Genomic DNA, 54,987 nt, shown 5'->3' with positions numbered 1-54,987 from the left:
TATTTCATGTACTGCACCTTACTCAGTTGGGTGTCCAACTTTTTGGGTGCAGTTCATTCAGGCCCGGTTTTTTTATGCTGACAACGTGCCTGCGTTACTCTGCGGCGTCAGACGGATATTTCTGCGCAGTTTCTTTAATCAGTTGCTGCAGCTCGCCACGCTGATACATCTCAATGATGATATCGCAGCCGCCTACCAGCTCACCGTCCACCCACAGCTGTGGGAACGTTGGCCAGTTGGCATATTTTGGCATTTCTGCACGGATGTCCGGGTTCAGCAGAATATCAACGTACGCGAAGCGCTCGCCACAAGCAGATAACGCCTGAACAGCCTGAGCAGAGAAACCGCAGCTTGGCAGTTTCGGAGAACCTTTCATGTACAGCAGAATAGGGTTTTCAGCGATCTGGCGTTGAATTTTTTCAACAGTACTCATAAATATCTTCCTCAATACGATACATCGTGTGTAGGCTGGGCGCAGCCTGCTTATTGTAGCGATTCTGCCCTGGCGATGAAAATGACATTTTCACATGCGAGAAAGGTGAAAATGCGACCAATAGACAAAACAGGGAAACAAAATAACATTTTCTTATCATCACTGCTGCACCTGTTATGACCTGCTTCGGTTTTATTGCTGAGTTAACCAGCTGATTGTGCTCAATATTACATCATTTCCTTGATCTGTATTATTGAAACAAAAAAGACCTTACCCTTTGTTAAGAAGTTAGATTAGAATTGGCCCAACCTTCTGCATAACCGCAGAAATCTCTTTTCTGACCGCGTTGCTGTCTTTTGTAGCGCACAAACTGTTAATGGGAACGATGCGTTTACTCATCACGCTCTTCATACTGGCTTTCACCCAGTTGTTTTTCAACATGGCGCACGCATCGCCACATACCCCTATTAATGCAAAACAGCAAAAAGCCGACAGCAACACTGCGCGTGTAGATGACCGCCGTAAGCGCCGCCCGGTAAAAGCCACCTCGACCAAAAAAATCAAAGAACCTGCCAGTAAAAAAGCCAAAGAAATTGTTAAAAAAGAGTCCTCTAAATCAGCCGGGCTCCTGCTGGCAAAAAAACTGAAAGAGAAAGAGAAGAAAAAAACCAGCGCAGCGGCCCCCGTGCGTAATGCGAAAGTGGAAAAGAAAGCACTGAGCAAAAAGCTTGCGGCCAGCAAAAAAGCGGACAAAAAACATTATGGTCGTCAGCGTGCAGGCAGCAAAACCGCCGAAGATGATAACGATGCACTCAACGCCCCGCTCAAACTCAGCAAAGCGCATCGCGCACGCTACCAGAAAGCGCGTGAAACGGCGATGAACAAGCTGATGGGCCAGCTTGGTAAACCTTATCAATGGGGTGGCACCTCGCCGAAAACCGGGTTCGACTGCAGTGGTCTGGTGTGGTACGCCTATAAGGATCTGGTAAAGTTTAAGATCCCGCGTACGGCCAATGAAATGTTCCATCTGCGCGATGCGGCTTCGATTAAGCGCGATCAGTTAGAGAAAGGTGACCTGGTCTTCTTCCGTATCAACGGGCGTGGCACCGCTGATCACGTTGGTGTCTATCTGGGTGGTGGGAAATTTATTCAGTCTCCACGGACCGGTAAAGATATTCAGGTCAGTGCGTTAAGCGAAGATTACTGGCAGGAACACTACATTGGTGCGCGCCGGATGATGACGCCTAAAACGATTCGATAATGCCTGAAGGTTCGGGAAGAGTTTCCTCCTCCCTGGCAAAACTTAATGCATCACAGCGGTAAAACTAAACGCAATAATCATCAACAGTGAACCCACAACGGTTAGTGCAGTCATTTTCATATCAGTGTTCATTCTCTCTCCTCAATAACCTTGTTTTTAGTAAGCCAACAGATTTTCCCACAGTTACCCGTAAAAATCTCGTTTTCTGTGCGCAGCCTTGTTAGAATTCCTCATTACGTTGCGCAACACCGTTGGCAACGTGTAAAAGCCAGCACTGCATGTCACTCTTCGGACGATTCACCCCCCTCCCGACCCTTTGAGACAGCACCTAAAATAATTCTGGTCGGGCAGGAATGGCTGTACCCAGGCAAACGTTTAACCAATTAGTTATCAAGAGATTATGATAACACCAGGAGTACGATTTTAATGGCAACAATTAAGGATGTGGCAAAGCGCGCCGGTGTTTCCACCACCACCGTGTCCCATGTGATTAACAAAACGCGCTTTGTAGCCGAAGAGACGCGCGAAGCGGTATGGGTTGCAATTAAAGAATTGCATTACTCCCCCAGCGCCGTAGCCCGAAGTCTGAAGGTCAACCACACCAAAACCATTGGCCTGCTGGCAACATCCAGTGAAGCGCCCTATTTTGCAGAGATCATTGAAGCAATAGAAAACCGCTGCTTTGCCAAAGGCTACACGTTGATTTTGGGCAATGCGCACAATGACCTGCACAAACAACAGGCCTATCTGTCAATGATGGCGCAGAAACGCGTCGATGGGCTGCTGGTGATGTGTTCAGAATATCCCGACACGCTGATTTCCATGCTGGAAGACAACCGTAATATTCCGATGGTCGTCATGGACTGGGGCGAGTCGCGCGGTGATTTCACGGATACCGTGCTTGATAATGCTTTTGAGGGCGGTTACCTGGCCGGGCGTTATCTGATCGAACGTGGGCACCGCGATATTGGTGCAATTCCGGGTCAGCTTGAGCGTAATACAGGCGGTGGCCGCCATGCCGGATTCCTGAAAGCACTGGCAGAAGCAGGTATCACACTGCGTGATGAATGGCTGGTGCAGGGTGACTTTGAACCTGAGTCTGGCTATCGCGCCATGCAGCAGATTTTGTCGCAAAAACAGCGCCCGACGGCCATTTTCTGTGGTGGTGATATTATGGCCATGGGCGCGATTTGCGCAGCAGATGAAATGGGTCTGCGCGTGCCGCAGGATATTTCAGTGATCGGTTATGATAACGTGCGCAACGCACGCTACTTCACGCCTGCACTGACCACTGTCCACCAGCCGAAAGAACGTCTGGGCGAAACCGCTTTTGATATGTTGCTGGACCGTATCACCAGCAAGCGCGAAGATCCGCAAACCATTGAAGTTCACCCTTCACTGATTGAGCGCCGTTCCGTTGCCGATGGTCCTTTCCGCGACTACCGCCGTTAATCGCTCAACAGCGAGGGACCGGGTTGTTCGCTCAGCCACTCTGCATTCAGGGTTTCTGTGCTGCCCAGATACTCCAGTAACCAACTCAGCGCCGGTGAGGCGCTGTGTTCAGACCAGCTGAGGTAACAGGGGCTGTCGGGAAAGGATGACGTCAGAATCACTTCTCCCAGCACGCCCTGTTGCAGCCAGGGCTGGGCAAAATGCCCCGGAACCATCCCAACACACAACCCCGCGCGCAGGCAGTCAAACGCGCTTTCCCAGTCTGGCACCACCAGTCGTCGCTGATTATCTAATGTCCATGTAGTGCGTTTCGGCAACGCACGTGAGGTGTCCTCCAACACCAGCGAGGGCCACTCACGAATTAACGTCTCACTTAACGGCCCTTGATGGCTGAGTAACGGATGCGCCGTTTTCACCACACAGCGCCAGTTAAGGCTTCCCATATCACGATAAGCAAAACGTCCTCGCACCGGGATCGCCTGAGTCGCCCCGATCGCGACATCGACGCGGCCGTCAGCCAGTGCATCCCACACACCATTGAACACTTCCGGCATGATGTGCAGCTCCATGTCGGGAAAATGCCGGTAAAAATCCACCACCAGCTGTCGGGTGCGTGCCGGGCGTACAATTCTGTCGACCGCAATATTGATTTGCCCGCGCCAGCCGTTAGCCACCTGCTGACAGCGCGTGCGGGTGACGAGCATTTTTTTGATAACAGCACGCCCCTCTTCAATGAAAACCCGCCCGGCTTCCGTTAACTCCACATCACGGTGGCGGCGTTCAAACAGACTGACGGCCAGCCACGCTTCCAACTGACGCACGGTATAACTGACAGCGGAAGGGACGCGATGAAGCTCTGCTGCCGCAGCGGTGAAGCTGCCCGTCCTCGCCACCGCGTCAACCACTTCAAGAGAATGTTCAGACCACATAGTTTGCCTTCAATATTTTTCACTGCAACCCACGAATATTAGCGTTTCACAGGCTGGTCAGCACGCGATTACACTGCACGCGTAAAAAAATTGTCTAATAAGAGTTAAAAACTATGCGTTCTAAAGGATTTATGATTTACCTTGCGCTGCTCAGCATGCTGGGCTTTCTTGCTACCGATATGTACCTTCCCGCTTTTGGCGTGATGCAACAAGATCTGCGCACCGAGGCAGGTGCCATCAGCGCCAGTCTGAGCATCTTCCTCGCCGGCTTTGCCTGCGCGCAGCTGGTCTGGGGCCCGTTGTCCGATCGCATCGGCCGTAAACCTGTATTGCTCATGGGGTTGAGTCTCTTCGCCATTGGCTGTGCGGCCATGCTGTGGGTGGAGTCGGCGTTCTGGCTGCTGGTCGTTCGCTTTGTTCAGGCCGTGGGGGTATGCGCAGCGGCGGTGAGCTGGCAGGCTCTGGTGGTTGACCGCTACACGGGTCCGCAGGCTAACCGTGTCTTTGCCACCATTATGCCCCTGGTCGCCCTCTCGCCAGCGCTGGCTCCCCTGTTGGGTGCCTGGCTGCTGCACCATTTTTCATGGCGTTCTATTTTTGTTGTCCTGTTGCTGGTCAGTCTCGCGCTACTGATCCCGACATTACGCTTATCGTCGCGCCCGGCAGACGACCACGTCGCCGTTAAGCCTCGCGCACCCGGCTTCCTCACCTTGCTGAAGTCGCCTGTTTACAGCGGTAACGTGTTAATTTACGCGGCATGTTCAGCCAGTTTTTTCGCCTGGCTCACCGGTTCACCGTTCATTCTGGGTAACCTCGGTTTATCCCCTGCTGATATTGGACTCAGTTATGTTCCGCAAACAGCAGCGTTTCTGATCGGCGGGTTTGGCTGCCGCGCGCTGTTGAACCACTTTGCCGGGCGTCAGTTCCTGCCATGGCTGCTGGCCTTCTACAGTGTCAGCATTCTCGCGCTCTACTTTATCTCTCAGCAGCCGCAACCTTCGTTGTTTGCATTGCTGCTGCCGTTCTGTGGAATGGCGATGGCAAATGGTGCGATCTATCCAGTTGTGGTGTCCAGTGCGTTGCTGCCCTTCCCCCAGGCAACCGGTAAAGCCGCAGCCTTGCAGAATATGTTGCAGCTCGGCCTCTGCTTCTTCGCCAGCCTGGCAGTGTCAACATGGATTGAATCCCCGCTGCACACCACCACGCTGGTGATGGCAGGAACGATTGTCCTCGCTGTCGTTGGCTACGTTGTCCAGCGCGCGGCGGAGCAAAAACAGGCCCATCTGAATGCACCGGGCCAGGTAGAGTCCTGTGAAAACACTTAGTTAGCGCCCTAACAATAATGCGTTGAATATTACCTTGTGTGGGCATATACTTTTCAGCGCACTATAAAATAACAACTTAACAACATTTTTAAGTGGACGATGGCGTTTTGCCGTCGTCCACTGTTGGATCCTGACAGGGTTGTCATGGAGTTGTTCCGCGTGACTACGTTACGACCGCTGCCAGTTTCGCATCAAACCTCTTTTTTAACGTCGGATATCAGACTGCGGCATTCGCCGTAAGTGCTCTCACCGGCCTGTAGAAATTGACGATTCTGTTTCTCAGGTTTTAATCACACAGGGTGATGGAGAAGCTATGAGTTCATCGTGTATTGAAGAAGTGAGCCTGGATGACAACCCGTGGTATCGAATCGTCCAGGAAATGTTGAGTCAGGCCAGTATCGAAATCAATGGTTCCCGTCCCTGGGATATCCAGATCACCAACCCCGATTTTTTTAAACGCGTTCTGCAGGAAGGATCGCTGGGATTAGGTGAAAGTTATATGGATGGCTGGTGGGAATGCGAACGCCTGGATATCTTTTTCCAGCGGGTGCTACAGTCAAAGTTAGATCAGCAAATCCCCCGTCATTTCCGCGACACATTACGTGTTGTGGCTTCTCGCCTCACTAATTTGCAGTCACGCAAACGCGCGTGGATTGTCGGCAAAGAGCATTATGACCTGGGTAACGATCTCTTTACCCGCATGCTCGATCCTTACATGCAATACTCCTGCGGTTACTGGAAAGAAGCCCATACGCTGGAAGAGGCGCAGGAAGCCAAATTGCAGATAATCTGCAAAAAACTTCAGCTGGAGCCGGGTATGTCGTTGCTGGATATTGGCTGTGGCTGGGGAGGTCTGGCGGAATATGCCGCGCGTCACTTTAGCGTCCGCGTGGTGGGAGTGACCATTTCCGCTGAGCAACAGAAGCTGGCGCAACAACGCTGTGACGGGCTGGATGTCACGATCTTGCTTCAGGATTACCGCGATCTGTCCGAGCAGTTCGACCGCATCGTCTCTGTCGGGATGTTTGAGCATGTTGGGCCGAAGAATTACGCCACCTATTTTGATGTGGTAAACCGTAATCTGAAACCTGAAGGGATATTTCTGCTGCATACCATTGGTGCCAACAAAACCAACAATAATGTTGACCCGTGGATCGACAAATACATTTTCCCTAATGGCTGTCTGCCATCGGTGCGTCATATTGCCGCAGCCAGTGAACCCTGGTTCGTGATGGAGGACTGGCACAATATTGGGGCTGATTATGATGTCACGTTGATGCACTGGTATCAGCGTTTTATTAGCGCCTGGCCACAGCTTTCGGACAAATACGGTGAACGTTTCAAAAGGATGTTCACGTACTATCTGAATGCCTGTGCGGGTGCGTTTCGTGCAAGAGATATTCAACTCTGGCAGGTGGTATTTACCCGCGGTAAACAAGGCGGGCTGCGCGTTGCGCGCTAGGTGATATCACATTCTGCAGGGGCGACGTCATGTCGCCCCTTTTTATGACATTACGCTTTCGGACTCTCCGCCTGCTGCTCTCTGGCTGCGGCGGCCAGTAATGATGCTTCACGCTGAGCCAGAACGCGCTCAACGGTTTCCACAATCGCCTGCGTGTGCGGGTCGATCTCAATATTCACACGATGCCCCAGGCGTTTGCTGCCGAGAGTGGTGCGCAGCAGTGTTTCGGGGATCAGATGAACGCAGAATTTTGTGCGCGTCACCTCGCCTACCGTCAGGCTGATACCGTCGATGCCAACAAATCCTTTATGCAGGATATATTTCATCTGACTGGCATCCTGCGGTTTAAACCAAATTTCGCGATTATTTTCCGAAGTCAGTATTTTGCTAATCTCAGCAGTGGTCATAATATGACCAGACATCAAATGACCACCAATTTCATCGCTGAATTTTGCGGCACGCTCAACGTTAACGGTATCACCGACTTTCAGATCACCCAGATTGGTAATACGCAGCGTTTCTTTTACCAGATCAAAGCTAACGCGGTCGCCATCAACTTCTGTCACCGTCAGGCAACAACCATTATGGGAAACGGACGCCCCCAGTTCCAGCCCGGGCAATAATGCCTCCGGCATTTTGATAACGTGGGTACGAAAATTAGGTTTTTCGTCAATGTCCAGCACCTCCGCGGTGCCCTGCACAATACCGGTAAACATAGCTTTGCCTCAATCAATGTGTTTTCGCTGCAGTTAGTTTGCCCTGGCAACGCAACAAAACCAAATAAAGTACAGTTTAATTGCGTGACATAAAGAGCGATTCTTTTATCAGAAGATTGGCTATTTCTAGCACTGACACTAGAATGTACCGCCTGCTCTGCTGGCATCATCGCAAATGCCGTTTATTTCTTCAGCAGTGTCTTTCATCATTCAGCTCCCCAATGGATTTCGCGTTGCAGTAAACCGGCGCGAAACATAGCGGAAAAATAAAAAGGTGTATGTGTGCAGAAGTACCTCTTAGAGGCGCGTCAGTTATTAGCCCTTGCTATCCCGGTGATCCTTGCGCAGGTTGCGCAAACCGCCATGGGCTTTGTTGATACCGTAATGGCCGGTGCCGTTAGCGCCACGGATATGGCCGCCGTTGCAGTAGGAACCTCAATCTGGTTACCTTCCATTCTTTTTGGTCACGGTTTGATCCTGGCGCTGACACCGATAGTGGCTCAGCTTAATGGCTCAGGCAGACGTGAACGCATTGCACACCAGGTTCGCCAGGCTTACTGGCTGGCCGCAATGGTTTCTGTACTGATCATGGTGGTGCTGTATAACGCCGGATACCTGATCGGCGCCATGCATAATGTTGACCCGGAATTGTCCCGAAAAGCCGTGGGATACCTGCACGCCTTGCTGTGGGGCGCACCCGGTTATCTGTTTTTCCAGGTAGCCCGTAGTCAGTGTGAAGGTTTATCCAAAACCAAACCCGGCATGGTCATGGGATTCCTCGGGCTGTTGGTGAATATTCCGGTTAACTACGTGTTTATCTACGGCCACTTTGGCATGCCAGCACTGGGCGGCATTGGCTGCGGCGTGGCAACAGCATCAGTCTACTGGGTGATGTTTATTACGATGAAGGCCTGGGTGAATCGTGCGAAATCCATGCGCGATATTCATATTGCCGAGCGTTTCAGCCCACCAGACTGGAAAGCATTGCGTCGCCTGACAGGGCTTGGTTTGCCGGTTGCACTGGCGCTGTTCTTTGAAGTGACACTGTTTGCTGTTGTCGCCCTGCTGGTGTCTCCGATGGGGATCGTCAAAGTCGCGGGCCACCAGATCGCACTGAATTTCAGCTCACTGATGTTCGTCCTGCCGTTATCGCTGGGGGTCGCCACGACCATCCGCGTGGGCTTTCGGTTGGGTCAGGGTTCCGTTGAACAGGCAAAAGTCGCCGCATGGACAGCGCAAGGGGTTGGCATCTGTATGGCTTGTCTCACCGCGTTATTCACCGTAACGTTCCGTGAAGAGATTGCCCTGCTGTATACCGATAACCCGGAAGTGATAACGCTGGCAGCACAGCTGATGTTCCTGGCGGCGGTGTATCAGTTCTCTGACTCGATTCAGGTGATCGGCAGCGGCATTCTGCGCGGGTATAAAGATACCCGTTCGATCTTCTTTATTACCTTCGTTGCCTACTGGATCCTTGGTCTGCCGAGCGGTTATATCCTTGCGATGACCGACTGGGTGGTCCCGCCAATGGGTCCTTCCGGTTTCTGGACAGGATTTATTATCGGCCTGACCTCCTCTGCCATCATGATGATCTGGCGGATGCGCCGTCTGCAACGTCAGCCTGCCGAGACCATTCTGACGCGTTCCGCGCGTTAATTTTCCGCACAACCTACGGGAAATGGTTAAAATTGCTGCGCTTCGCACAGTTGCGCAGCAATCGGATGCAAAAATCATTTTTTCTCCTTGCCAGGCGTTCGGGGTGTCGTTAATATTCGTCCCCGTTGTCGCCATGATAACAATTTGCGTCTGTAGCTCAGTTGGTTAGAGCACCACCTTGACATGGTGGGGGTCGATGGTTCGAGTCCATTCAGACGCACCATCTTTCTTCTAAAGAAAGATAAGCAAATATCAAGTTGCGAGTATTTCGCGCTAATGCGAAAAACGAAGCAAGTTATGCGTCTGTAGCTCAGTTGGTTAGAGCACCACCTTGACATGGTGGGGGTCGATGGTTCGAGTCCATTCAGACGCACCAAACTCCTGTAAAACACTTCCGTTTCACATCATTCATCCCCTTTGTGTTACCCCCTTCTTAAACTTTAAGATTAACCTCACTTCGTGCCCGTTTGCGCAACGAATTTGATGCGCATCATTCCTGCATGCTATTTCACGCTTTTTAATTGGTTTTCGAACACTTAGCGACTATAATACGGAACGTTGTTTCACTTGAATGGTTTCAGCGTATGGTTGCCCCTCAATTTATAACGAGTACCTGTTGCGCAACGCCTTGCTGCGCCTGCGCCGAAACCACGTCTCAACTTACCCTGCATGCTGTAATTCTGTCACCTATCCTTACTCAGTATCGACGTTTTCATAACGCAAATTTTTTCCTCCGGGGGAAACACCGCCGGGATCCATCTTTAATCATCCATCACAACTTAATAGATAAATCGTCATGAAAAAGACTAAAATCGTATGTACTATCGGCCCTAAAACCGAATCTGAAGAGATGCTGACCAACCTGCTTGATGCAGGCATGAACGTGATGCGTCTGAACTTTTCCCACGGGAATTATGAAGAACATGGCCAGCGCATTACCAACCTGCGTTCCGTCATGAGCAAAAGCGGTCACCAGGCTGCCATTCTGCTGGACACCAAAGGTCCTGAAATCCGTACCATGAAACTGGAAGGCGGTAACGATGCCTCCCTGAAAGCGGGCCAGACCTTCACCTTCACCACCGACCAGACCATCATCGGTAACGCTGATACCGTTGCAGTGACTTACGCTGGCTTCGCTTCAGACCTGAAAATCGGCAATACCGTACTGGTGGATGACGGTTTGATCGGTATGGAAGTTATCGAAGTCACTGAAAGCACCGTGGTGTGTAAAGTGCTGAACAACGGTGATCTGGGCGAGAACAAAGGCGTTAACCTGCCGGGCGTTTCCATTCAGTTGCCTGCGCTGGCTGAAAAAGACAAGCTGGACCTGATCTTTGGCTGCGAGCAAGGCGTCGACTTCGTTGCTGCTTCGTTCATTCGTAAGCGTTCAGACGTGATCGAAATCCGTGAGCATTTGAAAGCACACGGCGGCGAGCATATCCAGATCATCTCCAAAATTGAAAACCAGGAAGGCCTGAACAACTTCGACGAAATCCTTGATGCCTCTGACGGTATCATGGTCGCTCGTGGTGACCTCGGCGTTGAGATCCCGGTTGAAGAAGTGATCTTCGCTCAGAAGATGATGATCAAGAAGTGTAACCGTGCACGTAAAGTGGTGATCACTGCCACCCAGATGCTCGATTCCATGATCAAAAACCCGCGCCCTACCCGTGCGGAAGCTGGTGACGTTGCCAACGCCATCCTCGACGGCACCGATGCTGTGATGCTTTCTGGTGAAAGCGCCAAAGGGAAATACCCGCTGGAGTCTGTCACCATTATGGCCACCATCTGCGAACGTACCGATCGCGTGATGAAAAGCCGCATCGACTCCCAGCACGACAACCGCAAAATGCGCATTACCGAAGCGGTATGTCGCGGTGCGGTAGAAACGGCTGAGAAACTGGAATCACCACTGATTGTGGTTGCTACAGAAGGCGGCAAGTCTGCGAAGTCCATTCGTAAGTACTTCCCGAATGCGACAATCCTTGCGCTGACCACTAACGAACAGACTTCACGTCAGTTGTTGCTCAGCAAAGGCATCATCACTTCTGTCGTGAAAGAAATCGCCTCAACTGACGACTTCTACCGTTTGGGTAAAGAAGCAGCAGAAGCCAGCGGCTACGCGCAGAAAGGCGATGTGGTGGTGATGGTTTCTGGAGCACTGGTACCAAGTGGAACCACCAATACTGCATCAGTGCACGTTCTGTAATTAAAAATTACGCCTTGCATTTAAAAAGCGCCCTCAGTGGCGCTTTTTTTACAACTTGCGCAAGACGTTTCACAAAGCGTCCAATCGAAATTAACGATTTAATTACCGGATAATCCACAGACCCTCCGATTAAAATCGCCTGTTTTCGCTTCGTTTTTTGTAAAATATCAGAAATAAGATGCTTCTTTGAGCGAACGATCAAGTTTAAGCACTTTCTCATCAAAAAATTATTCTCATTAGAAAATACTTTGTGTAATACTTGTAACGCTACATGGAGATTAACTTAAATCTAGAGGGTATTAATAATGAATCGTACTAAACTGGTACTGGGCGCGGTAATCCTGGCTTCAACTATGCTGGCTGGTTGCTCAAGCAACGCTAAAATCGATCAGCTGTCTACCGACGTGCAGACTCTGAACGCTAAAGTTGACCAGCTGAGCAACGACGTGAACGCAATCCGTTCTGACGTTCAGGCTGCTAAAGATGACGCAGCTCGTGCTAACCAGCGTCTGGACAACCAGGCTCACTCTTACCGTAAGTAAGAGTTCTGGTAATGAAATGGCGCACATTGTGCGCCATTTTTTTTGCCTGTTATTCGGAGTCTTCCGCCATGCGTCCAACCCCGCCTAAAACACACTGTAATCGATTTTAAGCCCCTCCAGCCCCAACGCTACTGACTGATGAGGATTTACCATCCAACCCCGCAGAATGCGATTTAGCCTCACTGACAGGCAACTGACTGTTACCCTCGACTTTTTCACCTTCGTTAACCAGCACCGGCATCCCTGCTCTGCGCTCTATCGCTGCTTTGATCACGGCCCGATCGCTGGCATCGCTGTTAATGAATTTCTTAGCGGCTACCGTGAGTGCAATGGGCATAGTTTGCGGATCATCCTTCTCGCTATGCGACAACGGCTGATGCACTTCCAGATAGCGTTTACCGTCCGGTTCAACCGCGTACTTCACTGGCTGATTGATGATCTGCACACGCGTACCTTTGGGAACGCTGTTGAACAGGGCTTCGATATCGTCCGGGCGCAAACGGATACAACCTGAGCTGACACGCATCCCGATACCAAAATCGGCGTTAGTACCGTGGATCAGATAATGCTGCTGACCGTAAGCCAGACGCAGCGCAAACAGCCCCATCGGGTTATCTGGCCCTGCGGGTACAGTGACCGGCAGCGTCTTGCCTTCAGCCGCGTAGCGCTTACGAATGTTAGGCGTGGGTGTCCAGGTTGGATTGGGGATTTTTTGGCTGATGCTGGTGACCATTGCCGGGGTATTCGCGCCCAGTTGGCCAATACCGATGGGATAGACGATCACTTTGTTTTCGTCTTTCGGATAGTAGTACAGGCGAAGTTCTGCGACGTTGACGACAATCCCTTCACGTTTGGTATCAGGCAGCAGCATCTGCGTTGGGATGGTCAGCTGTAAGCCCGCTTTAGGCAACCAGGGGTCAGTTCCGGGGTTGGCTTCCAGCAGGCCCAGTAAACCCACTTTGTATTTAGCCGCCACGGACTCCAGCGGCTGCCCATCATTGGGGACGACAAAGGTGGTGTTTTCACCAATCAGGCGGCTGTTGTCAGGGGGAAGCGGGTACTCAGTTGCGCTGGCGGCGTGTATCCCGGCAAGAAAGGTAAGAACAGAGATCCCGGCAAGGCGGTAAAAAAGTTTCATGCGCATTTCTCGGTTATGAATGGATAAATACACAACCTGGCTCACTGGAGGTGATTAACGCACCAGCATCAGGCGGTGTAAACACCCCACTGTAGCCTGGTGGGGTGCTTACCGAGAAGTGTAGCAATTCACGCCTGAGTAAGAATCAGCGCTTTCTTACGAATGGCACGAATCATGGCTTCCAGTCCCTGCGAACGGGATGGGGTCAGTTGTTGCGTCAGGGAAAGGTCAGCAAACCAGGGGCGGACATCGAAAGCGACTATTTCCTGTGGCGTCATCTTTTGGTACAGCGCGAAGACGATAGCAATCAGCCCTTTTACCAGCGCGGCATCGCTGTCGCCCTGCAGACGAACACAGCCTGTGTCATCGGTATCGACAACAATCCACACCTGGCTCTGGCAGCCCGGAATGATATTTTCTGGCTGCTGGAGAGTTTCAGCTTCACCCGACAGCCGGGCACCCAGCTCAATGATGTACAGATACTTCTCTTCCTGGTTAGCGCAACGATTGAAGTTGCGTACCAGCTTGTCTTTATCTGGCAGAGTTGCCATTGCTTCCTCACTTAAAAACGAAAGGGCGAGGCATGCCTCGCCCCTGCGGGTCGGTGCGGGTTGAAACTTAACCCAGCAAACGGTGAATACGTGTTAAACCAGCGACCAGTCGGTCCACTTCTTCTTCGCTATTATACAGAACAAACGAGGCACGACACATGGCCGGCACGTCGTAATGCTGCATTAACGGCATGGCACAGTGATGGCCGGTGCGGATCGCGATGCCATACTGGTCCAGGAAGCTGCCCACATCAAACGCATGGTGCTTGCCCAGGTTGAAAGCTATCACGCCAGCACGCTGCTGTGGGCCATAAATCACCAGATCCGGCACTGCGGCCAGTTTATCCAGTGCATAGCGCATCAGCTGCTGTTCACGCTCGGCAATCACATCCAGCCCCAGATCGCTGACCCACTTAATGGCAGCGCCCAGACCGATAATCGCCCCGGTATTGGGTGAACCCGCTTCGAAGCGCCACGGTGCCGCGGCAAAGGTGGTGCCCCTGGTCAGGCTGACGGTTGCAATCATCGCCCCGCCCCCTTCCCACGGCGGCATCTGATCCAGCAGTGCCTTACGGCCATACAGGATGCCAATGCCGGTCGGGCCATACAGCTTGTGCCCGGAGAAGACATAAAAATCGCAGTCCAGGTCCTGGACATCAACCTTGTGATGCATCACAGCCTGCGCACCGTCGATCAGCGTGACCACGCCCGCGGCTTTCGCCTGAGCGATCAGCGCTTTCACCGGATTTTCAGTCCCCAGCACGTTAGAGACCTGCGTGACCGCCAACAGGCGGGTACGACTGTCCATCAACACAGGGAGCTGAGCGAGATCCAGCTCACCGTTGGCGGTCAGCGGGATAAAGCGTACTTCAGCACCGGTGCGTTCTGCCACCATCTGCCACGGTACGATATTCGCGTGATGCTCCATCTCCGTGATAATGATGTTGTCACCGGGCTGCAACTGGCTGCCGCCCCAGCTGTTAGCAACCAGATTGATCGCTTCCGTGGTGCCTTTAACGAAGACGATCTCTTCTGCTGACGCCGCGTTAAGGAACTGCGCCGCCTGAATGCGCACATTTTCCATTTCCGTGGTGGCTTCCGCACTCAGCGTGTGAATACCGCGGTGCACGGCGGCATAGCCATGCTCATAAAAGCGACTTTCTGCATCAATCACTGACTGCGGCTTCTGCGCGCTGGCTGCACTGTCGAGATAGGCCAGCGGTTGCCCGTTGACCTCACGCGCCAACAGCGGAAACTCCGCCCGAACGCGAGCCAGGTCAAAACTCATTGCAGGCCTCCAGGGAAACGCTGCGCGATGCGCTGCATCACGGCTTCTTTCAGCATGTCATCAGAAATGGCTTCGGTTAACTCAGCGGCAAACGCATAGATAATCATGCGCTGGGCAGCGGCTTCGTCGATACCGCGCGAACGCAGATAGAACATCTGCTCTTCATCGATACGGCCGATCGTCGCACCATGACCGCATTTCACGTCATCAGCGTAAATTTCCAGCTGCGGTTTGGTATCCACTTCAGCCAGACGCCCGAGTAACAGGTTGTTGTTGCTCATCTGACCGTCAGTTTTCAACGCATACTTGGCCACTTTGATATGGCCATTAAACACGGCACGGGCACGGTCACGCACAATGGTTTTATGCAGCTGACGGCTCTGACAATGACCTTTGTTGTGCTCAAGATAGGTGCGGCTGTCACACACTTCTTTGTCCAGCGGCAGCATCAGGCTGTTGATCACCAGATCGCTGCCCTCACCTTCCAGTTTGCTGCTGGTATTGTGACGGGTCAGGCCCGCACCCAACAGGAAGCTGTGGCTCTGCACACGCACATCACGGCCCAGCATCAGGTCGTTATGGGAGAAGTGATAGCTGCTCTGATCTTCGAAGCAAAGATTGTAGTGCGTCAGCTGTGCGTTATTGCCCACATCGGCGGTGAAACGCGCCCCGGTAAAGTGCGTCGAGGCGTTCAGCGTGACGTAATGCTCAATCACCGTCGCTTCCGCCGCTTCTTCCAGCACCAGATGGTGACGATAGTGAGAGGTGTTCATCTCGCCTGCCGCACTGCCGCTGCTGATATGCAGCAGATAAAGTGGACGTGCTGCCGCTTTACCGCGTGCCAGCTGAATGGTGGTCACTTCTTCTGCCAGGCTTTCGGTCAGATGCAGGAACACTTCAGGCTGGATTGGCGTACTCAGCTCGCGACGTTCCGCAGCCTGCGTTACCTGAATAGAGAACAGGTCATACTCACTGTCACTCAGGGCAGGAGCAAAACGCCCATCCACAAACACCAGGCGCACTGCATTAATCGCCAGCGCCACGTTGTCGATAGCGCTCGCGTTCAGTTCAACAGGCTGAGGCAGCACAAACTGGTGGCCCAGCAGCTGGTCCAGCGGCGTGTATTTCCAGTTTTCCTGCTTACGCGTAGGCAAACCTAAGCGCAGCAGCTGCTGCCAGTGTTGCTGAGCCTGCAACGAGCGGCTTTCACCACGCGTTTCAAACAGGTGATGCCACTGTTGCAGCGCGTTATCACTCTTGGTCGGTAAGCCAGCCATAGCCTTGCTCCTCCAGCTGTTTAACCAGTGAAAAATCACCTGATTTCACAATTTTACCCTGATACAGCACGTGGACGAAGTCCGGTTTGATGTAGTCAAGAATACGCTGGTAGTGCGTGACGATGATGAATGAACGTTTGCCATCGCGCAGGTTGTTAACACCGTTTGCCACGATTTTCAGGGCATCGATATCCAGACCGGAATCCGTTTCATCCAGGATGCACAGATCCGGCTCCAGCGCCGCCATCTGCAAAATGTCATTACGCTTTTTCTCACCGCCGGAGAAACCGACATTGACGGAACGAGTCAGCAGATCTTCAGGCATTTTCAGCAGCTGGATTTTATCTTCAATGAAGTCCTGGAAATCAAAACGGTCCAGCGCTTCCTGTTCACGGTATTTGCGCACCGCGTTCACAGAGGCTTGCAGGAAGAACTGATTACTGACGCCAGGGATCTCAACCGGGTACTGGAAAGCCATAAAGATGCCTTCACCGGCGCGATCTTCCGGGGCCAGTTCCAGCAGGTTTTTACCTTTAAACTCCACGGAGCCGCCGGTGACTTCATAGTCTTCACGCCCTGCCAGAGTAGCAGAAAGGGTACTTTTCCCTGAGCCGTTTGGCCCCATGATGGCGTGAACTTCGCCGGGTTTGATTTCAAGATCCAATCCACGCAGGATAGCTTTGTCTTCAACGCTTACCTGTAAATCTTTGATGCTTAACATAAGGTTTCCTTCGTAGTGCTTTCCAGCACCATATCAATGCTGTGCGTGGGTTAGCCCACGCTGTGTTCGAGGCTGATGGCCAACAGTTTCTGCGCTTCCACTGCAAATTCCAGCGGCAGCTCTGAGAAGACATCCTTGCAGAAACCGTTAACAATCATAGAAATCGCATCGTCTTCGCTGATCCCGCGTTGCAGGCAATAGAAAAGCTGGTCTTCGCCAATACGTGATGTGGTGGCCTCATGCTCTAACTGTGCGGTGTTATTACGCACTTCCACATACGGGAAGGTGTGCGCACCACATTCAGCACCAATCAGCATCGAGTCACACTGAGTAAAGTTACGCGCATTGGTCGCGGTTGGCATGATTTTCACCAGACCGCGATAGGTATTCTGGCTGGTGCCGGCAGAGATCCCTTTGGAGATGATGGTCGATTTGGTGTTTTTACCAATGTGGATCATCTTGGTGCCGGTATCCGCCTGCTGGCGTCCACTGGTCAGCGCCACGGAGAAGAACTCACCAATAGAGTTATCGCCGCGCAGGATCACACTCGGGTATTTCCAGGTGATCGCAGACCCCGTTTCAGACTGTGTCCAGGACATCTTGCTGTTCGCCCCTTCACACAGTGCACGCTTGGTCACAAAGTTGAGGATACCGCCCTCGGAGTCGCCGCCGGAGAACCAGTTTTGCACCGTGGAGTATTTCACTTCAGCATCTTTGTGGATGATCACTTCCACCACCGCCGCATGCAGCTGGTAGGTGTCGCGGACCGGAGCAGAACAGCCTTCAATGTAGCTCACGTAACTGCCTTCATCGGCAATCAAAATGGTGCGTTCGAACTGGCCGGTTTTCGCCGCGTTAATGCGGAAATAGGTCGACAGCTCCATCGGGCAGCGCACCCCTTTCGGGATGTACACAAAAGTACCGTCAGAGGCGACAGCCGAGTTCAACGCAGCAAAGAAGTTGTCATTTGCCGGAACAACGGTGCCCAGGTACTGTTGCACCAGTTCCGGGTACTCGTGGATAGCTTCACCGAACGAACAGAAGATAATCCCCTCTTTCGACAGCTTTTCGCGATAGGTGGTCGACACGGAAACGGAGTCAAAGATCGCGTCTACGGCCACTTCCTGGCCTTCACGTACCGGTACGCCTAACTGTTTAAAGGCGTCTTCCACTTCCTGCGTCAGGTAGTTTGGCGCATCGGTTGAAGCCTGCGTGGCGCCAGGCTCTGAGGCACAGCTGTCATCGCAGTTGCCGCAGGACGGCGCGGAGTAGTAGCTGTAATCCTGATAATCCAGCTTTTTGTAGTTGGCTTTCAGCCAGTGTGGCTCTTCCATTTCAAGCCACGCAGCAAATGCCTTCAGGCGGAATTCCAGCATCCACTCAGGTTCATTACGTTTAGCCGAGATTGCGCGCACCACATCTTCATTGATGCCGTGCTCGAACTCTTCGGTTTGCAGTTGGGTAAAGAAGCCTTCTTTGTAGTTCTGAGGGCTGCCTTCCCAAACCTGTACATCGTCAGATGCTTCAGTATTACGAGACATAGGGTTCACTCAACGCCAAAGCTCTCACCACAGCCGCAGGCGTGTTGAGCTTTAGGGTTATTAAATTTGAAAATCTGATTCAGGCCTTCGCGGACGAAATCAACTTCCGTACCATCGATATAGGGCATCGCCTGCAGGGGCACGAATAACAACGCACCGTTATGGCTGAACACCAAATCATCCGCCGCCGATTCTTTCGCCATATCCATGGTGTAACCAAACCCGGCACAGCCAGAGGTTTTGACACCCAGCTTCAGGCCCTTAATCTCAGGGTCGCCTGCGGCCAGATTGATGATTTGTTTTGCTGCGCTGTCAGTGAGCGTCAGCCCTTTCCAGATGAAGTCATCTGGAGAAAAAGTGGCAGGATTTGCTGATTGCATAATTTACCTCGCGATACGATAGCCCTTCGGGCTAGTGCCCCTATGTTAGTGATTACCAGAATCACTTCAACCTCTTGTTTTGCAGGGATAAAGGCCAAAAGGTGCTTTTAGGTGGCTCTTGACTAAGTTTAGACCCTGTAAAACAGATTGCGCTCTGCCTGAAAGACGCATCGTCTCAAAAGATAAGCGTTTGAAAATAAGATGTTTATATTTTGTTATCTAAAACAAATACTTTACCTAATTCATTCTAGCTATTCACAGCGCCGCGGTTATCGTTATCACCGATTTTTCTAACAGGTGATGTATATCAATAAAAAATCCCACGTTACGATTGAATAATATCGCAGTTATTATATGATAATGATTATCATTAGCGCGACTGGAGCCCGTAATGAATCTGTCGATGAATGCATGGCTGCAACATAAAATTGATGAGTACACGTTTTCCGTTCGTGATATCACCGTCGACTTTTACATGGCGCAGGCTAAGTTAAACCGGCCCGGGTGTTCCATTGAACAACTGCGTAAGTTCAATGATACCTGCCTCGACATGGCCGAACTCTGCCAGCTAAATGGCGACGATCAGAGCTATCTTCACGCGATGGGAAAACTCCATCAACGACTGGTTGTTGAGCTGAGCAACACCGCCCGCGAACGGCTGTTTCGGATGCAAGCCTGGCAACTGGCGCGCCACTCCCTGAGTCGCCTTTGTCATCAGCTGGCAATGAATGGCGAATGGGATAAAGCGACCGTGTTGCAAAGCGAATTCGTTAAGCACGCGTCGTGGATAATGTAATCTTCAGAGTATTATACCGCGTGCCAGTGATGCGAAAAACCCCGCATTAAACGGGGTTATCGGTCAAATCACAGCAGTAGTGAGGCGGGACGTACAGCACAAGCGGTTATTGTTGTCGAAAATTTCTATTTGCCATACCTGGTGGCGCCGTCCAAGATGCACAGAATGACAAACGCCCCGCACCTCGCCTTCCCGCGCAGACCGCAGATGATTCGCGTTGATCTCCAGCCCAACCACCCGCTGTTCACCCTCGGTGCAGAGGTAGCCAGCCATTGACCCCAGCGTCTCCGCCAGCACCACCGAGGCTCCGCCGTGCAACAGGCCAAACGGCTGGCGCGTACGCTGATCCACCGGCATCACCGCTTCGATGTAATCCTCCGCCAGCTGCGTAAAACGGATGCCGATATGCTCCACCATCGTCTCTTTACTGCGCAGGTTTAACTGCTCAAGCGTGGCTTCACGCCGCCATATTGCCATTACAGGATCTCCAGTAATGCCTGCAGAGGATGACGTATACCGCTACCTTCAATACGTTTGACCTGACTGCGGCAGGAATAGCCGGTCGACAGACAGCGCTGACGCGGCAGTTTTTGCAGGGCATTTTGCCAGGAGAGCGCATAAATCCCCAGCGAGTTTTCCAGATTTTTTGCTTCATGCCCGTAAGTTCCGGCCATGCCGCAGCAACCCACGCTGACATTTTCCAGTCTGGCGCCAAAGCGGGCAAAGATCGTTTCCCACTGTTTAACCGACCCCGGTAACGCAGTCACCTCGGTGCAGTGACCAAACAGATACCAGGCTTCACCTTGCGCGGTGGGCTGAGCGTCACGCGTGGCCAGCGCCGTTTGCAGCCATTCGTGCACCAGCTGCACATGGAAGTCGCCACGTTTATCGCCCAACACCTGGCTGTACTCGTCGCGGTAGCAGAGCACCAGCGCCGGATCGACCCCCACCAGTGGCATATTCAACTGCGCCACACGATTAAGGAAATCGGCAGTTTTCTGCGCCGTGCGCGCAAACTGTTGCAGGAAGCCCTTAATATGCTGCGCTTTACCGTTCGGCGAGAACGGCAGCACCACCGCGGTGAAGCCCAGCCGCTCAATCAACTGTACAAAATCGGCCACCAGCTGTGCTTCGTAGTAACTGGTAAACGGGTCCTGCACCACCAGCACGCACTGCGCACGCTGCTCAGCACTCATCTGCTCAAGGTCTTCCAGCGTGGTGCCCGATGCACGATGCCCGGCCAGCTGCTGCTTCAGCGTCGGTGATGATAACAACGGCAGATCGACCATGCCGATATGGCGCTTGCTGAGTGACTTGACCCACGGCTGACGCAGGAAGAAGTTGAAGGTCTTCGGCGCTTTTGCCATCAGCGGCGCATAGCTCTCTACTGTGGCCACCAGATAGTCGCTGGCCGGGCGCAGATAGCGCGTGTGGTAGAGCTGCAAAAAGCGCGAACGGAAACCGGGAACATCAATTTTAATCGGGCACTGGGTTGAACAGGCTTTACAGGCCAGGCAACCTGACATCGCGTCTTTCACCTCGTGGGAGAAATCATACTGCCCGCGTTTGGCCTGCCAGCTATTGCGAGTACGCTGGATCATCCCACGCAGGCTGATCCCTTTCGATGGCAATTGCTGCTCCAGCACCAGCGGATCAACGCCCTGCTCAGCCAGCAGGCGCAGCCATTCGCGCGTCAGCGTGGCACGCCCTTTCGGCGAATGCATACGGTTGCTGGTGATCTTCATTGACGGACACATCGGGCTTTTCACGTCGAAGTTAAAGCATAAGCCGTTGCCGTTACACTCCATCGCGCCACGCCAGTCGGTACGCACGTTAACCGGGATTTGACGATCGTAGGTGCCGCGTTTCAGCGCATCCACTTTCAGCATCGGGTCATCCACGCCCAGCGGTGCACAGATTTTACCCGGATTCAGGCGGTTGGCCGGGTCGAAGGCCGCTTTAATGCGGCGCAATTCGTTATACAGCACGTCCCCAAAGAACGCCGGACTGTACTCTGCGCGGAATCCTTTCCCATGCTCACCCCACAGCAGACCGCCGTATCGTGCCGTCAGGGCTACAACTTCATCAGAGATCTGCTTCATCAGCATCTCCTGCTGCGGGTCACACATATCCAGCGCGGGGCGCACATGCAGTACACCGGCATCAACATGGCCAAACATGCCATAGCTGAGGTTATGTCCGTCGAGCAGCGCGCGGAAATCGACAATATAGTCCGCAAGGTTCTGCGGCGGCACGCAGGTGTCTTCCACAAACGGAATGGGTTTGGCACGCCCTTTGGCGTTCCCCAGCAGCCCCACGGCTTTTTTACGCATCCCGTAGATGCGCTCAATACCGGAGACATCATCACAGAGCTGGTAGCCAATCACCCCGCCCTCACGCTGTGACATTAAGGTTTCAAGGCGCTGGCATAGCGATTCCACCTGGCCGTCGATCAGCGCTTTATCGTTGCCAGCGAACTCCACCATGTTCAGGCCCAGCATCTCTTTGTCGGGAACGTCGGTAATCAGTTCGCTAACCGAGTGCCAGACAATGTCTTCACGCGCCAGGTTCAGCACCTTCGAATCGACGGTTTCGACCGACAGGGCTTTGGCTTCGACCATAAACGGCGCATTGCGCAGCGCGGAGTCAAAGGAGTCATATTTAATGTTCACCAGCCGCCGCACTTTCGGGATCGGGGTGATATCCAGGGTCGCTTCAGCGATAAACGCCAGCGTACCTTCAGCACCGCAGAGAATGCGCGTCAGATCGAGCTGTTGCAGATCGTCACTCAACACATGGCGCAGATCGTAACCCGTGAGGAAACGGTTAAGTTTTGGGAATTTGTCGATAATCAGATCGCGCTGCTGACGACAGCGGTCCAGCACCACACGGTAGATATTGCCTTCCGCGCTGGGCGCCTGCGCGCGGCGTTCCGCTTCGCTGACGGGCATTGCATACGTATCCAGCACCTCGCCCCCCAGCAGGACAGCTTTCAGGCCCAATACATGGTCGGACGTTTTACCGTACACCAGCGATCCCTGGCCGGAAGCATCGGTGTTAATCATGCCGCCAAGCGTGGCGCGGTTACTGGTGGAGAGTTCCGGGGAGAAGAAGTAGCCAAAGGGTTTCAGGTAATCATTGAGCTGATCTTTTATGACGCCAGCTTCAACCTTTACCCACCCCTCTTCGACGTTGATATCCAGAATGCGCTTCATATGGCGCGACATATCCACCACAATGCCCTGGTTCAGTGACTGACCATTGGTGCCGGTGCCGCCACCGCGTGGCGCAAAGATCAGGGATTCGAAGCGTTTGTCTGCCGCAAGGCGCGCAATCAGCGCCACATCCGCCGTGGAACGGGGGAAAATAACCGCATCAGGCAACAGTTGATAGATGCTGTTGTCGGTGGACATAATCAGGCGGTCGGCATAGCTTGTCGCTGTATCGCCAGTAAAACCATCCTGTTTTAAGGAATCCAAAAAACTCAGCACCAACGGAACAAGACCCGGTGCCTGGGAAATCTGTGGGATCATTATCGGGTGACCAAAAAGTTATGTGAATCGTTTGCGTTGCTCAAATAGCGCAGTTATCCGTTTTATCACATTTTTTTATGACCTGCCGTTATTTCAAAAAACGAATTAAAAGCATAACCTGTTGTTTCTGTCGCTAAATCGTTTCATACATCATGATTTAAACGTCAGGGTTAGCGTAACCGATGCGCCTGCACTGATTTTAAGAGATAAATCGCATTTTACTTGAGGTCATTGTTAATCGATGAAGAACGCGCAAAAAGGTTGGGACTTACCGCAAATTGTGTTTTCACTGCTGTTTATCAGCCTGACGATTGTCGCGTGTTTCTGGGTGGTTCAGCCGTTTATTCTGGGGTTTGCCTGGGCCAGCATGGTGGTGATTGCCACCTGGCCATTAATGATCAAAATTCAGGGCTTACTGTGGGGCCGCCGTGGGCTGGCGGTGCTGGTTATGACGCTGCTGCTGATTCTGGTGTTTATTATTCCTGTTGCCGTACTGGTCAATAGCCTGATTGAAAACATCACCCCGCTGCTTGCCTGGCTCAGTTCGGGTCATTTGCAAATGCCGGATCTGCACTGGCTACGCAGCATCCCACTCGTTGGCAGAAAGCTCTATTCGGCTTATCACAATCTGTTAGCGGGCGGCGGCTCGGCGTTGATTACGCAGGTACAGCCTTATATTGGCCGCACCACCGGGTTCTTCTTTGCTCAGGCAGGCCATTTTGGTCGCTTTATGATGCATCTCGGTTTGATGCTGCTGTTTGCCGTGCTGCTGTTCTGGCGTGGAGAACAGGTGGGGCACGGTATTCGTCATTTCGCCTTCCGCCTGGCCTCTCGCCGCGGGGATGCTGCCGTGCTGTTGGCCGGTCAGGCCATCCGGGCGGTCGCCCTTGGCGTGGTTGTCACCGCGTTAGTGCAGGGCGTGTTGGGAGGGATTGGACTGGCAATCTCCGGTATTCCTTATGCCACCATCCTGACGGTACTGATGATTCTCTCCTGCCTGGTTCAGCTTGGTCCGTTGATTGTGCTGGTACCAGCTATCATCTGGCTCTACTGGAGCGGAGACACGACCTGGGGCACGGTCCTGTTAGTCTGGAGCTGCGTGGTAGGCACTCTGGACAACGTGCTGCGACCGATGCTGATCCGCATGGGTGCCGATTTACCGATGATCCTTATTCTGTCAGGCGTAATTGGTGGCCTGATTGCCTTTGGGATGATCGGTCTGTTCATTGGCCCGGTGGTACTGGCCGTCTCTTACCGTCTTGTTTCTGTCTGGGTACATGAAGCACCGGCACCGGAAGAAGATCCGCTGGCGGTGGTTGAAGAACTCGCCGAAATTGAAGCAGAAGCGCACCAGCCGAAAGCATAATCCCCTCCTGGTTTGCGGTCAGTTCGCTGGCTGCAAACATTAATGTATGGAATATTTCCTCATCATAAAGCCTGAACTTCATTAATAAAATTTATCACTAAACCCCGCCTTTCACGCGTTTCGGCCCTCCCATCACTAAATAGCTGATATTTTACTCACCAATTTGTGTTAAAAATCGCTATTCGCACCGGGAAATATTATGAATTTTAAACTAATAAGATGATTCTTAAAGACGCCATAAACGCGGTTGCATAGTATAGGTATCAAGTTTGAAACCAGCCCACTGGTTTCTGAACAATGTTATTTCCCTGAGTAAAGAATTGCTGTGTGTAGTCTTTGCCCATCCACTGTGATGGGCTTTTTTTTGTCTGCAATTTGGCATAAAAAAAAGGATAACCGCAAAGCGATTATCCCGATGATCAATACCGGGCGCGGCATGCCACGCCCCTACGATTGACGTTTACTTCTTCAACTCAGCCAGGCTCAACCACGTCTGTACCACGGTATCCGGGTTCAGTGACAGACTGTCAATGCCCTCCTCCATCAGCCAGGCAGCAAAGTCCTCGTGATCGGAAGGGCCTTGCCCACAAATACCCACGTATTTCCCCTGCTTCTTCGCCGCGCGGATCGCCATCGACAACAGCGCTTTCACAGCATCGTTACGCTCGTCAAACAGCTCAGATACCACACCGGAGTCGCGGTCCAGCCCCAGCGCCAGCTGGGTCATATCGTTGGAGCCAATAGAGAAGCCGTCAAAATATTGCAGGAACTCGTCGGCCAGCAGCGCATTGGACGGGATTTCACACATCATAATGATCTTCAACCCGTTCTCACCGCGCTTCAGCCCCTGACGCTCCAGTTCCTCAACCACGGCTTTCGCCTGTGCCACCGTACGCACAAACGGCACCATGATCTCAACGTTGGTCAGCCCCATATCGTTGCGTACCCGTTTGACCGCAGCACACTCCAGGGCAAAGCAGTCACGGAAGCTGTCCGCCACATAGCGACCGGCACCACGGAAACCGAGCATCGGATTCTCTTCTTCAGGTTCATAACGTTCGCCACCGACCAGATTGGCGTATTCGTTAGTTTTGAAGTCAGAAAGGCGCACAATGACGCGTTTTGGCGCAAAAGCAGCACCCAGCGTGGCAATCCCCTCGGTCAGGCGACCAATGTAGAACTCGAGCGGATCGTCAAACCCTTTCATCATCGCGCGGATCTGCTTCTGCAACTCCGGCGTCTGCTGGTCAAACTCCAGCAGTGCCTTCGGATGCACGCCGATCATACGGTTGATGATGAACTCAAGGCGCGCAAGTCCTACCCCTTCATTCGGCAGACAGGCAAAATCAAACGCACGATCGGGGTTGCCGACGTTCATCATGATTTTCAGCGGCAGCGACGGCATTTCATCAACCTGCGAGCTTTTAACCTCGAAGTCGAGCAGGTCGTCATAGACGTAGCCAGTATCACCTTCCGCACAGGACACGGTCACTTTGTGCCCGTCTTTCAGAATGTCGGTGGCATTACCGCAACCGACAACCGCCGGGATCCCCAGTTCACGGGCAATAATCGCTGCATGGCAGGTACGTCCACCGCGATTGGTGACAATCGCAGAGGCCTTTTTCATGATCGGTTCCCAGTCCGGGTCGGTCATGTCGGTGACCAGCACGTCCCCTTTTTCAATGCGGTTCATTTCGCTGATGTCATGAATGACTTTCACTTCACCGGCACCGATACGGTGACCGATGGCGCGGCCTTCAACCACCACCTTACCTTTACCCTGGAGCGTATAACGCTCCATCACTGAACCGTTAGAACGCACGGTTTCCGGGCGGGCCTGTACGATAAACAGCTTACCGGTATGACCGTCCTTCGCCCACTCAATGTCCATCGGGCGCTGATAGTGTTTCTCAATCTGTACGGCCTGCGCCGCCAGGGCTTCCACTTCTTTATCCGTCAGGGAGAAACGGTCGCGCTCCGCTTCGGGCACGTCTTCGATCCTGACCTGCTCGCCATGCTCCTGCGAATCGGCGTAAACCATACGGATTTTTTTCGAGCCCATATTACGGCGCACAATCGACGGGCGACCTGCGGCCAGCGTCGGTTTGTGTACGTAGAACTCATCCGGGTTAACCGCACCCTGCACAACCATCTCACCCAGGCCAAACGCAGAGGTAATAAACACCACCTGATCAAAGCCTGATTCGGTATCAATGGTAAACATCACTCCGGAGGACGCGAGGTCAGATCGCACCATCCGCTGCACTCCGGCAGAGAGCGCAACACCACGGTGATCGTAACCCTGATGCACCCGGTAGGAGATCGCGCGGTCATTAAACAGGGATGCATAGACATGCTTCACAGCCACCAGCACCGCATCGTATCCCTGTACATTCAGGAAGGTTTCCTGCTGCCCGGCGAAAGAGGCATCCGGCATATCTTCCGCTGTTGCGGACGAACGCACCGCAAACGAGGCTTCAGCATCATCGGCCGACAGCTGGTTGTATGCTTCGTGTATCGCCTGCTCCAGCTCCGGCGTAAACGGCGTTTCTACCACCCACTGGCGGATCTGTTTACCCGCCTTCGCCAGCTCATCAACATCATCAATATCGGTCTTATCCAGCAGATCATAGATACGCTGATTGACGCCGCTTTGGTCGAGGAACAGGTTGAACGCTTCCGAGGTTGTCGCAAATCCGTTTGGCACAGAAACGCCCAACGATGACAAGTTAGTAATCATTTCACCCAGAGAGGCATTTTTGCCCCCCACCCGATCCACATCGTTCATGCCAAGCTGGTTATACCAGAGCACTAGCGGCAATTGGCCTTTATTGGACATTGAAGCAATCCTTGTAAGATTTAATTAAAAACATGAGGAGTACAGTAATGCTTCTTGAGACTGGCACAGTTGAGACGAATTGATAAAGTGTTGAATCGTTCAAGCAGATGATTTTTTTATTTTTAAGATTTCTCCGCGTCACAAAACAATGTTGCGCAACAAGGAAAATAATCAATATACAATTAAAATCAAAGAGTTAAAAACATTCTCAACATTAAAGGCTATCAGCACTTGCGCAACAAAAAAGGATTCCCTATTAGAATGATTTTAATTAAAAGGGCGATAAAGACGAATACTAAACAGAAACGCCATTTCACATCATGCTAAAAGTGCGATTTATCTGACTTTATAAAAATGAAAAGTTCAGATCATTAAATAATGGTTTTTTTATTTTGTTTTGCAGCCTCAGTCACGATTTGCTTTATCAGTGCAGATTAATTTAGTCTGCACTGCATACCCGCCAGCGGAGATAAAATGGACGTGAACGTCGAACGTAGTGTTTTTTATATTTCAGATGGTACGGCCATCACTGCCGAAGTGTTGGGTCATGCGGTGCTGTCACAGTTTCCGGTGGCAACGCAGAGTGTCACCCTGCCTTTTGTGGAAAACGTGCAGCGCGCTCAGGCCGTGAAAGCACAGATAAACGCGCTGTATCAGCAAAGCGGCGTGCGCCCGCTGGTGTTTATTTCGGTGGTCACCCCGGAGATCCGCGAGATCATTTTGCAGAGCGATGGCTTCTGTCAGGACATTGTCCAGTCGCTTGTCGCCCCGCTCCAGCAGGAGTTGGGCGTCGATCCTGCGCCTGTGGCGAACCGTACGCACGGTCTGACCGCCAGTAACCTCGGTAAATATGATGCACGTATCGCCGCAATTGATTACACGCTGGCTCATGACGACGGCATCTCGCTGCGCGGACTCGAAGATGCGCAGGTGATCCTGCTGGGCGTCTCGCGCTGCGGCAAAACCCCCACCAGCCTCTATCTCGCCATGCAGTTCGGCATTCGCGCGGCTAACTATCCGTTTATCGCGGATGATATGGATAACCTGAAACTGCCCCCGGCGTTAAAACCCTTCCAGAATAAACTGTTCGGGTTAACCATTGACCCGGAACGTCTGGCCGCTATTCGTCAGGAGCGAGCAGAAAACACCCGGTATGCCTCAATGCGTCAGTGTCGGCTGGAAGTGGGCGAAGTCGAAGCGCTGTTCCGTACCAACCAAATCCGCTACCTCAACAGTACTAATTATTCGGTGGAAGAGATTGCCACCAAAATCCTCGATATCATGGGTCTTACGCGCCGTATGTACTGATTTTTCCATTTTCGGCTTTCTTGCAGGGAGCCGGAAATGCGATTCCCCTGCTGTTTTGCGGTTGAAATCATCACGGTTTGGTTTAAGGTGAACGCCATTACTTCCCGGTATTCCTGCCGTTGTGAAGACAAAATTTTAGAGATCCCCATGAACAAAACAGATGAACTGCGGACCGCGCGCATCGACAGCTTAGTGACGCCTGCAGAACTGCAGGAACGGCTGCCAATCACGCCTGCCATTATCGATAACGTGACAGCGTCACGCAAACGCATCGCCCGTATTCTCTCCGGTGAAGATCCGCGCCTGCTGGTCGTGGTCGGCCCCTGCTCGCTGCATGACCCGGTTGCCGCCCTGGAATACGCAGAACGTCTGAACGCGCTGCGTGAGAAATACCATTCTCGTCTGGAAATTGTGATGCGCGCCTATTTTGAAAAACCGCGCACGGTAGTCGGTTGGAAGGGGCTGATTTCTGACCCCGATCTCGACGGCAGTTTCCGCATCAATCACGGGCTGACGGTGGCGCGCAAGCTGCTGCTGGATATCAATGCGCTGGGCATGCCGACGGCGACTGAATTTCTCGATATGGTGATCGGGCAGTTTATTGCAGATCTGATCAGCTGGGGTGCTATCGGTGCGCGCACCACGGAAAGCCAGATCCACCGCGAAATGGCCTCAGCTCTCTCCTGCCCGGTAGGCTTTAAAAACGGCACCGATGGCAATATCCGCATCGCCGTGGATGCCATCCGCGCTGCCCGCGTCAGCCATATGTTCCTGTCGCCGGATAAACGCGGCCAGATGACCATCTATCAGACCAGCGGCAATCCTTCCGGGCATATCATTATGCGCGGCGGCAAAACGCCAAACTACCATCCGGCGGATATTGCCGACGCAGCCGCCCACCTGCGGGAGTTCCATCTGCCGGAGCAACTGGTGATCGACTTCAGCCACGGAAACTGTCTGAAGCAGCATCGCTTGCAGAAAGAGGTTTCCACCAGCGTATCGCAGCAGATCCGCGACGGCTCGCGCGCGATTGCGGGTGTGATGATTGAAAGCTTCCTGCAGGAAGGCACGCAGAAAGTGACGCCGGAAACGCCGCTGATTTATGGCCAGTCCATCACCGATCCCTGCCTTGGATGGGACGACACAGCCAGCGTCTTGCAACAGCTGGCGGATGCTGTCGACAGCCGCTTCTGACACCTCGGGCTGGCCTGCAACGGGTCGGCCTTCTCCCTTTTATGCCATTCTTTAAATGCAAACTGTTGCCTGAAGGTTAATTTCTGCTTGCACAAGACCACCTTTCATTGATAATGATTATCATTCTGATAATAAATACCCTTTCCTGTTAGCGGCTTCCGCGAGGACAACAGCAATGACTGCGCACTATCAACATTACAGCGAATTAAAAGAACAGCATCCGAAGAAATATGCACGCGATCTGGCCGCGTTGATGGGGATCAGTGAAGCAGAACTGACCGCCGCGCGTGCCGGCCATCAGGCGCAGCCACTGCGTCCTGCCATGCGTGAACTGCTGCACGCGCTGGAAGCCGTGGGGGAAACCAAATGCATTACCCGCAACGAATACGCCGTACACGAACACCTGGGCATCTTTAGCAATATCCATATCAATGATCATGCCGGTATCGTGCTGAATCCACGCGCGCTGGATCTGCGTGTGTTCGTCAATCAGTGGGCCAGCGTTTTCCACCTGCAGGAGATGACCGGCCACGGTGAACGTCAGAGTATTCAGTTCTTCGACCAGCACGGTGATGCGGTACTGAAAGTCTATGCCACCGAAAACACCCACTCTGACGCCTGGCAGCAGCTGATCGCGGACTACCGGGCAGAACCTGCCGCCTCATTCAGTGTGACCCCGGCTACGCCTGCCGCCTTTGCCGATGAGATCGACGGCACCACGCTGGAAACGGAATGGCGGGCGATGACCGACGTCCATCAGTTCTTCCGCCTGCTGAAAAAGCATAACGCCTCTCGCCAGCAGGCTTTCCACGCGGTCAGCGACGATCTGGCGCAGCAGGTCAGCAATCAGTCTCTGGCCACGCTGCTGGAAACGGTCCGTCAGGATGGCAACGACATTATGATTTTCGTGGGCAACCGCGCCTGTGTGCAGATCTTCACCGGTCAGATTGAAAAACTGATGCCGATGCACGGCTGGCTGAACATCTTCAACCCGGCTTTCACCCTGCATTTGCAGGATCAGCTGATTGCAGAGAGCTGGATCACCCGTAAACCGACCGCTGACGGCATTGTCACCAGCCTGGAACTGTTTGCGGCCGACGGCACGCAGATTGCCCAGCTGTACGGCCAGCGCAGCGAAGGCCAGCCGGAGCAGACTCAGTGGCGCGAGCAGTTAACAGCTCTCAGCGCGGAAGGGGCCGCCGTATGAAATCCCGTTTCCTCGCTCTGATTGCTCTGCCGCTGGCACTCCACGCCGCCGCCGCTGAGCGTGTCATCAGTATCGGTGGCGATGTCACTCAGATTATCTATGCGCTGGATGCGCAGCATGATCTGGTGGCACGTGACAGTACCAGCCTGCATCCTGAAGTGGTCAAAAAGCTGCCTGATGTTGGCTATATGCGCCAGCTAAATGCCGAGGGCATTCTGGCCCTGAAGCCAACGCTGGTTCTCGCCAGTGAGCTGGCAAAACCGGCGCTGGCGCTGCAACAGGTTGAGCAGAATGGCGTGAAGGTGGTGGATGTCACCGGTAAGACGGACATTTCAGCCATCAATGAAAAGATCCAGACGATTGCCACCACCCTGCACCGTGAGGAAGCCGGCAAGGCGTTACAGGAAAAAGTCCGCAAGCAGTTAGCCAGCGTGCCGACGACCCCTCTGCCCGTCAAGGTGCTGTTTATTCTGGCACATCAGGGCATGGGAACGATGGGTGCCGGGCGCGATACCTCCGCTGATGCGGCGATCCGCGCAGCCGGTCTGCAAAATGCCATGTCCGGTATTCAGCGTTATCAACCGCTGTCCCAGGAAGGGGTGATCGCCAGTGCTCCGCAGCTGATTGTGGCAACGCGTGACGGCATCCGTACGCTGGGTGGTGAAGAGAATCTGTGGAAATTGCCCGGTATCGCATTAACGCCGGCAGGTAAAAATCAGCAGTTGCTGGTGGTGGATGATATGGCGCTGCTGGGCTTTGGCATTGATACACCTGCCGCGATCCTGAAACTGCGCCAGACTGCGGAAAGCCTGAAATGATGTCAGCGCGATCCCTGCGCTGGCTTGCCGCTTTAACACTGTTATTGCTGGTTCTGGGTGTCAGCGCCGCCAACATCGGCGCGATGCATTTGTCGCTGCCGATGCTGTGGGATGCAGGCCGGGACAGCAGCCTGTGGCAGATCTGGTTCACGATCCGCCTGCCGCGCGTGTTGCTGGCGGTGATTGTGGGCGGTGCACTGGCACTCTCCGGCTGTGTAATGCAGGGATTGTTCCGCAATCCGCTGGCGGACCCCGGTTTACTGGGGATCAGCTGCGGTGCCGCGCTGGCAGTAGCGATTTCCATTGTGCTCTCCGTCTCGCTGCCCGGCGTGCTGAAACTTTACCAGCCGCTGTTCGCGGCCTTTATTGGCAGCCTGGCGGTGACGCTGGTGATCTTCCTGCTCAGTCGGCAAGGTCAGACGGGACTGAGCCGCCTGCTGCTGGTCGGGATCGCGATTAACGCACTGTGCAGCGCAGCGATCGGCGTATTGTCATGGATGAGTAACGATCAACAACTGCGTCAGCTGTCGTTATGGGCAATGGGCAGCCTCGGCCAGGCCCAGTGGCCTGTTGTGCTGGTCTGCGCCTCTGTGGTCCTGCCCTGCATGGTACTGGTACAACGTCTGGCCACGCGTCTTAACCTGCTGCAACTCGGTGAAGAAGAGGCGCATTACCTCGGCGTCGATGTGCCACGTACCCAGCGCTATTTACTGGTGCTGAGTGCGTTTCTTGTGGCGTCGGCTGTGGCGGTCAGTGGCGTGATCGGTTTTATTGGCCTGGTAATACCGCATCTGATGCGTTTCTGCCTCGGTGGCGATCACCGTTGGTTGCTGCCCTCTTCGCTGTTAAGCGGTGCCGCCCTGCTGCTGCTGGCCGATACCCTGGCACGGACCTTAGTGGCCCCGGCAGAGATGCCGGTTGGGCTGTTGACCAGTCTGATTGGCGGCCCCTGGTTCCTGTGGCTGATCCTGCGCCGTCGTGGAGGTCTCAATGGCTGATGCCCTGACCGCCAGTGGACTGAGCTATCAGCTGGGTACCCGCTGGCTGATAGATGATATTTCACTGACACTGCGCCCCGGCGAACTGGTGTCCCTGATTGGCCCGAACGGCGCGGGTAAATCCACGCTGCTGAGGCTGCTTACCGGGTTTCTGACGCCGCAGCGCGGCAGCTGTGTATTGAATGACCGGCCGCTGGCCGAGTGGTCTGCTGCACGGCTTTCGCAGCAGCGCGCAGTGATGCGCCAGCAAAGCAGCATGGCATTTCCGCTCAGTGTAGGGGATGTGGTGGCAATGGGCCGCGCGCCCTGGCCTGGATCGGCGCAGCCGGTGGTGAAGAAAGTGATGGCCCTGACGGGCTGTGACGGACTGGCGGAACGCGACTATTTGCAGCTTTCCGGCGGTGAACAGCAGCGGGTGCAGCTTGCCCGCGCGCTGGCGCAGCTGTGGCGTCAGGATGGCCCGCAGGGCTGGTTGTTCCTCGATGAACCCACTTCAGCGCTGGATCTCTACCACCAGCAGCATCTGTTGCGCTTGCTATCGCAACTCACTCAACAGTATCCGCTCAGCGTCTGTTGCGTCCTGCACGATCTCAACCTCGCCTCTTTATGGTCCGATCGTGTAATGCTACTTGCCGGGGGGAAACTGGTGGCCGAGGGCAGCCCGGCAGAGGTGCTGGATGAGGCCACACTGACGCGCTGGTATCACGCCGATGTGATGGTCCACCCTCATCTTATTGAGGGTGTGCCTCAGGTGGCGCTGCGCCGCTAGCTGGAACAGCTCACTTCCAGTTTTTTACCCCAGTCAGGCGGACGACGCGTCAGATCAGCAAACTCTGGCGCATCGTCAAACGGCCGCAACAGTGCCTGATGGAGGCGTGAAAGCACGCTGACATCGTCCTGTTCCGCCGGTTCTATCGCCTGCTGTGCCAGATAATTGCGCAGCACCAGCGCCGGGTTTGCCTGTTTCATGGCTTGCTGGCGCTGCTCATCACTCTGCTCATCCTGCAACAGACGCTGACGATAGACGTTGTACCAGCTATCAAACGCCTCGCGGTCAATAAACTCATCACGCAGCGGCGAACGCGACTGCTGCTGCTCCACGGCGCTCAGCTGACGGAAGGTTCGCGTGTAATCGCTGTTCTCTTTTGTCATCAGTGACAGCAGCCCGGTCAGAATATCATTGTCGTCTTTCCCGGCCGTCAGCAGCCCCAGTTTGGCGCGCATTTTTTCACCCCAGCAGCGCATCAGCTCAGTTTCATACAGCGCCAGCGCCTGCTTCAGCTGTTCAGTGCTCATCAACCCTGACAGCGCGTGCGCCAGACGGTTCAGGTTCCATAACCCGATCATCGGCTGATTCTCGAAGCTGTAACGCCCCTGATGGTCAGAATGGTTACAGATAAACCCGGGCTGATAATCATCAAGGAAACCGTAAGGGCCATAATCCAGCGTCAGTCCAAGAATCGACATGTTATCGGTGTTCATCACGCCGTGGGCAAAGCCTACACTCTGCCAGCCCGCAATCAGACGTGCCGTGCGCTTCACCACATCGCTAAACCACAGCAGATATTTATCCGGTTCCTGCTGCCACTGTGGCCAGTGATGACGGATCGCATAGTCTGCCAGTCGGGTGACATGATCCTGCTGACCCTGATAGTAGAAATGTTCAAAATGGCCGAAGCGCAAATGGCTTTCGGCTACGCGCAGCAGCATCGCACCCGGTTCAGCGCTCTCGCGATACACCGGTTCATCACTGGTCACCACCGTCAGTGCGCGCGACGTGGGGATCCCGAGGGCATGCATCGCTTCTGAAGCGAGGAACTCACGCAGTGTGGAACGCAGCACCGCGCGGCCATCACCCATACGGGAATACGGCGTCAACCCTGCCCCTTTCAGATGCCAGTCGAACTTGCGACCGTCAGGCAGTTGCTGTTCACCGAGCAGCAGACCGCGCCCGTCACCCAGTTGACCTGCCCAGACGCCAAACTGATGACCGCTGTAAACCTGTGCCAGAGGCTGCATGCCGTCCATGAGGGTTTCACCGCTCCACAGATCGACGTTTTCTGCGTCAAACAGGCGGCTATCCACACCCAGTTCCTGCGCCAGAGGCGCGCTGTGATAAAGCAGACGAGGATTTTTTAAGGGCGTCGGTTCAAGAGCCGTGTAAAAACCACTCAGCTCCTGGTACCAGGTATTATTGAATTGCATGGCGCCTCCATCAGTGCCAGTGGGAACATCCCCGATGACACCGCTAGTGTAGTGCGCCGCGAGGCGGGTAAACACGGAGAGTTTTCAGGGTTATTGCAACATGCGTTCCCGCAGCTGATAAGGGGGTTCCGTCAGATGAATTAGCGCCTCTTCACTGACCGGCGGGAATAGCGCGCTCTGAATGCCATCAAAAGCATAGTCACGCACCGCCTGCAACCCGATGATATCATCCACACCCTGTACGACAATCTCCTGGCAGTGAGGTTTGATATGGTCGAGGATCGCATTGATAAACGGGTGAAAAGATAAACGCTTAATATTATGTTGAATAAATCCTTTATCCAGCTTAATACGATAAAACAGATCGTCAAACACAGCTTTGGAGGTCGCTTTACCGGCACCGTAATTATTCAGACTTAAGTTAAATTTCTCACTCAGCGCTTTCAGGAAACTATTATTTCTTCCCGATGTTAAATCTGGAAAGCTTTCGCTGACCTCCAGTTCCATGCAATCCAGCTGACACATTTTTTTCAGAATAAACTCACTCTCGAGAATGGTCTCCGCCAGCGGTTTATCAATATTAATCGCCACTTTCAGGTCGTTGTCGCTAAAAAAATCGTAATGCTTTTCAATAATGTTAATTTGTTCCTGCAACAACAGGACCCGCTGCCGGTCATTTAATAGCGGTGTCAGAATCTCCTGCGGCATGGCCACGTTGGCACTCGCATGAGTAAAGTGGGTTAACATCTCAACAGACGTCAACAGCCCGCCAGGGCTGTAAACCGGGCAGAATGCTGTGTAAGTTTTATAATCAGCTTCCAAAAAGATGTTCATCTTAATCGCCATTATTAAGCGGCACTCACCGCATCCTATATCAACAAAATAGGACAAGCAACAGTGTCAACAGACTGTCACCCCGCGGAAATTCAATTGCAGTGTGCTTTTGCTTGTAATCCATATCGTTAAGCTAACACAAAACTGACATAAACGATGCTTACTGATATCACTTTCCTCATGCGCATAAATAACCTTGCTCGTTTTCGGCAACGCCATCTTTACGAATGTGTATTTTAGCACCAGCGAAAAAGTGACTTAAGTTAAATTTGAGTTGAAGTGGTATTTTACATTCCGCAAATGCTATTTATGCGGGCATAAATCAAATGTTAATTAAAACAGCAGGCCACATCTTAATCTGGTGATTAAATACGCCGCGCCTGCCAAAACACTTTTCGCCAGTAAACATTATCCAGTGAGGAACGGGTAACGCCCTGACTGGTCGAGGCATGGATAAACTGATTATCGGTATCATAAATGCCGACATGCAGGCCATTTTCTCCGCTGCCGGTTTTGAAGAACACCAGATCGCCCGGTAACAGCTGGGCCTTATCAATTCGGGTGCCGATATCGGTCTGCGCCGAGGTGGTGCGTGGTAACTGCAAATTAAAGCGATCGCGGAAAGTCATATAGACAAAACCAGAGCAGTCGACGCCGCTACGGCTCATCCCACCATAACGATATGGCGCACCACGCCACTGGCCGAGCTGGTCATTCAGCTGGGCAATAACGGCAATGGAATCGGAGAGACGCCCGTTGGGTGCCGGAGCACGGCTGCTACAACCCGCCAGAACGATAACCACAAGCAGAAGCCAGTAACGCATAACAGTGCCTCTCAATAGCAACAGTCTGTAATTTAAAAGTCATACCTGAGGCAGGCAACAGCGATACCCTGCTCAGCTGAGCGTGGTCAGCATTGCCTGTCCTTCAATATCCAGCATCCGAAATGAGACCTGATAGAGCGCGCTGAGATGTTCCGGTGTCAACACGTCCTGCGGTTTGCCCTGAAATGCGCACTGCCCTGGCCGCATCAGCCAGATACAATCCGCATAGCGCAGGGAGTGGTTCATATCATGACTGCTCATGATTACACTGACGCCCTGTTCAGTTAGCGCCGGGATCAGGCGGTCAAACGCCGCCTGCTGGGCAATATCCAGCCCGGTCAGGGGTTCATCTAACAGCAGCAACTTGCCGTCCGGATGACTGACCTGCAATAGCACCGCCGCCAGCCGCACACGTTGCCATTCACCGCCGGAAAGTTGCGTCAGCGGACGGGACAGCTTATCACTCAGCTGCAGTGCCTCTGCCAGCGCCAGTAGCGTTGTCTCGACGGCCTCACCCTGCTGCTGCACATGCATCAGCAGGTAATGCCAGATCGGTATCTGCCCCGGAGGAGACTGCTGCTGGGCAAGGTAAGCGCGCTGGCGGGCTAACGCGATGCCGGGCCAGTCGGCCAGCGCACGCCCGGCAAACTGCAGCTCACCGCGTGTCGCCAACAGCCCGGCTATCGCCATCAGCAGCGAGCTTTTTCCGGCACCATTGGGGCCGACCAGATGGATAACCTGCCCGGCCTGCACCTGCGCACTGAACGGAAACAGGCGCCCGGTTAGCGCAACGCCTGTTAATTCCAGCAGCATTGGCTACGCCAATGCCTGGTGGATGCGGGCGACCAATTGCGGGTCATTCGGCGCGGTATCCGGCGAGAAACGTTGCAGTACCTTCCCATCACGGCCCACCAGGAACTTTTCAAAGTTCCACAAAATGTCACCCGGCTGCTTCGGTGCGCGTCCTTTGCTGGTCATACGCTCAAGGAAACCGCTCCCGTCTGGCGCAGTGGCTTCAGGCTGTGCTGCCACCAGTTGGGCATACAACGGATGACGCTGCGGGCCGTTGACCTCAATTTTGCTGAACATCGGGAATGTCACACCATAAGTGGTGCTGCAAAAGGTTTTGATTTCGGCGTCGGTGCCCGGTTCCTGCTCAAGGAAGGCGTTACACGGAAACCCCAGCACAGTCAGTCCCTGTCCATGCAACTCTTTTTGCAGCTTCTCCAGCTCTTCGTACTGAGGGGTGAGGCCACATTTAGATGCCACGTTAACGACCAGCAGAACATCGCCCTGCCATTGCGCCAGTGTCGTTTTATCACCGTCCAGCGTGACCAGTTCTGTTTCGAAAATACTCATCGTCTTTTCCTGTTTTAACGTAAGAACACGACAGCCTTAAGACTGTCAGCGGTTGCTCAATAATAGCCAGATAAATACCGGTGCGCCCAGCGTTGCCGTCACCACTCCGATCGGCAGTTCGGCGGAGGTCAACGCTACGCGAGCAATAATATCGGCAGCCAGCAGCACTCCGGCACCCGCCAGCGCACAGCCCGGCAACAGAATACGATGATCGCTCAGGCCGTTCAGTCGCAGGATATGCGGTATCACCAGGCCAACGAAACCGATAGCGCCAGCCAGAGCGACGCTGACACCAACCAGCCAGCCAACGGCCAGCACCAGCAGATTACGCCATAATACCAATGGCAGCCCCAACTGCTGCGCAGAGATTTCCCCCAGAGCCAGCAGGTTGAGCACGCGAACCCGGCGGATCAACCACAGCAACACCGGGATCAATGCCAGCATCAGCCAGCCATAGCGCCAGTCAATGCCGCTAAAGCCCCCCATCATCCAGTACATTAACTGACGTAAATCCATGCTGCTGCTGAAATAGACCGCCCAGGTCATCAGCGCGCTGCAAATAATCCCCAGAGCGACCCCAGCCAGCAACAGACGACTGCTGGAGAGATGCTGGCGGGCAAAACGCAGCAGGATCACGGTGACCAGCAGCGCCCCCAGAATGGCGCTCAGGCTCATCAACCAGGGGTTACCGACACCGGAGAGGATGCACATCACCAGTCCCACACCTGCGCCGCCGGACACGCCCAGCAGGCCAGGTTCGGCCAGCGGGTTACTGAACAGCGCCTGCATTGCCGCACCCGCCACCGCCAGCGAGGCACCCACCAGCATCACCGCCAGCGTGCGCGGTAAGCGGAGCTGCCAGACGAACAGGTGTGCGTCGGGGGTCAACCATTCGGCGGGAGAGATCCAGCGCTCGCCCGCGCACAGGCTGAGCAAGAGCAGCGACAGGCAAAATATCCCCAGCCCGCACAGCCAGAAGCCGGAACGACGGTGAGCAGCGGAGATCTGTTGGGAAAGCAGAGTCATAACCGACGTTTTTTAAAGAAAACAGAGGGTTAATTGTAGAGGGAAATCGGCAAAAAGAAAGAGCCAGCAACGCTGAGTCTGAGGGGATGAAGAGTACTGGTGTTGTTTCGGTAGTTTCGGCTTACCGTGATCCCCGCCGTTTGGTCTTTTCTTATGATGATTTCGTCTTTTCTTTCCGAATGCCGCAAACTCTTAACAGTAAGGGGGGATTGTGCAGGTGTATGATGGACGGTTATGCAGCGAAATCACTGGAAAGCAGCAAATGAAAAGGCCGCTTGCGCGGCCTTTTGAATAGCAGAAATCAGTCTTCTTTAGGTGAAGCGTTCTCAACCCGGCTTTTCAGTTTCTGACCCGGTCGAAACGTCACAACCCGGCGAGCCGTAATGGGAATATCTTCACCCGTTTTGGGGTTACGTCCCGGACGTTGATTTTTGTCGCGAAGGTCGAAGTTGCCAAAACCTGACAGTTTGACCTGTTCTCCATTCTCCAAAGCACGACGCACTTCTTCGAAAAACAGTTCAACCAGCTCTTTGGCATCCCGTTTGCTAAGACCGAGCTTCTCAAACAGGTATTCAGACATTTCAGCTTTTGTAAGCGCCATAGGTTCAATCCCTCAAGGATGCTTGGAATCGCTCTTTCAGTGCCTCTACGCATTTTGCAACGGTAGCGGCAATCTCATCTTCTTCGAGTGTCCGGCTGGTATCTTGCAAAATCAGGCTGATAGCGAGGCTCTTAAAACCATCATTTACGCCCTTACCACGGTACACGTCAAACAAGTTTACGCCAACTACCTGATTTACGCCAACTTTCTTACACTCGGTGATAATATCTGCTGCTGGCACGTTTTCAGCGACAACAACAGCGATGTCACGACGGTTCGCCGGGAAGCGCGAAATGCCGCTGGCATCAGGCAGGACGCGGTCTGCAACCTTGTCCCACAGCAGTTCAAACACCACGGTACGGCCGTTAAGATCCAGTTTACGTTCAAGTTCCGGGTGCACCACACCAATAAATCCGATGTGTTCGCCACGTAAATAAATCGCAGCGCTCTGCCCTGGATGCAGCGCCGGGTTAGTGGCTGCCACAAACTGAATCTCATCAAGTTTACCGGTCAACTCCAGCAGGGACTCTAAATCACCTTTTAAATCATAGAAGTCTACCGGGTTACGCGCCATATCCCAGTGCTCTTCATTGCGATGACCGCTGATCACGCCTGCCAGCATAACGTCCTGACGGATACCAAGGTTTGCCTGTGTATCAGGCACAAAGCGCAACCCGCTCTCGAAAAGACGCACGCGAGACTGTTGGCGGTTTTGGTTATAAACCACCGCACCCAGTAGACCGCTCCACAGCGACAGACGCATGGCAGACATCTCGACGGAGATCGGGCTTGGCAGCACCAGATTTTCTTCGCCCGGATGCAGTAACGCCTGAGTTTTCGGGTCAACGAAGCTGTAGGTAATCGCTTCCTGATAGCCTTTGTCGACCAGCAGCGCTTTAACACGCTTCAGCGACAGATTCGCTTCACGATGTTTCGTCATCACCAGACCGGCCTGGACTGGCACGTTAGGGATGTTGTCGTAGCCGTAAACACGGGCGACTTCCTCAACCAGGTCTTCTTCGATGGCGATATCAAAACGCCAGCTTGGCGCTACAGCCAACCACTCACCCTGACCTTCTGTCACTTCACAGCCCAGGCGGCGCAGAATATCGCTCACCTCAGCATCGGCAATCACATGACCAATCAGGCGGTCCAGTTTTTCACGGCGCAGCGTGATGGTGGCACGTACAGGTAAGGTTGCTTCGTGGGTCACATCAATGACCGGGCCAGCTTCCCCGCCGCAGATATCCAGCAGCAGGCGGGTCGCACGCTCAATCGCGGTGTGCTGCAATGCCGGGTCAACACCACGCTCGTAGCGATGCGAAGCATCTGTATGGAGACCATGACGGCGAGCACGACCGGTGATGGACAGCGGGCTGAAGAACGCACACTCAAACAGCACGTTCCGGGTCTCTTCATTCACACCAGAATGTTCGCCACCGAAAATACCGCCCATCGCCAGCGCTTTCTGCTGATCCGCAATCACCAGCGTATCACTGCTCAGTTTGGCTTCGTTGCCGTCCAGCAGGACCAGGGTTTCACCCTCTTCCGCCATACGCACCACGATACCGCCCTCAAGGCGATCGAGGTCGAAGGCGTGCATCGGCTGGCCCAACTCCAGTAAAACATAGTTGGTAATGTCGACAACCGGATCGATTGAACGAATTCCGCAACGACGCAGTTTTTCCTTCATCCACAGTGGCGTAGCGGCTTTCACATTGATGCCTTTCACTACGCGGCCGAGATAACGTGGACAGGCTTCGGTCGCCTCTACACGGATTGGGAACGTATCCTGAACAGTCGCGGCAACCGGGGCCATCTCAGGCGCCGTCAGTGGCAGCTTGTTCAGTACGGCAACATCGCGCGCCACGCCGATAATCCCCAGGCAGTCGGCACGGTTTGGCGTCACGCTGATCTCAATGGTGCTGTCATCCAGCTTGAGATAATCACGGATATCTGTGCCAATGGTCGCATCCAGCGGCAGTTCAATGATGCCGTTGTGGTCGTCGGAAATACCCAGCTCGGAGAAAGAGCACAGCATACCTTCTGACGGCTCACCTCGCAGTTTAGCGGCTTTGATTTTGAAATCGCCCGGCAGTACTGCACCCACGGTTGCCACGGCCACTTTCAGTCCCTGACGGCAGTTTGGTGCGCCACAGACAATATCCAGCAGGCGATCGCCGCCCACATTGATTTTGGTGACACGCAGTTTGTCTGCGTTAGGGTGCTGACCGCACTCAACGACTTCACCGACCACAACGCCATGGAAAGCACCGGCAACCGCGTCAACGCCGTCCACTTCCAGGCCTGCCATCGTGATTTGATCGGACAGCGCCGCACTGTCAATGGCCGGGTTGACCCATTCACGTAACCAGAGTTCACTGAATTTCATTGGTTTTACCCGCCCTTATTTAAACTGTTTGAGGAAACGTAAATCATTTTCGAAGAAGGCACGCAGATCGGTCACGCCATAACGCAGCATGGTCAGACGCTCCATTCCCATACCAAAGGCGAAACCTGAGTACACTTCCGGGTCAATGCCCACATTGCGCAGCACGTTAGGGTGCACCATGCCGCAGCCCAGCACTTCCAGCCATTTGCCGTTTTTACCCATCACGTCCACTTCAGCGGAAGGCTCAGTGAACGGGAAGTAGGACGGACGGAAACGGACCTGCAAATCTTCTTCAAAGAAGTTGTTCAGGAAATCGTGCAGCGTGCCCTTCAGGTTGGTAAAGCTGATGTTTTTATCAACAATCAACCCTTCCATCTGGTGGAACATTGGGGTGTGAGTCTGGTCGTAATCGTTACGATACACGCGGCCTGGCGCAATAATGCGGATAGGCGGCTGCTGGTTTTTCATGGTGCGGATCTGCACACCTGACGTCTGTGTACGCAGCAGACGGGTGGCATCAAACCAGAAGGTATCGTGATCGGCGCGCGCCGGGTGGTGACCCGGAATATTCAGCGCATCGAAGTTGTGATAGTCGTCTTCAATTTCCGGGCCCGTCTCGACAGAGAAGCCCAGTTCGCCAAAGAAGGTTTCAATGCGGTCGATGGTACGAGTGACCGGATGCAGCCCACCGTTTTCAATACGACGGCCCGGCAAAGAAACATCAATAGTTTCCTGTGCCAGACGGGCGTTCATCACCGCAGATTCCAGTGCGTTCTTCTGCGCGTTCAGCGCTTCCTGAACCTGTTGTTTAGCTTCATTGATCACCGCACCCGCTGCCGGACGGTCTTCCGCGGGCAATTCACGCAAGGAGGTCATCTGGAGCGTAAGATGCCCTTTTTTACCCAGGTATTCGACGCGAACGTTATCTAACGCGGCGACATCCTGAGCATCATTGATAGCGGCTTTCGCGCTCACCACCAGGTCTGCGAGATGTGACATGCTTTCCTCTTCTTCCAGCCACGCTGGCTGATCTGTTTTTTTCAGGACGAATAGCCGCCCGGTCGTTATTTCACATGCGCTAAAACGAAAAAAGCCTCCACGAGGGAGGCTTTCAGCGCGATTTTTCGTTTCTTTTCTTTGCGCTAAAGCCCCCGATGATCAGGCGCTAAAGTAAAAAAAGAAACGGAAAATAGCAGTATTCATGGTTAGCTGACCTTAAATGCAGTTTCGGACCGCTCTATTGAAAGGCCGGAGGGTAAAAATGTCAATCATTTCAGGTAATAAAAAAGAGGGAGACGAGCTCCCTCTTCAATCTGGCTTACGCCAGAGCTAATTTCGCTTTTTCTACCAGAGCAGCAAATACTGCTTTGTCGAATACAGCGATGTCAGCCAGGATCTTACGGTCGATTTCAATCGAAGCCTTTTTCAGGCCATTGATGAAGCGGCTGTAAGAAATACCGTTGATGCGGGCTGCTGCGTTAATACGCGCAATCCACAGCTGACGGAACTGGCGCTTCCGCTGACGACGGTCACGGTAAGCATACTGACCAGCTTTGATAACAGCCTGGAAAGCAACACGATATACACGTGAACGTGCACCGTAGTAGCCTTTAGCTTGTTTTAAGATTTTCTTGTGACGTGCGCGAGCAACTACACCACGTTTTACACGAGCCATTTAGCTCTCCTGTTTAATATTCTGAATGAATTAAAAAATTACTTATGCGTACGGCAGGCAGGCAATAACCAGACCCAGATCGCCTTTAGACACCATACCTTTAGGACGCAGGTGGCGTTTACGCTTAGTAGATTTTTTAGTCAGAATATGACGCAGGTTAGCGTGTTTACGCTTGAAGCCGCCACCGGCGGTCTTCTTGAAGCGCTTGGCCGCGCCACGTACAGTTTTAATCTTTGGCATTTAAAAAATATCCACTTCGCATTGTTAATAAAATGAACCAGACAGGCGAATCACGCCGCGCGCCGAAACACGCGGCAAGATTACTTTAGGGCCTACTGTTTCTTCTTGGGAGCGAGCACCATAATCATCTGACGACCTTCAATCCTTGTAGGGAATGATTCGACAACTGCCAGATCAATATCTTCACACAGATCTTTACGGACGCGATTAAGCACTTCCATACCGATCTGCTGGTGCGCCATCTCACGACCGCGGAAACGCAGCGTGATCTTGGCTTTATCGCCATCTTCCAGAAAGCGAATCAGGTTGCGTAGTTTTACCTGATAGTCGCCATCATCGGTACCAGGACGGAATTTGATTTCCTTAACCTGGATAATCTTTTGCTTTTTCTTCTGTTCTTTAGAAGATTTGCTTTTTTCGTAAAGGAACTTGCCGTAATCCATTATACGACAAACGGGCGGCTCGGCGTTGGGACTGATCTCAACAAGATCAACTCCCGCTTCTTCAGCTTTTTCCAAAGCTTCATTCAGACTGACAATACCAATCTGTTCGCCATCGACGCCAGTCAGACGAACCTCAGTGGCGCGAATTTCTCTATTTATGCGATTCGGACGCGCCGGTTGAACTCGTTTTCCGCCTTTAATACTTTATTCCTCCAATTGATGAAGATTGCGGCTGCGGATTTCACCCTGCAGCTTAGCGATCACTTCGTTTACGTCCATGCTTCCCAGGTCTTTACCGCGGCGGGTGCGAACGGCAACTTTGCCAGCTTCCACCTCTTTATCACCACAGACCAACATATAAGGGACACGTCGTAAAGTATGTTCACGGATTTTAAAGCCAATCTTCTCGTTTCTCAAGTCCGCTTTTGCACGAATGCCCGCATTTTGCAGTTTTCGTGTCAATTCTGCAACATATTCGGACTGACCATCGGTGATATTCATCACCACAACTTGTACTGGAGCCAGCCAGGTCGGGAAGAAACCGGCATATTCTTCGGTTAAAATCCCGATAAAGCGCTCCATGGACCCCAGGATTGCACGGTGAATCATCACCGGCACCTGACGTTCATTACTTTCACCCACATAAGAGGCACTCAGACGGCTCGGCAGAGAGAAGTCGAGCTGAACAGTACCACACTGCCATGCACGATCGAGGCAGTCATACAGGGTAAATTCAATTTTAGGGCCGTAGAATGCGCCCTCGCCCGGCTGATAGTCGAACGGTATATTGTTCTCTTTCAGCGCAGCGGCAAGGTCAGCCTCTGAACGGTCCCAGAGATCATCACTACCGATACGTTTTTCTGGACGGGTAGAAAGTTTCACCACGATCTTTTCAAAGCCGAAGGTGCTGTACATATCGTACACCATCTTAATACAGCCGTTGACCTCATCACGTACCTGTTCTTCGGTACAGAAGATGTGGGCATCATCTTGGGTAAAACCACGCACACGCATCAGGCCATGCAACGCACCTGACGGCTCATTACGGTGGCAACTGCCAAACTCTGCCATACGTAACGGCAGGTCGCGGTATGATTTTAGACCCTGATTGAAAATCTGCACGTGGCCTGGACAGTTCATTGGCTTAATGCAGTATTCACGGTTTTCTGAAGAGGTGGTAAACATCGCCTCTTTGTAGTTTTCCCAGTGCCCGGTTTTCTCCCACAGCACGCGGTCCATCATAAACGGACCTTTCACTTCCTGGTACTCATACTCTTTCAGCTTGGTACGAACAAACACTTCCAGTTCACGGAAAATTGTCCAGCCATCGTTGTGCCAGAACACCATACCTGGTGCCTCTTCCTGCATATGATACAGGTCGAGCTGTTTACCGATTTTACGGTGGTCGCGTTTTGCTGCTTCTTCCAGACGTTGCAGATAGGCGGCTAATTGCTTCTTATCGCCCCATGCGGTGCCGTAGATACGTTGCAGCATTTTGTTATTACTGTCGCCACGCCAGTAAGCGCCAGAAATTTTCTGCAGCTTAAAGTGGTGGCAAAAACGCATATTAGGTACGTGCGGACCGCGGCACATATCCACATATTCTTCGTGATGATACAGACCAGGACGATCGTCGTGGCTGATATTTTCATCAAGGATGGTGGTTTTATAAGTCTCACCACGTGCAGCGAAGGCGTCACGCGCTTCCTGCCAACTGACTTTCTTCTTGATGACGTCGTAATTCGTCTCAGCTAACTGGTGCATACGCTTTTCCAGTAGCTCGATGTCTTCCTGGGTCAGCGTACGGTCAAGGTCAACGTCATAGTAAAAACCGTTGTCGATAACAGGACCGATAGCCATTTTGGTATCTGGCCAGAGTTGCTTGATCGCGTGCCCTAACAGGTGGGCGCAGGAGTGACGAATAATTTCCAGACCCGCATCGTCTTTCGCCGTGATGATGGCAACGTGCGCGTCTTCGGTGATCGGATCAACCGCATCAACCAGTTCGCCATTGACACGACCGGCAATACAGGCTTTCGCCAGGCCAGGGCCAATGTCCAGTGCAATATCCATCACGCTTACGGCGTGGTCAAACGAACGCTGGCTTCCATCAGGAAGAGTAATAACAGGCATGAAACATCCTTAATTGCAGTGGTAACCCACACGTAAGATTACATGCAAAATTAAAATTTACGTTATACAACAAGCACTTTGCACTTGAAACCGACTCACATTTGCCGATTTGGTACAGGCCTGGTACACATATTCAAAAGTGTCTGTTTATCAGAAACTTCAGAAGGAGGGATATCTTACACGCCATAACGCTCAATTGCACGGACGCGTGTCTTAAGCGATGAATGGATAAGTGATCAAATAGCTTTAGGATCAGAGAGAAACAGGACAGAAACAAAGAAGGATTAGGCGTCGGAGAGAAACGAGCCGCAGGCTGCGGCTCGTCTGAGGATTACATCGCGTAGGAGAGCATGATCGTTGTTTTGGTATCAGTATGATCAGGCGCAGACGCTGGAGGATTCTGGTTCCAGGTCACGTTGTAAGCCATTTTCAGGGCGAAGTGTTCATTGATCGCCACCTGAAGACCGGTTTCGGAGTTGACGGTAGTATCGTCGCTACCCAGCACGGAAACACCCTGAATGAATTTGGTGGTATCAGTTAACTGCCACTGGTAGCTCAATGCACCGTATGCCAGTGCCTGAGTTTCATGGCCACCTTCATGGTAATCGTCATAACGCACACCAGGACCGGCTTCCACACGCAGTGAGTGCACCGGGCCATTCAGCAGCTGGCGACCATAACCTGCCGCCAGGATGGAACGACCATCGTAGCCATTGAAACGGTCACTCAACCAGCTTGCCTGGCCGAACAGGTAATCAGCGCTGTTCATGTTGTAGCGTGTACGGCCACCCACCTGATAAGTCTCTGAAGAGCGCTCATCATTGGAAGAAGTATTGCTGGCGTTGCCCCACAGGCTGTACGCGAAGCTTGGCGTATACCAGGTCAGGTTGGTATTTGCCGTCGCAGAGGAGCTGGTGGTGTTGCCAGACTGCGCCAGGTAACCCGCAGCGGCGTTGCCTTCAAAATCTTTTTTCGCCGTGGAAGGGTCATCCATAACCGTGAAGACGTTATTATCCGCCAGGGCTTGATGACACAGTGCTCCCCCGGAGAGCAGCAGAACTACAGACAGCTTATTAAGCGCTTTCATTTAAATGTGACCCGTACGACAGTTTTTGAAAGAGTGAGTCTGAAGCGTTTTGAAGGACGATCAACGCATTTTACGGTAATATTCGTAACAATTTGTTAATTCGCTCTTTTTACAAAGCATCATGACAAAACAGCACCGTTATTGAGAACATTCCCATTAACGCGGCGCATTATAGAGGGTATTTCTCGAGAAAACACCTGGTTGTAAATAAGAAATATCTTGTGCAACGGGCGTTTTTAAACCGAAAATCGTCAGAAATGTGACTAAATGTAAAATAACCCAAGTTACTATGTAGCCTTTCTTCTCCTCCTCCCCTCTGAAGCACCACCCTGCCCTGGCTGGCAACACGCACAAATGCGTTAATCCACACCATCCCGCCTCCGATATGCTGATTTCATCGCGCCCTTTTCAGGATGGGCTACGCTAAAAACATGTTTTTTTACAATGAGGTGAATCATGAGTCATCAGGGGATCCATCAGTATGTTGTGACGTTTCATTACAATGAGAATGGATTGTCAGAGGTGCTGGAGTTGAGTAGTGCGCTGATAAGTAGTGGATTTTCCACCACATTGAAAGATGAAGAAGGCCATCCACACGAACTCGGCACCAACAGTTTCGGCATCATTACTACGCTGTCAGAAGAGGAAATCCAGCAGCAGGCGGCAGGGATCGGTGAACTAGTACTGGGAGAAGCACCGCAGCTGGACATCCATCACTGGGAAGCCTTTCGCAGTAAAAGTGGCTAAGTTTTTGTAAAAACGGGCGCTTAACGTGCGCAAACGCAGATTTTGGTTATTCTTTAAGCGTTACCATAGTGAAATCACAGCGAAAAAGAGGAGTGTCCTATGTGGTCAGCCATTAGTCGTCTGTTGAGTGAACAGTTGGGGCCGGCAGAGATCACCGAACGCAGCGAGCTGCCCGGTGGCGATGTTCATCCAACCTGGCATCTGCGCTATGGTGAGCATGAGATTTTCGTTAAATGTAACCAGCGTGACATGCAGGACCTGTTCACATGGGAAGCCGACCAGTTACAGCTGCTGGCGCGCAGTCAGACAGTGCGCGTTCCGGCGGTATACGGTGTTGGCAGCGATCGCGACACCAGCTTTTTACTGCTGGAGTACATCCCGGTCAGACCGCTAGACGCGCACGGTGCTTTCCAATTGGGTCAGCAGCTCGCGCACCTTCATCAGTGGAGTGAACAGCCGCAGTTTGGCCTCGACTTCGACAATAACATCACCACTTCTCTGCAGCCGAACAGCTGGTTACGCCGCTGGTCGGTATTTTTTGCCGAACAGCGCATCGGCTGGCAGCTTCAACTCGCCGCAGAGAAAGGCATTCAATATGGTGACAGCGAGCTCATCGTCCATTGCGCGCAAGCGATCCTGGAATCACATCACCCTCAGCCTTCCCTGCTGCATGGCGATTTGTGGCCAGCAAACTGTGCCGGGAGTGACAGCGGCCCGTGGATATTCGATCCGGCCTGCTACTGGGGAGATCGTGAATGCGACCTGGCGATGCTGTCATGGTTCCCGGACGTTCCGGTGCAAGTTTATGACGGTTATCAGTCAGTCTGGCCACTACCCGGAGACTTCCTGCAAAGACAGCCTGTCTATCAGCTCTATTATCTGCTTAATCGGGCGAATGTCTTTGGCGGGCACTGGCTGGGAGAGGCGCAACGAGCAACAAGCGCATTGCTGGATACGGATGAACGGGGAAAACGCCACGCGCGCCCAGCCTGATAACAGGAAGCGCACGTGGGTATGATGGCTGGCTTAGTTAATAAAGCCAGCCAGTTTCAGCACAAAATATCCGGCCACAATGATAATCACTGGCAGAATGTACAGCGGGAAAATTTGCAGGAAAATTGTGTGGCGCGGCACCACGATTTTCTCTTCCAACTGTTCCCGGCTTTGCCCTTCTGTGCCTCGTGCTTTCTCCAGGATCATCTGATCTTCCAGACTCTCACGCAGAAAACGCGTCTGCCGCCACATCCTTGCACCTGAAGCCTGTAGCGCCAGGCCAACAAAAATCAGCACATAAATAACCCAGAACAGGACATTCGTCCCCTGGTTAAAGTCTGGTACAGGCGAATTTGCCCAGAAACCGGAGAGAAAACCGGTATTGAAGCGGATCATATCAATCATCACATGGGCGAAATCCTGCATCACCGCATTAATGCCATCACGCTGCTCACGACTTTTTTCCAGAAAACCCAGCAGTGAAATCAGCGTCGATAACAGCGCGGGAATAAAAATAATCCAGCCCGCGATGCGCTTTATAATCGCAACCCTGCCAGCCTGTTGATATGTCATGCTTTCTCCAGTCCATCTGATGTCTGCCTGTCAGTTTACCTGTAGTGACATAAAAGTGCCTGCAAAATGCAGAATTAATGCCAGGTTTCCACAGACAGTCCGCCGCGATGATAATTTTTTCATCAACACTTCGTGCTAAGCTGCCCATAAACTGTTAAATGGAGCCGTAGCATGTCTCATCACCGCCCTGTACTCGCCGCCATTTTCGATATGGACGGTCTGCTCATTGATTCCGAGCCCCTGTGGCAACAAGCTGAGCTGGATATCTTAACCACCCTTGATGTTGACCTCAGCCGTCGCGGTGAAATGCCGGATGCGCTGGGTCTGCGTATCGATCAGGTGGTGCGCATGTGGTATGAAAATCTGCCGTGGAAAGGGCCATCCCAGGCCGAAGTCACCCAGCGCGTCATTGCGCGGGCACTGAGTCTGGTCGAAGAAACCCGGCCTCTCCTGCCCGGCGTGGAGCAGGCATTGCAACTCTGCCAGTCCGAGGGATTGAAAATCGGCCTCGCCTCCGCCTCACCGCTGTTTATGCTGGAACGCGTGCTGGAGATGTTCAATCTGCGCCATTACTTTGAGGTGCTGGCCTCGGCAGAGTCGCTGCCTTACAGTAAACCCCACCCGCAGGTATACCTGGATGCTGCGGCCCGTCTGGGCGTGGATCCGCTGAATTGCGTAACGCTGGAAGACTCCTTCAACGGGATGATTGCCACCAAAGCAGGACGTATGCGCTCTATCGTTGTCCCGGATGCAGCTCATGCAGACGACCTGCGCTGGTCACTGGCTGACGTTAAACTCTCCAGCCTGGAAGCGCTGACGGCGCAGCATCTGCACGGACGCTGAGTCAATATCAGGCGGCAACATGGCCGCCTTTTTTTTCATTTTCGCCACTCACTGTTAAAATAAATAAAACATCGTTTCATTTTTGTTGAATTCATCCCCGCTTCTGAATATGCTCCCTTAACCGGCTCGCGTATCCCCGTTTATCGACTCTGTTATGGCGCGCGTCATCTTATCTATAAGGAAGCCACGATGATCCTGAATGCATTTAATCTTGAAGGCAAAGTGGCCATGATTACCGGCTGCAACACCGGTCTTGGTCAGGGAATGGCGCTCGGGCTGGCCCAGGCAGGATGCGATATCATTGGGGTTAACCGCTCCTCAGCCAGTGAGACGGCACAGAAAGTCACCGCGACCGGGCGACGGTTCACCAGCATTACAGCAGACCTTTCCGACAGCCGTTGCCTTGAGAACGTGATGGAACAGGCGCTGGCCGCTTTCCCGCAGCTGGATATTCTGGTCAACAATGCCGGGATTATTCGCCGTGCAGACGCCCTCAACTTCAGCGAACGTGACTGGGATGACGTGATGAACGTTAACAGCAAGACGCTGTTTTTCCTCTCGCAGGCTGTTGCCCGCCAGTTTGTTCGCCAGGGCAGTGGCGGTAAAATCATCAATATCGCTTCAATGCTCTCTTATCAGGGAGGCATCCGCGTGCCGTCTTATACGGCATCAAAAAGTGCAGTGATCGGTCTGACGCGCCTGATGGCTAATGAGTGGGCGCAGTATGGCATCAACGTCAATGCCATCGCTCCCGGCTATATGGCAACCAATAACACTGAACAACTGCGTGACGACGAAGACCGGAATCAGCAGATTCTGGATCGCATCCCCGCCGGACGCTGGGGGGAAAGCAACGATATGATGGGCCCGGCGGTATTTCTCGCCTCGGCGGCGGCGGACTACGTCAATGGCTTTACGCTGGCGGTGGATGGCGGCTGGCTGGCGCGTTAATGCCCTGCGGTGAACAAAAGCTGTTCATGCTTTGTTCACCGCGAGATTAATGCCAAATTATTTATCTTTCGTTACAGCGTCACATATTTATTCCACTGTATATATTCCCTATACTGGATGCATTGACAGTTATGCAGCCAGGTACTCCCATGACGGCCGAAGGCCATCTTATTTTTGCCATCGCCAGTGCAATTTTTGCCAAGCGTGCCGAACTCACCCCGGTTTTGGCCAGCGCCGACTGGTGGCACATTATTCCGGCAACGCTGCTCACCTGCCTGTTACCTGATATCGACCATCCGAAGTCGTTTCTGGGCCAGCGCCTGAGGTGGCTGTCGCAGCCTATCGCCCGTGCCTTTGGTCACCGGGGATTCACCCACAGCCTGCTGGCGGTCTTCGGGGGCGTCGCCCTGTTACAGCTAAAGCTGCCTGAAGGCTGGCTGATCCCGGCGGATGCCTTTCAGGGGATGGTGCTGGGTTATCTGAGTCATATCGCTGCCGATATGCTAACACCCGCAGGCGTGCCGCTGCTGTGGCCCTGTCGCTGGCGTTTTCGTTTGCCGCTGCTTAACAGCCAGAAAGGCAATCAGCTGGAGCGTGCCCTGTGCCTGGTTTTGGTCGGCTGCGCCATCTGGTTCCCACACGGCTCGCTGCCTTTTGGTGCATCCGACTGGACAACCCACGTGGTCAGCTCGGCACAAAATCACATCGAACGATTAATTAACAAACAAAAGGTTGATTAATTGCTCAATTAATCACGAAAAGTTATAAATAATTCCATCTGGATATAAGGCTGCATCATAAGTAGCTGATACCATTCCGCACTGGTTTTACTTACTGCGCGTCAGAAATTAACTGTCGCCAGCATGGCTATATTGTGGTCCGTATTTTTTGGAGAAAATGGGAATGAACTTTCCGCTCATCATTAACCTTGTGGCGTTTGTTGCGCTGTTGCTATTGGTAGCAAAAACTGGCCGTACAGGCTGGAGCCTGTCAAAAAAAGTACTGTTCGGTCTGGTGGTCGGAGTGCTGTTTGGTCTGGCACTTCACGCTATCTACGGCGAAAACACCCCGATCATTAAAGAATCGGTCAGCTGGTTTAACCTCGTGGGTAATGGCTATGTTCAGCTGCTGCAAATGATTGTGATGCCGCTGGTGTTTGCTTCCATCCTCAGCGCGGTTGCCCGTCTGCACAACGCTTCATCACTGGGTAAAATCAGCCTGCTGACCATTGGTGTTCTGCTGTTCACTACCGCGATTGCAGCGGCAGTCGGGATCTTCGTCACCTGGCTGTTCGGCCTGAATGCGAGTGGTCTGGTGCAGGGTGTACAGGAAAGTGCGCGTCTGGCTGCGATCCAAAGTAACTACGTTGGTAAAGTCGCTGACCTCAGCGCACCGCAGTTACTGCTCTCTTTCGTACCGAAAAATCCGTTTGCCGATCTGACCGGTGCCAACCCAACGTCCATTATCAGCGTAGTGATCTTCGCCGCCCTCCTCGGTGTCGCCGCTCTGCAACTGCTGAAGGATGATGTCGAAAAAGGGCAGCGTGTTCTGAAAGCCATCGATACGTTGCAGGCGTGGGTGATGAAACTGGTTCGCCTGATCATGAAACTGACGCCGTATGGTGTGCTGGCACTGATGACCAAAGTCGTCGCCACCTCTAACCTCAGCGACATTATCAAACTGGGTAGTTTCGTGCTGGCATCGTATCTCGGCCTGGCCATCATGTTTGCCGTCCATGCTCTGCTGCTGTCGGTTAACGGTGTGAACCCGCTGCGCTTCTTCCGCAAAGTGTGGCCCGTGATTACCTTTGCCTTCACCAGCCGCTCCAGTGCCGCCAGCATCCCACTCAGCGTTGAGACGCAAACTCGCCGTCTGGGTATTCCTGAGTCTATCGCCAGCTTTGCTGCATCATTCGGCGCCACTATCGGCCAGAACGGTTGTGCCGGTCTCTATCCGACCATGCTGGCCGTGATGGTTGCACCGACCGTGGGGATCAACCCATTTGAACCGATGTGGATTGCCACGTTAATCGGCATTGTCACCCTTAGCTCTGCGGGTGTAGCGGGCGTTGGCGGCGGTGCCACCTTTGCTGCTCTGATTGTTCTGCCAGCAATGGGCCTGCCTGTCACTCTGGTGGCTCTGCTGATCTCCATCGAACCCCTGATCGATATGGGACGTACTGCGCTGAACGTTAACGGTTCAATGACTGCCGGTATGCTGACCAGCCAGTGGCTGAAGCAGACGGATAAGCAGATCATGAATACCGATGCGGGTAACGAAGCCAGCCTGGCCCATCGTTAATCGCCATTCGCGGGTCGGTATCCTGCCGACCCGTTTCCTCACAAAGTGATGTTTTGAGTGGTGATGCATTTGGCATGGCTAACAACAAGCAAGAGGGAGGTATTGAGTGTTCCGGCATGATCGAAAGCGAGAGGACCATGTGAACATGCTCCTCTCGTTCGGGGTTACACCAACATCAGATGAAGAATGATCGTTATGGCGCCGGGTACTGGTTGAAAGCATCGGTGAAGAAGTTTTTCACTGCCGGGCCAAGTACTGGAATTTTGCCAAAAGTGGAATCATAAAAGTCTGCTTCCAGCTTATGAACTGAATCACCCAGTGGTTTCATGCCCAGGAAGCTCATCAAAGAACCCAGGTTAAGTGCACCACTAACCTGCTCTACCTGCTCAGTCGATAACTCTTTCATTTAACACTCCTTAATTAAATTGATGATCGGGCACTATCCAGTGCCCATATGCATTAAACTCAATATGCGCAGACAATAAAATAGTAAACCGACTGATAATTAATCGTCGCGATCAATAAAATCGCCACCTTAAATAGCCCAGTGAAAAATCATAACGATATGATTTTCATCAGAAAAATATTTAAAGGTGAATAAAGAATCGAGTAAGTGAAATAATTAAGAGAAAAATATCGTATAAAGAAGGATGGTTTATTTGGTCGGCAGTTCGCCACTCGTTATAAAATAAAACCAGCAGTATTAAATTAATTTTTATAAAACAGGGATAAAAAAAGGCCACCATCGTGAACTGAACCCCAAAACCTGGACGGTTTAGTTAACAAGTCGCCTGATACTCAGTCCGGTACTCCACCGGGC

52 protein-coding genes, 2 tRNA genes and 1 other annotated feature are annotated in these 54,987 nt (G+C 52.9%); of the genes, 23 read left to right on the top strand and 31 right to left on the bottom strand.

What is annotated here, in order from left to right:
* Window positions 1-94: 94 nt before the first annotated feature.
* Window positions 95-433: a Grx4 family monothiol glutaredoxin gene (locus ACFL9S_RS16040; protein WP_200643084.1), complete on the bottom strand. Its 339-nt coding sequence runs from the start codon at window positions 431-433 to the stop codon at window positions 95-97.
* Between the two features lie 385 nt (window positions 434-818).
* Here ACFL9S_RS16040 and ACFL9S_RS16035 point away from each other — a divergent pair, with 385 nt between their 5' ends.
* Window positions 819-1,694, top strand: coding sequence for a C40 family peptidase (locus tag ACFL9S_RS16035; protein ID WP_405262887.1), 876 nt, complete (start codon window positions 819-821; stop codon window positions 1,692-1,694).
* Between the two features lie 42 nt (window positions 1,695-1,736).
* Here ACFL9S_RS16035 and ACFL9S_RS16030 read toward each other — a convergent pair whose 3' ends face one another.
* Window positions 1,737-1,814: a YnhF family membrane protein gene (locus tag ACFL9S_RS16030; RefSeq protein ID WP_405262888.1), complete on the bottom strand. Its 78-nt coding sequence runs from the start codon at window positions 1,812-1,814 to the stop codon at window positions 1,737-1,739.
* A gap of 306 nt (window positions 1,815-2,120) precedes the next feature.
* On the opposite strand from ACFL9S_RS16030, the gene purR reads away from it, so the two are divergent.
* Window positions 2,121-3,146, top strand: coding sequence for an HTH-type transcriptional repressor PurR (gene purR / locus ACFL9S_RS16025; RefSeq protein ID WP_405262886.1), 1,026 nt, complete (start codon window positions 2,121-2,123; stop codon window positions 3,144-3,146).
* Here purR and punR read toward each other — a convergent pair.
* On the bottom strand, window positions 3,143-4,075 hold the full coding sequence (gene punR, locus ACFL9S_RS16020; protein ID WP_405262885.1) for a DNA-binding transcriptional activator PunR: 933 nt from the start codon (window positions 4,073-4,075) through the stop codon (window positions 3,143-3,145). The two genes, purR and punR, sit on opposite strands and share 4 nt — an antisense overlap.
* Before the next feature lie 113 nt (window positions 4,076-4,188).
* Between punR and punC the strand changes: the two genes are divergently transcribed.
* The gene (gene punC, locus ACFL9S_RS16015; protein WP_405262884.1) at window positions 4,189-5,400 is read left to right on the top strand and encodes a purine nucleoside transporter PunC; all 1,212 of its coding nucleotides are present in this window, start codon (window positions 4,189-4,191) and stop codon (window positions 5,398-5,400) included.
* 313 nt (window positions 5,401-5,713) lie between these two features.
* Window positions 5,714-6,862, top strand: a complete 1,149-nt coding sequence (cfa, locus tag ACFL9S_RS16010) for a cyclopropane fatty acyl phospholipid synthase (protein WP_405262883.1) — start codon at window positions 5,714-5,716, stop codon at window positions 6,860-6,862.
* Between the two features lie 50 nt (window positions 6,863-6,912).
* On the opposite strand, the gene ACFL9S_RS16005 is transcribed toward cfa, so the two are convergent.
* Entirely contained in the window at window positions 6,913-7,578 is a 666-nt protein-coding gene (locus ACFL9S_RS16005) for a riboflavin synthase subunit alpha (protein WP_405262882.1), read from the bottom strand.
* 282 nt (window positions 7,579-7,860) lie between these two features.
* Here ACFL9S_RS16005 and ACFL9S_RS16000 point away from each other — a divergent pair, with 282 nt between their 5' ends.
* From ACFL9S_RS16000 to ACFL9S_RS15980, 5 genes are all read left to right on the top strand, one after another.
* Window positions 7,861-9,234: an MATE family efflux transporter gene (locus ACFL9S_RS16000; RefSeq protein WP_405262881.1), complete on the top strand. Its 1,374-nt coding sequence runs from the start codon at window positions 7,861-7,863 to the stop codon at window positions 9,232-9,234.
* Window positions 9,235-9,380: 146 nt separating this feature from the next.
* Window positions 9,381-9,457 (top strand) — tRNA-Val (locus tag ACFL9S_RS15995).
* A gap of 76 nt (window positions 9,458-9,533) precedes the next feature.
* A tRNA-Val gene (locus ACFL9S_RS15990) sits at window positions 9,534-9,610 on the top strand.
* A 420-nt stretch (window positions 9,611-10,030) separates the two neighbouring features.
* Window positions 10,031-11,443, top strand: coding sequence for a pyruvate kinase PykF (gene pykF, locus ACFL9S_RS15985; protein WP_159337214.1), 1,413 nt, complete (start codon window positions 10,031-10,033; stop codon window positions 11,441-11,443).
* A gap of 305 nt (window positions 11,444-11,748) precedes the next feature.
* Window positions 11,749-11,985: a major outer membrane lipoprotein gene (locus tag ACFL9S_RS15980; RefSeq protein WP_034895178.1), complete on the top strand. Its 237-nt coding sequence runs from the start codon at window positions 11,749-11,751 to the stop codon at window positions 11,983-11,985.
* Window positions 11,986-12,091: 106 nt separating this feature from the next.
* Here ACFL9S_RS15980 and ACFL9S_RS15975 read toward each other — a convergent pair whose 3' ends face one another.
* The 7 genes from ACFL9S_RS15975 to sufA form a co-directional block, all read right to left on the bottom strand.
* Window positions 12,092-13,123 (bottom strand): L,D-transpeptidase family protein, encoded by a 1,032-nt coding sequence (locus ACFL9S_RS15975; protein ID WP_405262879.1) that lies wholly within the window; start codon window positions 13,121-13,123, stop codon window positions 12,092-12,094.
* Window positions 13,124-13,251: 128 nt separating this feature from the next.
* Window positions 13,252-13,674, bottom strand: a complete 423-nt coding sequence (gene sufE, locus ACFL9S_RS15970; protein WP_405262878.1) for a cysteine desulfuration protein SufE — start codon at window positions 13,672-13,674, stop codon at window positions 13,252-13,254.
* A gap of 67 nt (window positions 13,675-13,741) precedes the next feature.
* Entirely contained in the window at window positions 13,742-14,962 is a 1,221-nt protein-coding gene (gene sufS / locus ACFL9S_RS15965) for a cysteine desulfurase SufS (RefSeq protein ID WP_405262876.1), read from the bottom strand.
* Entirely contained in the window at window positions 14,959-16,239 is a 1,281-nt protein-coding gene (sufD, locus tag ACFL9S_RS15960; protein WP_405262875.1) for a Fe-S cluster assembly protein SufD, read from the bottom strand. Before sufD ends, sufS begins: the two co-directional genes overlap by 4 nt.
* Window positions 16,214-16,960, bottom strand: coding sequence for a Fe-S cluster assembly ATPase SufC (sufC, locus tag ACFL9S_RS15955; RefSeq protein WP_405262874.1), 747 nt, complete (start codon window positions 16,958-16,960; stop codon window positions 16,214-16,216). The genes sufD and sufC overlap by 26 nt, the downstream gene beginning before the upstream one ends.
* A 50-nt stretch (window positions 16,961-17,010) precedes the next feature.
* Window positions 17,011-18,501, bottom strand: a complete 1,491-nt coding sequence (gene sufB, locus ACFL9S_RS15950; RefSeq protein ID WP_405262873.1) for a Fe-S cluster assembly protein SufB — start codon at window positions 18,499-18,501, stop codon at window positions 17,011-17,013.
* A 5-nt stretch (window positions 18,502-18,506) separates the two neighbouring features.
* The gene (sufA, locus tag ACFL9S_RS15945; RefSeq protein WP_405262872.1) at window positions 18,507-18,881 is read right to left on the bottom strand and encodes a Fe-S cluster assembly scaffold SufA; all 375 of its coding nucleotides are present in this window, start codon (window positions 18,879-18,881) and stop codon (window positions 18,507-18,509) included.
* Between the two features lie 391 nt (window positions 18,882-19,272).
* Between sufA and ACFL9S_RS15940 the strand changes: the two genes are divergently transcribed.
* Window positions 19,273-19,677 (top strand): hypothetical protein, encoded by a 405-nt coding sequence (locus tag ACFL9S_RS15940; protein ID WP_405262871.1) that lies wholly within the window; start codon window positions 19,273-19,275, stop codon window positions 19,675-19,677.
* Between the two features lie 63 nt (window positions 19,678-19,740).
* On the opposite strand, the gene ACFL9S_RS15935 is transcribed toward ACFL9S_RS15940, so the two are convergent.
* A complete protein-coding gene (locus ACFL9S_RS15935) occupies window positions 19,741-20,154 on the bottom strand; it encodes a hotdog fold thioesterase (protein ID WP_405262870.1) in 414 nt (137 codons plus the stop codon).
* Window positions 20,154-23,210, bottom strand: a complete 3,057-nt coding sequence (locus ACFL9S_RS15930; RefSeq protein WP_405262868.1) for an FAD-binding and (Fe-S)-binding domain-containing protein — start codon at window positions 23,208-23,210, stop codon at window positions 20,154-20,156. Before ACFL9S_RS15930 ends, ACFL9S_RS15935 begins: the two co-directional genes overlap by 1 nt.
* Window positions 23,211-23,451: 241 nt before the next feature.
* Between ACFL9S_RS15930 and ydiK the strand changes: the two genes are divergently transcribed.
* Complete coding sequence (gene ydiK / locus ACFL9S_RS15925) at window positions 23,452-24,576, top strand: AI-2E family transporter YdiK (RefSeq protein WP_405262867.1); 1,125 nt, start codon at window positions 23,452-23,454, stop codon at window positions 24,574-24,576.
* Window positions 24,577-25,036: 460 nt separating this feature from the next.
* Here the strand turns inward: ydiK and ppsA are convergent, their stop codons facing one another.
* Complete coding sequence (gene ppsA / locus ACFL9S_RS15920) at window positions 25,037-27,415, bottom strand: phosphoenolpyruvate synthase (protein ID WP_405262866.1); 2,379 nt, start codon at window positions 27,413-27,415, stop codon at window positions 25,037-25,039.
* Between the two features lie 474 nt (window positions 27,416-27,889).
* Between ppsA and ACFL9S_RS15915 the strand changes: the two genes are divergently transcribed.
* The 6 genes from ACFL9S_RS15915 to ACFL9S_RS15890 all read left to right on the top strand — a co-directional run bounded on the left by ACFL9S_RS15915 (window position 27,890) and on the right by ACFL9S_RS15890 (window position 33,709).
* A complete protein-coding gene (locus tag ACFL9S_RS15915) occupies window positions 27,890-28,723 on the top strand; it encodes a pyruvate, water dikinase regulatory protein (RefSeq protein WP_405262865.1) in 834 nt (277 codons plus the stop codon).
* 147 nt (window positions 28,724-28,870) lie between these two features.
* Window positions 28,871-29,917: a 3-deoxy-7-phosphoheptulonate synthase gene (locus ACFL9S_RS15910; RefSeq protein WP_405262864.1), complete on the top strand. Its 1,047-nt coding sequence runs from the start codon at window positions 28,871-28,873 to the stop codon at window positions 29,915-29,917.
* Window positions 29,918-30,092: 175 nt separating this feature from the next.
* Complete coding sequence (locus ACFL9S_RS15905; RefSeq protein ID WP_405262863.1) at window positions 30,093-31,124, top strand: hemin-degrading factor; 1,032 nt, start codon at window positions 30,093-30,095, stop codon at window positions 31,122-31,124.
* Complete coding sequence (locus ACFL9S_RS15900) at window positions 31,121-31,942, top strand: hemin ABC transporter substrate-binding protein (protein WP_405262862.1); 822 nt, start codon at window positions 31,121-31,123, stop codon at window positions 31,940-31,942. Before ACFL9S_RS15905 ends, ACFL9S_RS15900 begins: the two co-directional genes overlap by 4 nt.
* Window positions 31,939-32,940, top strand: a complete 1,002-nt coding sequence (locus ACFL9S_RS15895; protein WP_405262861.1) for a FecCD family ABC transporter permease — start codon at window positions 31,939-31,941, stop codon at window positions 32,938-32,940. Before ACFL9S_RS15900 ends, ACFL9S_RS15895 begins: the two co-directional genes overlap by 4 nt.
* Complete coding sequence (locus tag ACFL9S_RS15890; RefSeq protein WP_405262860.1) at window positions 32,933-33,709, top strand: heme ABC transporter ATP-binding protein; 777 nt, start codon at window positions 32,933-32,935, stop codon at window positions 33,707-33,709. Before ACFL9S_RS15895 ends, ACFL9S_RS15890 begins: the two co-directional genes overlap by 8 nt.
* On the opposite strand, the gene ACFL9S_RS15885 is transcribed toward ACFL9S_RS15890, so the two are convergent.
* The 15 genes from ACFL9S_RS15885 to ACFL9S_RS15815 form a co-directional block, all read right to left on the bottom strand.
* A complete protein-coding gene (locus ACFL9S_RS15885; RefSeq protein ID WP_405262858.1) occupies window positions 33,706-35,145 on the bottom strand; it encodes a protein adenylyltransferase SelO in 1,440 nt (479 codons plus the stop codon). The genes ACFL9S_RS15890 and ACFL9S_RS15885 overlap by 4 nt on opposite strands.
* A 90-nt stretch (window positions 35,146-35,235) precedes the next feature.
* Window positions 35,236-35,979 carry an EAL domain-containing protein gene (locus tag ACFL9S_RS15880; protein WP_405262856.1) on the bottom strand — a complete coding sequence of 248 codons (744 nt, stop codon included), beginning with the start codon at window positions 35,977-35,979 and terminating at the stop codon, window positions 35,236-35,238.
* A 365-nt stretch (window positions 35,980-36,344) separates the two neighbouring features.
* Window positions 36,345-36,803, bottom strand: a complete 459-nt coding sequence (locus ACFL9S_RS15875) for an NlpC/P60 family protein (protein WP_405262854.1) — start codon at window positions 36,801-36,803, stop codon at window positions 36,345-36,347.
* A gap of 72 nt (window positions 36,804-36,875) precedes the next feature.
* Window positions 36,876-37,616 carry a vitamin B12 ABC transporter ATP-binding protein BtuD gene (gene btuD, locus ACFL9S_RS15870; protein WP_405262853.1) on the bottom strand — a complete coding sequence of 247 codons (741 nt, stop codon included), beginning with the start codon at window positions 37,614-37,616 and terminating at the stop codon, window positions 36,876-36,878.
* Between the two features lie 3 nt (window positions 37,617-37,619).
* Complete coding sequence (locus tag ACFL9S_RS15865; protein WP_405262852.1) at window positions 37,620-38,162, bottom strand: glutathione peroxidase; 543 nt, start codon at window positions 38,160-38,162, stop codon at window positions 37,620-37,622.
* Between the two features lie 45 nt (window positions 38,163-38,207).
* Window positions 38,208-39,188, bottom strand: a complete 981-nt coding sequence (gene btuC / locus ACFL9S_RS15860) for a vitamin B12 ABC transporter permease BtuC (RefSeq protein ID WP_405262851.1) — start codon at window positions 39,186-39,188, stop codon at window positions 38,208-38,210.
* A gap of 301 nt (window positions 39,189-39,489) precedes the next feature.
* On the bottom strand, window positions 39,490-39,789 hold the full coding sequence (gene ihfA, locus ACFL9S_RS15855; RefSeq protein WP_017802142.1) for an integration host factor subunit alpha: 300 nt from the start codon (window positions 39,787-39,789) through the stop codon (window positions 39,490-39,492).
* Window positions 39,790-39,793: 4 nt separating this feature from the next.
* Window positions 39,794-42,181 (bottom strand): phenylalanine--tRNA ligase subunit beta, encoded by a 2,388-nt coding sequence (gene pheT, locus ACFL9S_RS15850; RefSeq protein WP_405262850.1) that lies wholly within the window; start codon window positions 42,179-42,181, stop codon window positions 39,794-39,796.
* Between the two features lie 15 nt (window positions 42,182-42,196).
* On the bottom strand, window positions 42,197-43,180 hold the full coding sequence (gene pheS / locus ACFL9S_RS15845; protein WP_405262849.1) for a phenylalanine--tRNA ligase subunit alpha: 984 nt from the start codon (window positions 43,178-43,180) through the stop codon (window positions 42,197-42,199).
* 84 nt (window positions 43,181-43,264) lie between these two features.
* Window positions 43,265-43,390: a sequence feature (Phe leader region), on the bottom strand.
* Complete coding sequence (gene pheM, locus ACFL9S_RS15840) at window positions 43,340-43,384, bottom strand: pheST operon leader peptide PheM (RefSeq protein WP_133845469.1); 45 nt, start codon at window positions 43,382-43,384, stop codon at window positions 43,340-43,342. It overlaps the preceding feature by 45 nt.
* Window positions 43,391-43,499: 109 nt before the next feature.
* Window positions 43,500-43,856, bottom strand: a complete 357-nt coding sequence (gene rplT, locus ACFL9S_RS15835; RefSeq protein ID WP_405262848.1) for a 50S ribosomal protein L20 — start codon at window positions 43,854-43,856, stop codon at window positions 43,500-43,502.
* Between the two features lie 42 nt (window positions 43,857-43,898).
* Window positions 43,899-44,096 (bottom strand): 50S ribosomal protein L35, encoded by a 198-nt coding sequence (gene rpmI / locus ACFL9S_RS15830; RefSeq protein WP_005968897.1) that lies wholly within the window; start codon window positions 44,094-44,096, stop codon window positions 43,899-43,901.
* Between the two features lie 92 nt (window positions 44,097-44,188).
* The gene (infC, locus tag ACFL9S_RS15825) at window positions 44,189-44,740 is read right to left on the bottom strand and encodes a translation initiation factor IF-3 (RefSeq protein WP_072277407.1); all 552 of its coding nucleotides are present in this window, start codon (window positions 44,738-44,740) and stop codon (window positions 44,189-44,191) included.
* Between the two features lie 3 nt (window positions 44,741-44,743).
* A complete protein-coding gene (thrS, locus tag ACFL9S_RS15820; RefSeq protein WP_405262847.1) occupies window positions 44,744-46,672 on the bottom strand; it encodes a threonine--tRNA ligase in 1,929 nt (642 codons plus the stop codon).
* A 331-nt stretch (window positions 46,673-47,003) separates the two neighbouring features.
* Window positions 47,004-47,759, bottom strand: coding sequence for a YdiY family protein (locus ACFL9S_RS15815; protein ID WP_405262846.1), 756 nt, complete (start codon window positions 47,757-47,759; stop codon window positions 47,004-47,006).
* A 456-nt stretch (window positions 47,760-48,215) separates the two neighbouring features.
* Here ACFL9S_RS15815 and ghoS point away from each other — a divergent pair, with 456 nt between their 5' ends.
* A complete protein-coding gene (gene ghoS, locus ACFL9S_RS15810; RefSeq protein ID WP_405262844.1) occupies window positions 48,216-48,506 on the top strand; it encodes a type V toxin-antitoxin system endoribonuclease antitoxin GhoS in 291 nt (96 codons plus the stop codon).
* A 99-nt stretch (window positions 48,507-48,605) separates the two neighbouring features.
* Window positions 48,606-49,499, top strand: coding sequence for a fructosamine kinase family protein (locus tag ACFL9S_RS15805; RefSeq protein ID WP_405262843.1), 894 nt, complete (start codon window positions 48,606-48,608; stop codon window positions 49,497-49,499).
* 33 nt (window positions 49,500-49,532) lie between these two features.
* Here the strand turns inward: ACFL9S_RS15805 and ACFL9S_RS15800 are convergent, their stop codons facing one another.
* A complete protein-coding gene (locus ACFL9S_RS15800) occupies window positions 49,533-50,072 on the bottom strand; it encodes a YniB family protein (protein WP_405262842.1) in 540 nt (179 codons plus the stop codon).
* A 171-nt stretch (window positions 50,073-50,243) separates the two neighbouring features.
* Between ACFL9S_RS15800 and hxpB the strand changes: the two genes are divergently transcribed.
* The 4 genes from hxpB to ACFL9S_RS15780 all read left to right on the top strand — a co-directional run bounded on the left by hxpB (window position 50,244) and on the right by ACFL9S_RS15780 (window position 54,167).
* Entirely contained in the window at window positions 50,244-50,915 is a 672-nt protein-coding gene (gene hxpB, locus ACFL9S_RS15795) for a hexitol phosphatase HxpB (RefSeq protein ID WP_405262840.1), read from the top strand.
* A 189-nt stretch (window positions 50,916-51,104) separates the two neighbouring features.
* Entirely contained in the window at window positions 51,105-51,866 is a 762-nt protein-coding gene (gene kduD, locus ACFL9S_RS15790) for a 2-dehydro-3-deoxy-D-gluconate 5-dehydrogenase KduD (RefSeq protein WP_405262839.1), read from the top strand.
* Between the two features lie 149 nt (window positions 51,867-52,015).
* Window positions 52,016-52,606, top strand: a complete 591-nt coding sequence (locus tag ACFL9S_RS15785) for a metal-dependent hydrolase (RefSeq protein ID WP_405262838.1) — start codon at window positions 52,016-52,018, stop codon at window positions 52,604-52,606.
* A gap of 163 nt (window positions 52,607-52,769) precedes the next feature.
* On the top strand, window positions 52,770-54,167 hold the full coding sequence (locus tag ACFL9S_RS15780; protein ID WP_405262837.1) for an L-cystine transporter: 1,398 nt from the start codon (window positions 52,770-52,772) through the stop codon (window positions 54,165-54,167).
* A 193-nt stretch (window positions 54,168-54,360) separates the two neighbouring features.
* Here the strand turns inward: ACFL9S_RS15780 and ACFL9S_RS15775 are convergent, their stop codons facing one another.
* Window positions 54,361-54,573: a hypothetical protein gene (locus ACFL9S_RS15775; protein ID WP_405262836.1), complete on the bottom strand. Its 213-nt coding sequence runs from the start codon at window positions 54,571-54,573 to the stop codon at window positions 54,361-54,363.
* Window positions 54,574-54,987 lie beyond the last annotated feature (414 nt).

Source organism: Erwinia sp. AnSW2-5 (assembly GCF_045107195.1).
Classification (GTDB): Bacteria; Pseudomonadota; Gammaproteobacteria; order Enterobacterales; family Enterobacteriaceae; genus Erwinia.
This window is presented reverse-complemented; position numbering and strand designations above follow the sequence as displayed.

Coding starts and splice junctions, on each gene's coding strand:
- punR (WP_405262885.1), bottom strand. CDS start 4,075: ATGTGGTCTGAACATTCTCTTGAAGTGGTTGACGCGGTGGCGAGGACG.
- ACFL9S_RS15940 (WP_405262871.1), top strand. CDS start 19,273: ATGAATCTGTCGATGAATGCATGGCTGCAACATAAAATTGATGAGTAC.
- pheT (WP_405262850.1), bottom strand. CDS start 42,181: ATGAAATTCAGTGAACTCTGGTTACGTGAATGGGTCAACCCGGCCATT.
- ACFL9S_RS15980 (WP_034895178.1), top strand. CDS start 11,749: ATGAATCGTACTAAACTGGTACTGGGCGCGGTAATCCTGGCTTCAACT.
- ACFL9S_RS15930 (WP_405262868.1), bottom strand. CDS start 23,210: ATGATCCCACAGATTTCCCAGGCACCGGGTCTTGTTCCGTTGGTGCTG.
- ACFL9S_RS15785 (WP_405262838.1), top strand. CDS start 52,016: ATGACGGCCGAAGGCCATCTTATTTTTGCCATCGCCAGTGCAATTTTT.
- kduD (WP_405262839.1), top strand. CDS start 51,105: ATGATCCTGAATGCATTTAATCTTGAAGGCAAAGTGGCCATGATTACC.
- ACFL9S_RS16030 (WP_405262888.1), bottom strand. CDS start 1,814: ATGAAAATGACTGCACTAACCGTTGTGGGTTCACTGTTGATGATTATT.
- ACFL9S_RS15915 (WP_405262865.1), top strand. CDS start 27,890: ATGGACGTGAACGTCGAACGTAGTGTTTTTTATATTTCAGATGGTACG.
- sufE (WP_405262878.1), bottom strand. CDS start 13,674: ATGGCAACTCTGCCAGATAAAGACAAGCTGGTACGCAACTTCAATCGT.
- ACFL9S_RS15885 (WP_405262858.1), bottom strand. CDS start 35,145: ATGCAATTCAATAATACCTGGTACCAGGAGCTGAGTGGTTTTTACACG.
- btuD (WP_405262853.1), bottom strand. CDS start 37,616: ATGCTGCTGGAATTAACAGGCGTTGCGCTAACCGGGCGCCTGTTTCCG.
- ACFL9S_RS15880 (WP_405262856.1), bottom strand. CDS start 35,979: ATGAACATCTTTTTGGAAGCTGATTATAAAACTTACACAGCATTCTGC.
- ACFL9S_RS15910 (WP_405262864.1), top strand. CDS start 28,871: ATGAACAAAACAGATGAACTGCGGACCGCGCGCATCGACAGCTTAGTG.
- pheS (WP_405262849.1), bottom strand. CDS start 43,180: ATGTCACATCTCGCAGACCTGGTGGTGAGCGCGAAAGCCGCTATCAAT.
- rpmI (WP_005968897.1), bottom strand. CDS start 44,096: ATGCCAAAGATTAAAACTGTACGTGGCGCGGCCAAGCGCTTCAAGAAG.
- ACFL9S_RS15975 (WP_405262879.1), bottom strand. CDS start 13,123: ATGAAACTTTTTTACCGCCTTGCCGGGATCTCTGTTCTTACCTTTCTT.
- ACFL9S_RS16005 (WP_405262882.1), bottom strand. CDS start 7,578: ATGTTTACCGGTATTGTGCAGGGCACCGCGGAGGTGCTGGACATTGAC.
- ACFL9S_RS15935 (WP_405262870.1), bottom strand. CDS start 20,154: ATGGCAATATGGCGGCGTGAAGCCACGCTTGAGCAGTTAAACCTGCGC.
- ihfA (WP_017802142.1), bottom strand. CDS start 39,789: ATGGCGCTTACAAAAGCTGAAATGTCTGAATACCTGTTTGAGAAGCTC.
- ppsA (WP_405262866.1), bottom strand. CDS start 27,415: ATGTCCAATAAAGGCCAATTGCCGCTAGTGCTCTGGTATAACCAGCTT.
- ACFL9S_RS15780 (WP_405262837.1), top strand. CDS start 52,770: ATGAACTTTCCGCTCATCATTAACCTTGTGGCGTTTGTTGCGCTGTTG.
- ACFL9S_RS16035 (WP_405262887.1), top strand. CDS start 819: ATGCGTTTACTCATCACGCTCTTCATACTGGCTTTCACCCAGTTGTTT.
- ACFL9S_RS15805 (WP_405262843.1), top strand. CDS start 48,606: ATGTGGTCAGCCATTAGTCGTCTGTTGAGTGAACAGTTGGGGCCGGCA.
- ACFL9S_RS15905 (WP_405262863.1), top strand. CDS start 30,093: ATGACTGCGCACTATCAACATTACAGCGAATTAAAAGAACAGCATCCG.
- btuC (WP_405262851.1), bottom strand. CDS start 39,188: ATGACTCTGCTTTCCCAACAGATCTCCGCTGCTCACCGTCGTTCCGGC.
- ACFL9S_RS15890 (WP_405262860.1), top strand. CDS start 32,933: ATGGCTGATGCCCTGACCGCCAGTGGACTGAGCTATCAGCTGGGTACC.
- sufA (WP_405262872.1), bottom strand. CDS start 18,881: ATGCAATCAGCAAATCCTGCCACTTTTTCTCCAGATGACTTCATCTGG.
- ACFL9S_RS15815 (WP_405262846.1), bottom strand. CDS start 47,759: ATGAAAGCGCTTAATAAGCTGTCTGTAGTTCTGCTGCTCTCCGGGGGA.
- ghoS (WP_405262844.1), top strand. CDS start 48,216: ATGAGTCATCAGGGGATCCATCAGTATGTTGTGACGTTTCATTACAAT.
- rplT (WP_405262848.1), bottom strand. CDS start 43,856: ATGGCTCGTGTAAAACGTGGTGTAGTTGCTCGCGCACGTCACAAGAAA.
- cfa (WP_405262883.1), top strand. CDS start 5,714: ATGAGTTCATCGTGTATTGAAGAAGTGAGCCTGGATGACAACCCGTGG.
- ACFL9S_RS15900 (WP_405262862.1), top strand. CDS start 31,121: ATGAAATCCCGTTTCCTCGCTCTGATTGCTCTGCCGCTGGCACTCCAC.
- ACFL9S_RS15865 (WP_405262852.1), bottom strand. CDS start 38,162: ATGAGTATTTTCGAAACAGAACTGGTCACGCTGGACGGTGATAAAACG.
- sufD (WP_405262875.1), bottom strand. CDS start 16,239: ATGGCTGGCTTACCGACCAAGAGTGATAACGCGCTGCAACAGTGGCAT.
- ydiK (WP_405262867.1), top strand. CDS start 23,452: ATGAAGAACGCGCAAAAAGGTTGGGACTTACCGCAAATTGTGTTTTCA.
- sufC (WP_405262874.1), bottom strand. CDS start 16,960: ATGTTAAGCATCAAAGATTTACAGGTAAGCGTTGAAGACAAAGCTATC.
- ACFL9S_RS15800 (WP_405262842.1), bottom strand. CDS start 50,072: ATGACATATCAACAGGCTGGCAGGGTTGCGATTATAAAGCGCATCGCG.
- ACFL9S_RS15875 (WP_405262854.1), bottom strand. CDS start 36,803: ATGCGTTACTGGCTTCTGCTTGTGGTTATCGTTCTGGCGGGTTGTAGC.
- thrS (WP_405262847.1), bottom strand. CDS start 46,672: ATGCCTGTTATTACTCTTCCTGATGGAAGCCAGCGTTCGTTTGACCAC.
- sufS (WP_405262876.1), bottom strand. CDS start 14,962: ATGAGTTTTGACCTGGCTCGCGTTCGGGCGGAGTTTCCGCTGTTGGCG.
- purR (WP_405262886.1), top strand. CDS start 2,121: ATGGCAACAATTAAGGATGTGGCAAAGCGCGCCGGTGTTTCCACCACC.
- punC (WP_405262884.1), top strand. CDS start 4,189: ATGCGTTCTAAAGGATTTATGATTTACCTTGCGCTGCTCAGCATGCTG.
- sufB (WP_405262873.1), bottom strand. CDS start 18,501: ATGTCTCGTAATACTGAAGCATCTGACGATGTACAGGTTTGGGAAGGC.
- hxpB (WP_405262840.1), top strand. CDS start 50,244: ATGTCTCATCACCGCCCTGTACTCGCCGCCATTTTCGATATGGACGGT.
- ACFL9S_RS15895 (WP_405262861.1), top strand. CDS start 31,939: ATGATGTCAGCGCGATCCCTGCGCTGGCTTGCCGCTTTAACACTGTTA.
- ACFL9S_RS15775 (WP_405262836.1), bottom strand. CDS start 54,573: ATGAAAGAGTTATCGACTGAGCAGGTAGAGCAGGTTAGTGGTGCACTT.
- pykF (WP_159337214.1), top strand. CDS start 10,031: ATGAAAAAGACTAAAATCGTATGTACTATCGGCCCTAAAACCGAATCT.
- ACFL9S_RS16040 (WP_200643084.1), bottom strand. CDS start 433: ATGAGTACTGTTGAAAAAATTCAACGCCAGATCGCTGAAAACCCTATT.